This is a genomic window from Dyadobacter sp. CY347, assembly GCF_021502655.1.
In the GTDB taxonomy this organism is placed as follows: domain Bacteria; phylum Bacteroidota; class Bacteroidia; order Cytophagales; family Spirosomataceae; genus Dyadobacter.
Window position 1 is genome coordinate 172093 of record NZ_JAKFFT010000009.1, and the last position, 57671, is coordinate 229763.

The window sequence follows — 57671 nt, forward strand, 5'->3', positions numbered from 1 at the left end:
TTGAAACGGAATGGCGTTATGCTGGATACTGCGTCGGTCTATCTTAAAACAAATGGCTGGACCGCAACGGCGAAGATGATGTATGACACTACGCGGGTTTATCCGATTGACATTCAAAATCTGTTGACCGGAACCAGGAAAATCGTGAGTGCGCTGGAAGTTTCGCGCGCTGGCGTAGACACCAACCGCACCTTTTTTGTCGAATTCATTAATACCCAACTTACTGGCATTGATGCAGATAACTTTGAGCTTTTTGTCAAACTCAACACTTCCGCTCCCCGCGCAGGCGTACGGTGCTCACAGGTGCGCGTGACCGTATTTGGAGAATCGTCCAAACATGTTTTTGATGTTATGAAACCCGGCTGCACACATTGGACCGACTTGCAGTTTTCGGAAGTGGTCAAACCCGGCGAGCTCAACCAGCTCAATTTCCTGGGTGTAGACCTTCATGCCGGCGGAACGGTAGCATTAAAGATCGTCGACAAGCATGTCCGTCTTTTCATTAATGCGAAACAGGTTTTTGAAACGGATTATAAGAAGCCGCTGAAACAGGTTTACGGCCTCGGCATTACATTTTCGGGCATCGGGGCTATTCATTCTGTGATACTGAAAGATGGAAAAACAGGAAAAAGCTTCGCCGGTAATTTTCAATAGCATTATTTTTAATATATAAATTTCTTGTATATAGAATAATTATTAGCATACTTACATTCCGGGACGCTCCCATCCGAAATGTTATCTATTCCAAGTATGCGAAACCTCGACATTCTGCAACATTATTTAAAAAATTCCTGGCGTTATCTGTTGAAGGACAAGCGATTTACTTTGCTTAACCTCATAGGGTTGTCCACAGGTCTGGCCTGCACCTTGCTCATTTCTATTTGGGTCAGGAACGAGCTGCGTTTTGACAAATTTCACGAGAAGGACGATCAGCTTTATGAGGTCATGATCCATGAAAAAGCCGGAAACCGCATTGCAACCTCCAACGGAACCGGCGACTATGTGGGCGAAACGCTTTTGAAAGATCTTCCGGAAGTTGAAGCCGCAGTGATCACAACGCCAGCGTCATGGTTTCAAAAATTCAGCCTGTCGGCAGGGAGCACTACAATTGGTGCTTCGGGGAATTTTGTCAGCCATGATTATTTCAATGCATTTTCCGTTCCGCTTATTCATGGCCAAACGGATGAAGTGCTTACGAACAAAAATTCCATTGCAATCTCTCAGGCGCTGGCTATCAAGCTGTTCCGAAAACCCGAGCACGCAATTGGGAAAGTATTGGAATGGAAATGGCAGGCATATTCCGGCAAATGCCTGGTCACCGGTATTTTCGCCGACTTTCCTGCAAACTCTTCCCAGCAACACGATTTTCTCTTATCGATGGACGCCTGGAACCAGATTGTACCCAAAGGTGATGTGCAAACCAGCAGCGGTCCGTTTGACAATTTTGTAGTGCTAAAAAAAGGAACAGACATTAATCAAATTAATAAAAAACTGAGCGGCTTTGCAGAAACCTCCTTTAATGATTCCACATCCACATTATTCCTCCGAAAATATTCCGATGCCTATCTGTTTGGAAACTATGAAAATGGCATCCAGACTGGCGGAAAGATCACGAACGTGAGACTTTTTTCGGGCATAGCCATCATTATCCTGCTGGTTGCGTGCATTAATTTCATGAACCTTTCTACGGCCAGAGCTTCCCTGCGCGTGAAGGAAGTGGGTGTAAAAAAAGCACTTGGTGCAAGGCGGGCCACATTGGTCTTTCAGTTTCTAAGCGAGTCCATGGTGATGAGTTTCGTCGCCTTAGTGATCGCGGTCCTGTTAACGTCGGCGCTTCTGCCACAGTTCAGTGCCATTACGGGCAAGGCGCTTGCTTTCCAATTTGATATAAAAATGATCCTGATGATCCTTGGTGCGGCACTTTTAACCGGACTTTTGGCGGGCAGTTATCCTGCGTTTCATCTGTCACGTTTCAATCCGGCCATCACGCTGAAAGGCGGGCTGACGAGCTCGGTGGGTGAGATATTGGTGCGGAAGGGATTGGTCGTTTTCCAGTTCACAGTTTCCGTTGTTTTCATCATTGCGGTCATGGTCGTTTATCGTCAAATCCGTTATGTGCAGGAGAAAAGTCTGGGCTATAATAAGGATAACATTGTCTATTTTGAAATGAATGGACGTGTTGCGGAGCAGCCGGAATCGTTCCTGACGCAATTGAAATCGGTGCCTGGGGTCATCAATGCTTCCAGCATTCAGCAGAAAATCATTTTGCCTGCCATGCTGCCGGGCAATGGAGCCGGCGTCCGGTGGGAAGGCAAAAATGCAGATGACAAGATCCGGTTTTTCCGCATGCCCGTCAACTACGACCTGATTGAAACCATGAACATTGAAATCGCAGAAGGCCGCAGTTTTTCGAAGCGTTACGGTAATGAATCCGCCAGCATTGTCCTGAACGAGGCGTCCGGAAAGTTCTGGGTGCAACCGTTGGGAATGTTGTAACAATGCTGACACAGGATTTTCTGATCTTGATAATTATTGCCATATGCATCGCCTTTCCAATGGCCTGGTGGCTCATGCATCAATGGCTCCAAAGTTTCGCCTATCATGTCTCGATGGGCTGGCGTGTTTTCGCAGTGACCGGTTTAATAATGGTGATCATAACACTGGCAACCATTGGTTATCAATCATTAAATGCAGCATTGATGAATCCCACGGATGCCTTGAAAGCAAATTGATCATTCAAATAAACAACCGGGAGGAACATCTTGCGTGCGTCTCCCGGTTGTTTATCCTGAAACTCCCTATCAGATTGAAGCCTTTGCAACCGGTGCGCAAAGCGGCATGTCATGATGCGACTTATTTTTGAAAGTCAATTTTTTCAGCATCACTTTCTCCACTTTATCACTCCCCTCCTTTATCTTAACAAACTGATTTGCAGCAACATTCTTTATCTTCTGAATGTGCCCGCTTCCGCTCCACCTGATCTCCAACTCTTCAATCTGCGTTGCCGTCCCAAGCCCGATCTCTCTTTTGAAAGGAGCAGAACCGAAGCTTCCGCCGGAGTTTACGTCGCGATAAATGTGCCTGGTAACGCCGTTTTCTTGAATTGTAATTTTCAGTCTGCTGCCAATAGCAGCTTTGTTGGACGCCATGCCTTCCAGATCGATGGAAACCCAGTTGTTATCAGCCTGACCCGGGTTCAGGAAAAAGGAATTCTGATATGCATCGCCGGAATATGCGCCACCCATTTCAATGTAAATGTCCTGGTCGCCATCATTGTCCATATCTCCAAAACCCACACCATGCCCCTTTTGCAGGCTTCCTACTTTCGCCGACGAAGTCACATCCGCAAACGATTTGCCACCCATATTTTTGAACATTTTATTGGGTATCAATGATTTATAGCTAGGATTTCCGGTTCCCAGAAAAATATCCAGAAAACCGTCATTATCAATGTCTCCGAAACTTCCGCCCATGCCAAAAGCCGTTTTGTCCAGTCCCAATGCCTTGGTCACATTACTGAACGTGCCGTCATGATTGTTTTTGTAAACAACAGGCTGTCCATGATATTCAGGTAATGTGCCCAGCCGCTCTGCAGCAGCATAGTAACTCAAATTGTGCTGCATGGTGTAGTCGCCGCAAAGAATGTCGAGCCAGCCATCATTATCATAATCAAAAAACCAGGTCGTAAAGCTTCTGTTTTGATCAAGATCCAAAGTCGCTTTTTGCGTTACGTCTTCAAACATTAATTTACCCGATTTCGCGCCTGACATTCCTTTGTTCCGCAGTAACGTCCTGGTTCCGCTCACTGTTGAAATGAAGATATCGTTCCACCCATCATTGTCATAATCCCCGGAAGTCACCCCTTTCACAAATGCCGTGATATCGCAGCCGGCGAGCTTTGCAGATTCCGTAAAGGTCCCGTTTTTGTTATTCAAATAAAGTTCACATGGATGATGATTGGCACCGACGCTGGTTTCATTACCAATAAATACATCGACCCAGCCGTCATTGTTGAAATCATTCCAGGTTGCGGTTTGTGTTGGATGGAAAGAAAGCAGGCCGCTGTCAATGGTCACGTCTGTAAAAGTGCCGTCGCCGTTGTTTTTCAAAAGGGAGTTGGGCTGCTCGCCAAAAGTTTTGCTCAGCCATCCTCCGCGCGTCACGAATACGTCTTTGAAACCATCATTATTAAAGTCCGTTTGCATGATTTGCAGGCCACCAGTGAATCTGTCAAGCCCGGAAATCGCCGATTTATCTTCAAATGAGCCATCTCCTTTATTTTTGAAATAATGCATGGACTCTCCCAGGTCCCAGCTCGACATGATCAGATCGAGGTAGCCGTCATTGTCAAAATCTTCAATGATCGTCCCGCCCGCCATGTTTTTTACATCAAGTCCCAGGTTCGGAGCAATGTCCTGAAAAGGCGTTATACCCGTTTCATCGGCCTTATCCATGTTTGGGATCAGCAATTTTTTCGGGACACTTTCGGGATATTTACCCAAAGTCATATATGCAACATTGAGCAGCCAGAGCGCTTCCAGGTCTCCTGGGGTTTCCGACAGCAACCTTTTATAAATGTCCACTGTGCCCTTCGAACCGCCCATATCCCGGTGAACGCCCCCGTTCCGGATCGGCAAGATACACGCGTCAACGGAATGGTTGGTGATGCAGTTGGTTTGCTCCCCTAGCCTAAGATAGGCCACCGCCAGATCATCCTTTACCCGGTTTGTTATTCCTGCGTATTGGTACATCGGATTCTGCTCACGTTCCAGCTTTTTCAGTATCCTGATCGCCTCCTTCGCGTCGCCCAATTGCAGCAATGTGTTGGCTTTAAAATGGTTAAGCTTAAAAAGTTGACCCTGTTCCCACGCAGGAACTGTTTTAATGCAAGAATCCAGATAGACGAGCTGCGCTTCGGGACTGAAATTATTCTGGTAATTAAATGCCCTGACCTTGCTCTCGCGAAGTAATTGCAGCATTTTTTCTTCGGACGAAGGTTTTTTGCAAACGCTCATGGCCGTTATTCCGACCACGACGATTGCCGTTAGTATAATTTTTGGTCTGATATTCATTTGAGTAAGATGAAATGAACACGCCCCTACTCCAAGCACGGGCGAAAACCCATGATGTTGCAAAGCATCCGCGTGCACATGATGATGATAGAAATTCTTCCGAATGATTGCCCTAATCGTATGGTTCGTAAGGCGAATCACCTGAGTATCCTTTCTTTACGATATTTTCTGCACGCGATTTGTAGATCGCGGGGTTTGTCGGCGCGGTGGTTGCGAGCCCGTCCACATAGCGGTTGAACATGCAAAACGCCGCGGCAATCAGCACCGTATCATGAATGTCCCGATCATCGGCCCCTGCATCCGTTGCCGCTAATATCTGCGTTTCGGTCACATGCTTTCCGCCTTTTTGGACACTGCCGGCAATGGTGAGCAGCGCTTTCATTTTGTCGGATAAAGCACTTTCGCGGTAGTTTGTCTTTACACTTTGCATGAACGACCAGTCCTCATCGTCATAGTAAGCGCTCGCTACGGCGCCGTGGATCGTCTGGCAGAAGAAGCAATCGTTTTGCGAAGAAACATAAGCACCAATCAGTTCGCGTTCGCCGCGGCTCAATCCTTCGTCGCTCAGTAAAAGAGCATTGGCAAGTGCATTGAGCGGTTCAGCCGTTTTCGGACTGAATTTCATGGGTCCTAGAATGCCCGGGACGCCATCCTCCAATTTTATATGAGGCATTGTTAAATTCCTGGTTAGTAATGAATCAGATTTTTTGTCCGGCGTATTTTAATAGAAAATACGCACATACGCACGGCCACAGACCGTGTTATGTCAACACAAATCAATCAATGTTCAGGAGGCCTCAGGAGGGGAAAACGGAGGTGTAAGAAGTGTAGAAATGAGTTTAAAATCCAATGCAGGATACTGAGTCCCAACAGTCGAAGTTGCAAAATGTAAGTTACTGCCCACCGTTTCAGCATTTGCCGGCAAATAGATCTTGATCAGATCGTTTAGCAGCTTTATCGTTTTGCTACGGGGCGATTCGGAAGTGCCATTTGAAAGATCGTGCACTTGTTCAACCATATGCGAAAGTTCGGCGAAACGCTCGTGTGCGGAGGCGTCCGGCGTAAGGGTCACAAACAGCGTATCGTTTTCATGCACATATTGGGTCACATTATAGAAACCATCCGCGATCCGAAGCAAATGATTTTCCACGTCGTCCAGCTCTAACGGAGCTGCGTATGGGATCGAAGGAAGAGGGATTTTGATCGTCTGGGTTTGCGTGCTTTTAATGTTGATTGAGGCATTTTTATAACCGCTGTCAAAGCATAATACAGTCAACGAAAGCCCCAGCATATTGCAGAGCAGCAGTACGAGCAAAATAATGCAAGCAGCAGTTTTCATTGAAACAAGTTACGATCCCCTAAACATACTGTAAAAAATTCAATTTTAAATACGTTTAATGAAGAATTTGTGAACGATCGGTTACACTGAATTCCAATGCTATGTGAACGATAAAATACCAAAAGTTCCAAATTACGGAACTTTTGGTACATTTGTCTCCTTATGAGAATAGTTGCAAAAGGCACTTTGAAAGAATTTTGGGAAACCCATACAGAGGCTAAAACAGGCTTGTTGAGCTGGTACGAAAAGATGAATAGCCGTGATTACAGTACGCCCCAGGAAGTTATCACCGATTTCAAGAGTGCTGATTTTGTTGGCAACGAGCGGATTGTTTTCAACATCGCCCGGAATAAATTCAGGCTGATCGTTTCATTCAACTACCAATTCAAAGCGTGTTGGATCAAGTTTGTCGGCACACACAAAGAGTACGACCGGATAGATGCCAGAACTGTTGAACATTCATAAACCGAGGCAATGAAAAATTACAAGATAAAACCACTCAAAAGCACCGCTGACTATAAAGAAGCGCTCGACAACCTGCGTGAAGTTTGGGAGGCCCAGCCAAATACACCAGAAGGTGACCAGCTGGAACTGCTGTTAATGGTCATTGAAAAGTATGAAGACGAGCACCACCAAATGCCTCAACTGGATCCCGTGGAGGCAATTAAATACAAAATGGAGGAAGATGGTCTAAGCCAAAAGGACCTGGTGAAATATTTTGGTACAAAATCGAGGGTTTCCGAAGTTTTGGGCGGAAAGAAACCGCTGACTTTGAAAATGATCAAGTCATTATACCACGATTTCGGAATCCCAGCCAAAACCCTTTTGATTTAAATCAAAACACTACAACAAATCCCACTCCTTGCGTGGCTTTCTGGAAAGGAGCTTGTTTGCTTCTTTATCTCCTACAAATTTCTCTTTGTCAGCATTCCAGGTCAGTTCCCTTTTCAGGCGGTAGGAAATGAGGCCGAGGTGCATGGGGATGGTTAGTTCTCGGGCGTAGGCGAGGTTGGATTCGGGTTGAGTCCGGGCTTTGACGGCGTCAACGAAATTTTGCTGATGGCCCGGGGATCTCGGGTTGGTGATCGGAACGGTGGCAATGTCAGTCATTGTTTCACCGTTGATGGTGATCTTGCGGGTGTTGTAATCGCACATTAATGTCCCTTTATCTCCCTCAAAAAACGCTCCTATCCCCTGCTCAGCCGCACCAGGAATGTTAGGAGGCAATGTGGTCCAGAAAATTTTCAGCCCGTCGAATTCATAATCGACGTCCAGCGTCTTCGGGGCATCGGCAATGCCGGTGTATGCTTCACCTCTCGCATTTATTTTTTTCAAACCTTTTGGCTGAATGGCCGAATAAACAACATCGGCAATGTGGCACCAGAAATCGGCAAATTCACCGCCCGAATAATCTAAAAAATAACGGTAAGTAAAATGGCATTTTTCAGGAATGTATTCCGTGAAAGGCGCCGGCCCGAGCCACATATCCCAATTCAGCGTTTTGGGAACGGCCTGAACCGTGGGCGATCCCAGTTCTTTGGTCGTGGATTGTTTCCATAAGCGTACCGTATGCACATTCCCGATGGCGCCTGATTTAATAATTTCAACTACCCGGTGGAAGTTGTCGCCTGCATGGATCTGGTTGCCCATCTGGAAAATGCGGTTGTTCTTTTCCATGTGTTTCAGCATCATTTTACCTTCCCGCTGGCAGTAGGAAAGCGGTTTTTCGCCATACACGTCCTTCCCGGCCTGAAACGCCAGCGTCGCAATCTGCGCATGCCAGTGGTCCGGCGTCGCCACGGTAATGGCATCGATGTCTTTCCGATCCAGGATTTTCCGGAAATCTCCGTAAGTGTCCACCTTAATGCCGGGTTTCATGGCTTCCAGCTTGGTTTTTGTTTCGCCCAAATGCAGCTCGTCCACATCGCAAAGCGCCACGATTTCGACTTCGGGAAGATCAGCGAACCATTTCATATGATTATTCCCCATTCCACCCAAACCGATGTGTGCTATACGCAGCCGGTCGCTCGCCGGAGCTTTGCCGTAAAGTGAAGGCAAAATCGTAAAGCCAAGCGCACCGAGCCCGGCCATTTTGACAAAATCTCTCCTGTTGGTATGCACACTCATCTGTTATAGGGTTAAGGTTTCAGGTGGTTCTATTATGATTTAAAGGCCGTTGACGGGCATAAATTACTCTAAATGTATGATGGCATCCCGACTTTCAGCTGTGAACGATAAACAAGGTTCAGGACAAATTCTCCGGTTTTTTACTTATTTTTCAATCCAAAGCATCCCTAACCCAATTTTGGTAACGTATCGCGTATGAAACATTCTCCTTTTCTGATTTTTTGTTTTTGTTTGATGTTGACGCAAATCAATGCGCAGGGCACTGCTGATAAAAAGCTTCCACGCGTTGCCATTGCGGGCCTTGGCATCGAGTCGAGCACGTTCTCCCCTGCCCTTACCACCGAAGAAGCTTTCAAGGCAAAGTATGGTGATGACATTTTCACTTCTTACCCGTTTTTAGCCAAGGATTCACTGGATCGCGAACGCGCAAAGTGGTTTCCTGCATTAATGGGCAAATCGCTGCCGGGCGGTGCGGTTACGCGGGATGCTTATGAATCGCTGGTAAAGCAAACATTGGCGCTGTTAAAAAAGGGCGCGCCTTACGACGGGTTGTTCCTAGACATTCACGGCGCAATGAGCGTGGTGGGGCTGGACGATCCCGAGGGTGATTTCATCGTCAGGATCCGGGAAGTAATTGGCACTAAAACCCTGATTTCAACATCCATGGACCTGCACGGCAACGTGTCATGGCGGCTTGCGCAGAACACGGATCTGATCACTTGTTACCGAATGGCGCCGCACGAAGATGCAATGCAATCGAAAAAAAGAGCTGTTGATAACCTTCTGGCCCGACTGGAAAGTGGCAGAGGAAAACCAGCTTACAAAGCCTGGATCCCGGTTCCTATCCTGCTTCCCGGTGAAAAAACGAGTACCAGAATCGAGCCTGGGAAGACATTGTATTCCAAAGTCGCGCCTGCTGCGGCACAAACTGGTGTAATTGATGCGGCGATCTGGATCGGCTATGCTTGGGCGGATGAGCCCCGTAATCATGCAGTTGTGATGGTAACGGGCGATGATAAGGCTGTTGTTTCCAAAACGGCTGAGCAACTGGCTGCGAGCTTCTGGAAAGTAAGATCTGATTTCGAGTTCGTTGCACCGACCGGCACATTGAAAGAAGCATTGGACAAGGCCCTTAAAAGTCAGAAACACCCGTTCTTTATCAGCGACTCGGGCGACAACCCAACGGCAGGCGGTGCAGGTGATGTAACCTGGACATTGCAGGAAATCCTGAACAGACCAGAGTTTAAAAATGATAACGGACCTGCATTGATCTACGCTTCCATTCCAGGCCCCGATCTTGTAAAAGCGGCCATTGCAGCTGGTGTAGGCAATAAAGTGGATGGTTATGCAGGTGCCAAAGTGGATTTCCGGTTGGCGCCGCCACTTCATCTGGTGGGCACTGTCGAGGCCATTGAGCACGGCGATCGAAATGCGGAAACCGAAGTGGTTGTGAAAGTGGGGAGCGTGCACATTATCGTTACTGCGAAACGCAAACCTTATCATAAGGAAGCGGATTTTACAAGATTGGGCCTCAATCCCCGGAAAGCGGACATTGTAGTGGTCAAAATCGGCTATCTCGAACCTGAGCTTTACAATATGCGCGCAGACTGGATCCTGGCGTTAACGCCCGGCGGCGTGGATCAAAACCTGGAAACATTGGGTTACAAACGCATTAAAAGGCCGATGTTCCCATTGGATAAGGATATGAAAGATCCTGATTTGAAAGCACAATTTGTGCCCGCAGCGGACGCAAAATGATAAAAAAAAGCGATCTCACATTTGTGAGATCGCTGCCTTCCAGGTGTGTGTTTCTTTAATATGTGTGTGTAATCTATGGGTGTGTGCTGATTAATTGTTATTTCTTTTTTTCTTTTTTGAATTATCGACAATCGCCCCGGTTCCGGCTCCTACGCCCGCACCGATCAAGCTGCCGACCAATGCTCCTTCGCCTCGTTTTTTGTTAACAATCGCGCCGGTAATTGCACCGGTTCCGGCTCCAACGACAGCACCCTTTGCCGTATGGTTCCAGCCTTTTTTACGCGGTGCTGGTGCAGCTGCGTTGCTGGCGACAGCCCTTTCGCTTTTTTCCTCTGCTACTTTTGCTTCCTCAGCTTTTTTTTCAGCCTCGCGATTGGCCATTACCGTATTCATAGAGTCTACAATCGCCTTTTTCTCCATCACATGCTTCATGGAATCGATTGCAACCTGCTTTTCTTTCAATAATGCAGCCTCCTTGTCGGCGCTGCTGTTGCAGGATGCCAGGAAAATTGCTGCACTGATTATTGAAATGGGTAATTTGTTCATTTTGATGTTAGGTTGGTTAACATCACGGATTAGTCCTAAAATCGTGCCAGCTATTTGAGGCGCTTTTGAGCAGTGAATGTATGCCAACGATGACGCAAAGTGGCGATCTTGTCTACAATTAACGGGGATGAGGTTATTAAGATTATCCATCTTTTTGCATGTAACCATGGATATTGACCGACATTCCTTTGCGCCGGATTGAAATCCGACGTTAGAATATTAGTCGAGCCTAAGGCTCTGTATATGATATAAGCGCAAGCCCACTCTCGCAAGAGCCAGAGGCTCGGCTCATTTCCTATCGACGGATTTCAATCCGTCGTCGTCGGCGCCCGCAAAGGCACCTCCGTCCGATTCGCCGCTGAAACGCCGCAGGAAAACCGCAACAAATCATTACATTCAGCTATTAAATTTGCTTCAAAAAAACTTCACTATGAGCAAACTAAGTGTATCTGAACAAATCCGTTCCCTACGTAAGAGCAAGGGGCTTTCGCAGGAGGCTTTGGCGGAAAATGCAGGGATTAACCTTCGCACTTTGCAGCGCATTGAAAACGGTCAGGCAGTGCCGCGTGGGGAAACATTACGGCTGCTGGCAGGCGCCCTCGATGTGTCGGTGCAGGATTTGTCAGAATCCGTTGAAGCATTGCCGAATTCTATGGAGGATGATGCCGGCTTTTTGAGATTGATGAGCCTTTCGGCGCTTACGCTGTGGTTTATCCCTTTTGGAAACATCCTGATTCCGCTTGCTTTCTGGGTTTTGAAAAAGAATAAAGTCAATGGTGTTGCAGAGTTGGGCCGGCGCATTGTCAACTTCCAGACCATCTGGACCGTCGTCACTTACGGTCTGGCCATACTGAATATTTTTCCAGCCTTTTTTGGCGAGATCTATATTGACCCATTTATCATGATGCCCATCATGCTGCTGCTTTTTATCGCTAATACGGTCTATATCATTATCATTACCAGGAAGATCCCGAGTGGCGAGCGCGAGGTTTTGGCGCAGGTTTAAATGCCTACTCTTCTCCTGCATTGCCCGTAGGCACTTCACCATTTGGAATGAATGTGGCGCAGATCACGCCTGTGGAAGACACGGCGCTTTTGCTTAATTTAAGGCCGCCAGGAAGCGTTCCTCCCGCGAAAAGTTTTTTCCCTTTGCCTAACATTACAGGATAAATCCAAAGGTTCATTTGATCAATCAGTCCGTGTTGAAACAATGATTGGATCAGATTTGCGCTGCCCCAGATATGCAAATCGGCTCCATCCCCCGCTTTCAGCGCCTTGATCTGTTCAATGGTGTCGCCATTAAGCAAAACCGTTCCTTCCCAACTAGTTTCCGAAAGCGTTTGCGTGGCCACATATTTGTTGATCTTATTGAATTTCTCTGCGATCGGCCCAGATTGTTTCGGCCAGAACGGCTCCCAGATCTTAAAGGTGAAGCGTCCCAAAAGCAGATCGTAGTCCTCATTCAACGCAGCAAAAAGCGTTTCCCTCGTAACGTCATCAGAGTAAGTCGCCGACCAACCGCCCAGCTCAAAACCGCCCGAAGTATCTTCCTCCGGCCCACCCGGCCCCTGAATGACCCCGTCCAAACTCAAATGTTCATTGATGATGATCCGTCTCATGTCGTTTCAAGATTAAATGTTTGTGATTAGATTGACAGGTGCAAGTTCAGCAAACCGCGCGCAAGAAACGCGGTGCAAATCCGTCGATTGCGAGGGGGGAATGCGACAGGAGGGCTTGGCTACCTTCTCCTTCTAATAGCCGGCGCTGCTTCAACTTCGGCAGCTGGATTCAACGTGATCTCCAATTTATTTTTAAAATACTTCACTGTCAATTCCTCTCCACATGCAAAACCCAAATCTTGCAGCCATTTCCCACAAAGGCGGATCTCCGGGAGGAAAACGGAGGGAATGTTTTCACGGCGTTGGTATTTTTGGTAGATTTTTAATTGGCGTTCACCCTTTTGTGATATGTGTTTTTCGTGTGTCATAGTTGTAGTTTTTACCTTGCAATTATAGCACGGAAAATGATATAAATGAAACACAGGTAACACATAATGCATTGGTAATAAGTATTTTAAAGCCAGATAGTATGACGTTAAACGCCTATTATTATACATCAAACGATAATTAATTATTGTTTGATGCTATGGTTCGTTTTCACAAATTGCTTCTTCTAGTCAAAAAATATTCACTGCTTTCAAATTTGATTTGCCTAAAGTGTATAGCTTTATTAGATTTCAGATGGGTTGAAAGTGTTAAGGAGTTGTTGGTTAGTTAGCAAACAAATGAAAGTTGAACCAGTATTGAGCAATTTTAATATTCAACACAAATTTAAAACTTTGATTCTTTCAATATGACCATTAATGTAGACCGTAAATACTGCTATCGGATCTGCAACATTCGAAATTTAGAGCATATATTGGAAGCTGGGTTGTGTACAAAAAATCATCCAGATGCTAGCCAGCAGTTTTTCCCAATCGGAAATTTCGAAATAATTGGCGTCAGAGACCTAACACCTGTAAAAATTGAGGGTTATGGAAAGATCGGTGATTACGTACCATTTTACTTCACACCGCGATCCATCATGCTGTATAACATTATCACAGGATATAAAGCACCAGTAGTTCCCCAACTTTCGCCAGAAGATATGATTGTGATACGCGCTGAAATCGAAGAGTTAAGCCGAAACAGACATTTCTTTTTCACTGATGGGCAGGCAAACACAGCTCTATCAAAACATTATAACAATTTGAGAGACTTAGATAAAATTGATTGGGAAAGCATTCAGCAAAGTAATTTTCAGAAATCGGATGAAGACACCGACCGGCCGAGAAGATACCAGGCCGAATTTCTTGTTCACTCGCATGTACCATTAGAATCAATCGAATCTTTCCTTGTCTATAATGAGAAGGTAGCAACGATTGTTAATACAAATTTGAACTTAGCGGGCTTAAATATTCCCGTTAGAGTCGCACCAATATGTTTTTTCTCGTAGTTCGCATATGATACAATTTCTGACAGGAGACATGCTCCAAGCCAAGACCGAAGCCCTGGTAAATACCGTCAACACTGTCGGCGTGATGGGGAAAGGCATTGCTTTGCAATTCAAGGAGGCATTTCCGCACAATTACAAGATCTACGCAGATGCCTGTAAACGTCACGAACTTGCTCCTGGAAAGCTCCTTGCAGTTTGGGACAATAGTATGCTGCTGGGTAAACGGCTAATTGTCAACTTCCCAACAAAGACACACTGGAAAAAGCCTTCTAAATATTCTTATATTGAAGACGGCCTTGTTGCGTTGCGAGCGCTGATATCGGACGAGAACGTTGCAAGTATTGCCCTGCCTCCGCTTGGTTGCGGAAATGGTGGATTGGATTGGAACATTGTGAAACCTTTGGTAGAAAAGCACTTGGGCTCATTGGATTCCGAAATTGTTGTTTTCGAACCAACTGACCATATAAAGGCTATTTTGCAAAAGCAGAGCACGACGAAGGTCGTTGGACTGACTCCCGCCCGAGCCCAGCTGCTTTATGCATTGTTTGCTTACGAAAGTATGGGTGAGCACAGTAGCCTTTTTGCTGCTAACAAGCTGGCATATTTCTATCAAAGACTTGGTCAACCATTGAAGCTTACATTCACCGCCCAACATTACGGCCCTTACGCAGTTGGTGTAGAGAAAGTGCTTTATGCACTAAATGGAGTGTTTTTAAAAGGAATGGAGCAAGGAGAAGTAAAAGCATTCGAGCCGCTTATGCTCAATTACGAAAAATGGCACGAAGTAAACGACTACATCAAAAACGAGCTCAGCCCAGAGGCGAAAGCAATCAATCGAAAACTCCTCACATTGATCGACGGATTTAGTTCTGACTTATCCCTAGAAATCCTGGCAACTACCGATTTCATCATTCAAAATAATCCAGAATTTGGCATTGATGAGATTATGGGGAAGATTAAAGCATGGAGTAGAAGGAAAAGTGAATTGATTAAGAGGGAGTATGTGGAGATTGCGGTAGGACATTTGAGAGGGTTTGAAGGGTTGGGAATATAAATATTTGACATTATTTAAATTTAGTAGACTTTATAAATTAAGCCATATTTTTCTATTTTAAAATCTGTCAAATAGTTTTGTATCGAAGCTACTCCAATTATTGTAATTTTCGGTATACCAGCACAAATGCTTTGCTAAGCCGTCTAAATCAGGGAATAGTGTTAAGAAATTGATACCATACTGATTTAGCATGTGAACAATTTCCTTTTTAAGCGATGATGGTACAATCATCTTTTCCAAATATCCCTCCTTGTCACTCACAGAACTTTTTGGATTTTTATGAACCGTAAAATATCCGTATTGGTTCGCTATTCGATTAGACGAAGTGCTTGGTTGATACATTGCAAGCTTTTCTTCTATTTCAAATGGACCTTTTGTGACTGTTGTTAAAAGAATGTCACTTTTATATGAGTAAAAAGCCCCATCTCTATCATAATTGTCACAGGTCGCAAAAAACATTGCCACAAGAGGGTTGTGAGTCCAATCAAGAAGTCTAGTAGGAAGTCCATTATGTTGTGCAATAGCAAGAAGATCCCATTCAGTATACAATCCCTTGTCTAAGTGTGAGACTGCTCTACGTTTCCAATGCCGAAAGAGCTCTGTGTCACTTACTTTATTAAAACTTTCCCTACCAGCTTTTGGCACTAGCTTCCAATATTTGTCACTCTGACCTCGAAATTTAAATACTGTCGTTTTCCTAAATTTTTCGAGGTATTTATGAAACTCATCAGTTGAGTTTAAAGTATGTTGCTTCATAGATTAAGAATTTGAGATCCAGACTTCCAACTAATCTGATTGTCGAGAAAAATGAGACACAGTTTTGAAAATGAAGGTATCAAAATTTGTTTTCAAGGTTGTATATTCCGAGGTTGTCCTAAATGCTTCCCAGCATAAATTTCTTGCAGATTGTCTATCTGCCGCTAATCCCAAACTCACCATTTCGTCGAACAATGAGTGATGATCAATGTGCTCAAAGGCAGTTTGTAATCGAATGTTTGGTTAAGCGGTTAAATAAGAGCCTATTAAGAATTTTTCCGGAGCGGTATATGGGTATAAGAATAGCAAGAACTCACTTGGATTTTCGTGATAGGTTGAATAATTCGGGTCATTTCTGTAATCTCCATCAAATACACAACAAAATCCTATCTTCATTCGCATTTGCAAATAATTACGCTTGTGTCGTAAATAGTCATTCTTAACTTCATTAATTGGTCCTGAAACCATAATATTTATCAATCTATCGAAATTCTTTCGTGTTTGATTAATCTCAACCAACATGCTTCTAATAATAAATTCGGCCATATCATCTTCACAGAACAAATGCACGAGTGGAATATGACTTAGAATCCATTCTAGAAAATGCGGCATTCACAGAAATTGCATTAATAGTCTCATATGTTCCGTCATCTCTTTTATCCACGAATTTGCGCGATCTCTGAGGCAACGCAGCTAGAAATGAGGGAGAGTGAGTTGTTAATATAAACTGCTTTTTATGATGCCAAGATATAAACTGTATTATACTTGCTAATTTTCGCTGGATCGAAGGATGGAAGCCAGCCTCTACTTCATCAATTAGTATTAAAGAATTATAGGGAGTCTCAAAAATATCTACCAAGATATTCACGAGTGATTCTTCACCAGATGCAGCCTTATATGTCGAGTAGGATTCTCCAGAATAAGAAATTAAGTAGGCCACCTTATTTATGTGCGAGCCGATCCGATAAATTTCGATACTTATTGGAACATCTAATATGTAAGAAAACGCTTGTTCAATATCCTCATGAAGTCGTATTCTTGTTGAATTAGATATTTTGCGGAGCAAGCTATTAGAGAAATTCCTCGTGGGAAGAAGTCTCTCTAAATCAATTAATCGTACTTGCTTATCTTTGATTTGAGCATTCTCTCTGTTTGGGGAGCTATATTTACCGGGGCCAGTCCAAGCCTGGCTTGAAGCCAATCTCTTTCCTTCACCACTTCTATTACTGGTACCAACCCGCCAGAATATTTCATACGAATAGTTACGAGTGGCAGACTCATACGAAGTAAAAGTTAGGACGTCGCGCCAAGCGTGTCTTCGCAAAAGTATCAGGCTTCGTCGTATCATATTTTTGAAAATTATAATGACTACAAGCTATGAGTAGCAATGTACTACTCTTGCCAATTTTATTTGTACCTGTAATCACAGTTACAGGATGATCAAAAATAAGAATAAAGCCAATTACGTGGCGAAAGTCATTTACAACAATCTTGTTTAAAAGAATCTGAAACTATTAGAAACTTGATCAAACACTAATGGATTACAATTATTAAGCCTTGATATCGCATCTGAAATATTTTGTAAATTCAACATAATTATAAAGATTGAATATGGATGTTGATAGAAGGTAGCCTGGATTTAGCTTATCAATTGATAGAAAGAAAATATGACTCATATTTTACTAGTCCTCCTATTCTATCCTGTATCAATACGTTAGTAACAGCTCCACCGTGAATACATCTGACTCTTCTTACCTATTGAATGAGATCTTTTATTTCAAAGCATCACACTTCTATTTTCGCAAAAATAGTGAAGTTGATTTGCACTATTCCAACAAACACCTTCCCTATCAGAAGAACTTCACCAACCCCACTTACCAAAGTAAACTATTGACAACCAATCTACGTTTACCAAATTGAAGGCAATAAACCGTAACAAACAAACTGTAAATATTTCCCTCATTTCATAACTATTTTAATACCACAAAAAAAGCCCCTAACAGAAACCCGGGGCGATTGAAACAGACATTATCATGATACAATTACAAAAACACACGAAACAGAATCAGGCAAGAGAGCAGCGTCAGGAGTCTTTGGCGAACCGTTACTCTGTACTTTATACGCTTAAGGGACAGTACCAGCATGTGGGGTGTTCGACGGAGGAAGAGGCGCAGTATGTGCTGGGGATGCTGATGACGGATGGTAACCGGATTCCGGTGGGAATTTATGATTCGAAGACGGATTCTTTTGAATGGGAGATCATTGGGCAGTATTTTCATGGCCAGGATTCTACTAGCGACCAACAGGCACGTTTGCATGAAGTGCTTACTATATCCCGCACATTGCGTCGCCGCGATGCCAGCTGGCAGCCAGGTTATTTGCAGAAACCAAGCTTTTTTGCTTAAAAACAAATATTTTAATGCGGGCGTGCTTAGGTGAGTCCGCATTCTATTTATTTAATCTTGCCAAGTCTACGTAAATATTTTATGGCCTCGCTCTCGGGCACAAAGACTCCATCTTTACGCTCTAAGTAGCGAATTGTGTCAATCAAATCTTCAAAGAATTCAGCATCACATTTGTCCATATAATAAAACAGATCAGGCTAGTTTTTTATGAGCACTACCGAAAATGCAAAACCACCAATGCCACAATCGCTGGTAACGCTTGCACGAAAAATATCTTTTTGCTGGCAGTGACGGCTCCGTAAATCCCGGCGACGATCACGCAGGTCAGGAAGAAAATGGCAACGTGAAATGCCCAGTGGCCTTCGAGAAAAAAATACCAGATCAGACCCGCTGCCAGAAATCCGTTGTAAAGTCCCTGGTTGGCGGCGAGTGTTTTGGTAGGTTTAAACAGCTCCGGCGCTAGGGAGCCTTTGAATATTTCCTTTCCTTTTGTTTCCCAGGCAAACATTTCGATGTAGAGAATGTAAAGGTGTTCAAGCGCCACGAGGCCGACGAGGATTTTGCCAAGGATTTCCATAAGTGGATTGGGCTAGTTGGATTATTGAATGAGCCGTTATATGAACTAAGACAATTGCAGTAGGATTTTAAGCTTCGTGTCTAAATATGACAGCTCTGCATCAGGCAGTTTACCCAATAATCCCTTGGCCAAAGACCTGTCCAACGTTGCTATCTTGCTTGTTCGAATGAGTGATTGTTTTTGTAGTCCGTTAACCGTACTTGGTGTGAGTGGGACGTCTGTTGTCTCTTGCCAGCTGACTTGGGATGTTATAAAACAAACGGTCAAATCGAAGTTGGTATCAGCGAGCACCACTGCCGGTCTCAGCTTACTGCTACTCAGATCGGTGAACGGAAAAGTGATTAATACAATATCGCCCTTAGCCATTGTAAACCACTTTCAGATCATCAGCGGTGTAAAGCTCTTCCTCGCTACTAAGAAAATCAAATGATGAACCTTTGACGATCAAGCTTTGAAGTTCATGGCTAAATTGCTGCTCCTCATATCGCTTCCTGACAGAATCAGCAAATTCGAAAATCTCTTCGGCCTTGTTCTCGGGAAGCTGGTTTATCGCTTCAATTGTTCGTTCAATGATAGCCTGCTTTGTCATAATCTCATCGTTTGTGTATCCAAATATAAACAAAAAAGCTGGCCTATCCGGTTTCAAATTATTCCAGATGCGACCAGCTTGTTACTAGTTATTTGCTACTTCAAACCCTTCCCCGTAGCGGCCCAGTATATGCCGCCATACAAATGATCCAGGAACGATTGGTCTGAATAAACCAGTCCAATGTGGCCCAGGCCGGTGTAGAATGCGCGGCCTCCGTCGTAGTTGTGATACCAGGACATGGGGTGCTCGGCGCCCATTCCGGTGCCTTGGTTGGTTTTAGGATCGTATGATTTTTCGTCGAGCGTGATCAGGATCTTGAGGTCGTCGGCGTTGTATGGTTTTTTGTATTCATACCACTCGTCGGTCCAGAGGAGGCGTTTCGGGAAGCGTTCCAAACCTGGAAAATTGCTGTCTTTTACGTCCAGAAACGCAGTTTGCTGTGCCGGATGGGTTTTGAAATACATTCCTACCAACTTGCCGTACCACGCCCAATCGTATTCCGTATCGGCCGCAGAATGTATCCCTACGTAGCCTTTTCCGCTTTTAATATATTTTTCAAATGCTGCCTGCTGCGCGTCATTCAGGATGTCGCCGGTTGTATTCAGGAAGATGACAGCCGCGTAGTTGGCCAGGCTTTTGTCATTGAAAACATCCGCGTTTTCCTGCCAGTCCACCGAGAAATTATGCCTCGAAGCGAGGTTTCTGATGCCGGCGACGCCTTCATGAATGGATACGTGGTGAAAACCTGCTGTTTTGGTAAATAATAAAACTTTAAACTGCTGCGCCTGGGCGTATGCCGCGCTCACGATGACAAGAAGCAGTGGCAGTAATTTTTTGAACATAATGGTTTTGGGATTCGTGTTTTGGTATTTGTAATTACTATTAAAACAAAAAGCAGCTGAAATATACTTTCAGCACAAGGGCCGATTTCAACTTTCAACACACACGGACCACATCGCCGAAGTGGCCACGGACAAATTGCTGCATCTCCATTAATGACTCACTTCCCCATCCGCAAGCGCGTCTGTGCGCCGCCTTCTGCGTCCTTTAATTCGATCTTTAAACCTCCATTCTTCACCACTCCCCGATCAATGACCAGCGTGACTTGGTGGATTCCTGGGTTTAGTGATGCTGCAATGTTATTGCCAGACATTTTTACGGGTTTGCTGGCAATGTAGGCGGTCACTCCGTTCGAGATGTTTGAGGACAATGTTACGTTGCCTTTGGTGAGTATTTCAATGTCGAAGCGGACGATGCTGAACGATTTTCCGGCTGTGGTCTCTACAACGGGCACTTCGTCAAGGGGTAAGTCACCGGACACTTTGCTATAAACCGGGGCGTAGGTGACCTTTGAATCTTTGGTCGTGGTGAATGCGCCTGAGCCTGTCATTCTAGTTGCGGTTTGCTTGTCGGCGGTGATGCTTTCCCAGCGTCGTACGAACCTGGTGTTGGGGACGCGGAAGTCACCGGATTCACCCATTTTTGTCAGGAAGCCGACGAGGTTGATGAATTCGGTCTCGTCGAGGCTGGCGGTGAGGCCGGGAGGCATAAGGGAGCCTGGCACCTTTTCCATCACTTGCAACTGGCTTTTGGCAATGGAAACTTCTTTCCCGGTCACATCACGTATAATGACCTCCGACGCGCCGTCACTTGCCAGATAGCCGAGCATTTCTGAGCCGTCCTTTTTCACAACGCGTTTCAGATCGTAACCTTCTTTGATCGACAAATTGGGATACAGAATAGAACGGATAATGGTCTCCGGCGGTGAACTTGTTCCCAAACTGCTCAGATCAGGCCCTATCAAACCACCCGCTCCACCAATAGCGTGGCAAGTTGTACAGCTCGCTTCGGCACGGCGGAAAATCTGCTCTCCCTTTGCAGGATCAGCTTTTTCCCTTACCAGTTTGGCAAGACCGGCGATCTGGTCGTCGTTCAAATCCTGGGGCATTTTCTGTGTAGGCATTGAACCGCCGGATGCTTCCAGCGCTTTTTTCAAAGCCAGCATTTCATCGATATTCTGACGCGTCCAGCCTCCGCGGGTTTGTACAAGCCGGCGACCAGCTTTTGCGGTGGCTTCCGGGATTTTCTTCGCTGCTATGGCATCGGCCAGTGCAGCGGCTCCCGGGTTTGTTGAAATAAATGCCATGAAAAGCTCGCTCATGTCCGTGTCTGCGGGCAATGTGCGCATGAGGTCGGTGCCTATGCGGGCTGCTTCTTTCGGATCAAGGTTGGCGAGCTGGGATGCCGCAATGATGCGCACTTCCGGAGCATTTTTCGCGCCGGTCAGATCCACGGTCAATTTGGTTGCTTTTTCCTTATCGATCGCGGTTAGGGATGCTAATGCGGCCTTTTTGGTGTTGGGATTTCCGGTTTGAACTAGCCCTGTCAACTTATCATTCAGCTGTGTCAATTTCCATAGACCTATTAAACGGATAGCGCTCAGGCTCACTGCTTCGTCCTCATTGCCGATGAAGGTTGCAACGCGCTCCGGCGATTTTTCCGGCTTCACATTCCGCTGGCCAGCAGCGTTTTCCAAGGCAGCCAACTGGGCAGCAGCGTTTTTACCCTTATTGCTCAGTGCAAGATCCAGCAACATATTCAGGTCGGCAGGCTGCCCTAATCTGGCAATGCTCGTCAAAACATCTGCCTGATAATCCTCAGGCACTTCACCTTTTTGATAAAGCTGAACCAACATCGTGGCAGCCTCCGGACTCGTTGCCGACTTCAATGCATAAGCTGTCTTCTTGGCATCACCCAACAGGTTTGGTTCCGTTTTCAGTTTTGCCAGCCAGATCGGCTCCAATTCCCGCACCGTTTGCCACAATGCAAAATCAAGAAATTCATCCATTTGAGCGTCCAGAACCGACAGTGCATTCTTCGCAGCATCAGCCGTTTTGGTTTTACGCAATGCAATTACCGCTTCCATTCTGACTTGCGCATGTTCATCTTTTACGGCCTTAGCAAGCAATGCAGGCACATTCTGGACCTTTGGGAACCATAATTCCAGCGCACGCAATGCTGCTGCACGTGCATTATGACTTTTTGCATTCAATAACTCTAATAAAATAGGCTGGTTAAATGTTTCCAGCGTTTGATAAACCCAAAGCGCTTCCAGCAAATTATGCTCGTAATTCGCGTCATTTTTATCCAAACCCTGCACCCACTTTTCCAAAGCAGGAACCACTTCTTTGGCACCTTTTAATTTTAAAACCTGCTTTGCCTGCAAGCGTGTCCATTCTTCGGGTAGTTTTAATGATTCCAAAAGTTCGGTTGTGCTGGCTTTGGCCAATTTTGGTTTGGTAACGAGCGGGCGGTTTTTAGCTACGATCCGCCAGATGCGGCCGTGCTGCTGGTCGCGACGCGGGTCGTGGAAATCCACTTCACCGTGCTGAATGATGGGGTTATACCAGTCGGCCACGTAAATCGCGCCATCGGGACCTACATTGATATCAACCGGGCGGAAAGCAACATTATCAGTCCACATCAGGTCGTCGGTCTGTTTGGACGCGTAACCGGCGCCTTGTTCTTCGAGTTTGAAGCTGTTAATGCGGTTGGCCCGGAAGTCGTTGGTGATCATTCTGCCTTGCCATGCATCGGGTAAATGTTTTCCGGAAACCACGTCCAAACCGCTGTGTTTGGGCTGGCCGGGATTCAGGCCGCGCATAATGCGGGCTGCGCCCGGAGCCGTTAGGAATGTTGCGCCCGGAAAGCCGTAGTTGATGCCCTCTCCGCCTGCTCCATCCGTCAGGAACGACTGGCCCCAGCGGTCAAATTGAAGCCCCCAGGGGTTTACAAGGCCTTTCGCATACACTTCCATATCCAGGTTACGCGTATTCAGCGCCCATACGCCGCCGCCTTCCAGACGCTTTATGCCGAAAGGTGTTTCCACATGGCTGTAAATGTAAATCGACTGGTTAAAATACATTCTGCCCTCAGGTCCCCAGCGAAACGTGTGGATCAAATGGTGCGTATCACCCGTTCCGAAACCATTCAGTACGCGGCGTTTTTTGTCGGCTTTGCCATCGCCGTCGGTATCGGAGAAATGCAGGATTTCGGTTGAATTGGCTACATATACACCCCCATCACCAGGCAAAATTCCGGTGGGTTGAATGAGTCCTTCGGCAAAAACGGTCGACTTGTCGGCCTTACCGTCGCCGTCTGTATCTTCCAAAACAAAAATCTTGTCATTCGCAGATTCGCCCGTTTTTAAATGCGGGTAAACCGTGCTGCTGACCACCCATAACCGCCCTTCCGCGTCCCAGTTCATCTGGATAGGCTTGGCAACCATTGGGTCAGAAGCAAATAATGTAACCTCAAATCCATCGGCAACTTTAAAAGAAGCCAGTTCTTTCTGAACATCCGGATCGGGGTCCTCTTTAATGTTCTGAACCTTATTAGAAGAGGTCGTAAGCAGGATTGTCGCCACAAGCGTCGCTCCGTATAGTAACTTGGTTGCTTTCATATTTTTGAAGACAGCTTGCAACTGCCTGTGTAATTTTTTGATAAATCCCTGAATGAGTTCTTTTTAGCCCAAGGCCGCCGGGCCGTTCGCGGGGCGGTTGAAGGGTTATTCCAACTTCCTCAATTCATACACGATTTCCTTCGGCTCGCTGTTGAGGATGATCTGGCCTTCGAGCCATTTGATGAGAATGTTTTGTTCTTCAAGTCCTTTTACGTGGCGGCCTTGCTCGTAGCGGCGGAAACCAATGATGTAGGTTTGGTTTAATGGCCGATATTGAAAGAAGTGTAACTCATTCTTTTTCAATATCATATTGCGAATTTCGGCAACCTTTGCAAACTGAGGCCCTTGCATTATTTCAACGCCTTTTTCCCATTCTTTGGCAGAAGCCGTGGCTACCTCATTGTTTTCAGAAACCAATGTATAGTAACCCTTTTTCAGGCCTGATATCCTTACTGTGCGCAAATTGTCGGTGATTCGGCTGGCAGATTTCGGTGAAGGCAAAGGGAGATATTTATTATCTACGGCAAATTTGGCCAATATTCCCGCTTTATCCGGGGTTAGTGAGCGTCCGTTGGAAACTTCCGCTTTGTTGTTTGCGATCGTGATGGCTGTCGTAGCTTTTGCAACATCCAGGCCCAAGGCTTTTTCAAGGATTGTTGCCAGATGATAGTAACCCAGCTCGTTCAAATGCACGGTGTTTTCAATGATCGAATCCTTTTTGCTGGCGTTCAAAATGGGATTGTAAATATCAATAAATAGCTTGCTGCGCTGGGTAGCAACTTCCGAAATGGCTTTGGAATACAATTCAAGATCCGCATTGCGCTGGTTGATGCGCTGAGCTGTGTCGCTGGAAACCACAGGAATTGTGGAGAGCAAAACGGCCTTTGCGCCGAGCTCTTCAATTTTGTCCAAAAGTTTGTTCAAACCTTCCTTGAAATGCGGTAGGCCGGCTTGTCCGTCCTGCGCTTCTACACCGCCATAACCCAGAAAAACAACCGTCGGCTGCGTTTTGGTGATGTCTTCCATTAAATGTTCGTATGGCGTCGGCGGATTGGTGTAGGTGCTCCTGCCTTCCCCCCACACATTGTCGCCCGTCCAGCCCAAATTCCTGAATGTGATGCCTTTATCTGCAAAACGGGTCGTCAGGGCCAGTTCCAGATATCCGTACTGAAAATCATTTTCAAAAATTGAACTGCCTAAAAAAACGACACGGTCACCGTCTTTTAATGTGAAAGCTTCGGCAGGTTTTGTTTGGGCGGAAACTGGTTGGATGGGTAATGTACTGAACAGGAATAAAATATAGCCAAATACTGCGGCTATCCGGGTCTTTCTCATGCATTCTGGGTTTAGTATTAATATCTGATAATCTATAAAGGAAAATGCAGAGATAAGTTAACCGTTGCCAGGCATAAATAAATGCCCACACAGCATTCGTCAGACCGTTTAGGGCCAGGCTGTATGGGCATTGAATTGAGAATCAGTTGAATGACTGTCTGAATTCCAGAGGCGAAAGCGCCGTTTTTCGTTTGAAGATTTTATTGAATGACTGCGGATGCTCAAATCCGAGTTGATAAGCGATTTCTGCGATAGATAAATTAGTAGTGCTCAAAATGCCTTTTGCCCTTTCAATCAGCTTGTTATGAATGTGCTGCTGGGTATTTAGTCCGGTATAAGTCCGCAGCATATCGCTGAGATAATCAGGTGAAACATTCAGTTTCAATGCGACGTCCTTTACTGTCGGCAATGTCAGATTTTCGTTGTTATTGAAATGCTCATCCAGCAATGCTTCCAGCCTCACCAGCAGGTCGTTATGCGCGGCTTTGCGGGTGAGAAACTGCCTGTGGTAAAATCGGTCGGCATAATTCAGCAACACTTCGATCTGCGAAATGATGACGCGCTGGCTGAAATTATCGATGTTAGCCTTGTATTCCTGTTCAATGTTTTCAAGAATGTTATAGATGACATGCTCTTCTTTTTTAGACAGATAAAGTGCCTCATTGACCGAATAGGAGAAGTATTTGTAGTTTTTAATCTCCTTGCCCAGCGGATAACCCAGCAGAAAATCTGCATGGAACATCAGCATAAAGCCTGAGCACGGCCGGTCGTTCCGCTCCTCCCAGCAAAGCTGGCCAGGCGAAATAAATGACAAAACCCCTTCGTCGAAATCGTAGTAACTCTGCCCGTAACGAACTTTACCTTGAAAATCCTTCTTAACGGCAATCATATAAAAGTCCAGCACACAGCCGTCGCTCAGGTCAATCGGCGAATTGTAAATTTCATCAAACCGCACAACGCTCACCATCGGATGTTCTATTTCCTTGATGCCATACATGCGATGTAGTTCACCAATAGAACTGATTACCAGCGGATTATTCCTTTGTTTTTTCATATTTTATTCGTCAATCCAGCCCATGCCGGCTTCGTCGTAACGTGCTCCCGTAACGCCCAGCGGCACAATGCTTTCCAGATTTTCTACTTCCGTTTCAGTTAATACAATGTTTGCAGCCGCAATGTTCTCCTCAATGTATTTTACCCGCTTCGTTCCGGGAATTGGCAAATGTCCTTTTGCAATAATCCATGCAATGGCAAGCTGCGACGCAGTCACGCCTTTTTCCACAGCCAGCTTTTCAATCGCATCGGCCAGTTCCAGGTTTTTGTAAAACTGCTCACCCTGAAACCGCGGGATCGAACGTCTGAAATCATCAGCAGGAAAATCGTCCGGGCTTTTGATCCGCTCGCCTGATATAAATCCTCGCCCCAGCGGCGAATAAGCCACGAAACCAATGCCTGATTGCTGCAATGTGTCCAGAATTCCGGCTTCTTCCACAGTTCTTTCAAATAATGAATATTCCGTTTGCAATGCAGTAATCGGGTGCGTTGCATGTGCTTTCTGAATGGTTTGGGAAGAAACTTCTGAAAGTCCCAGATAACCCACTTTCCCTTCCTTAACCAGCTCGCCCATCGCGCCAACCGTCTCTTCAACAGGCACTTCTGGATCCAGACGGTGCAAATAATACAGATCAATATAATCTGTTCCCAGATTTTTCAGCGACCGCTCAACGGATTTTCGGACATAATCCGGTTTGCCATTGAACTTCCAGGTAAGCTGCTCATTATCATCAATTTCAAAACCGAATTTCGTGGCAATAATGTAGCGCTCACGGTTGCCTTTAATGGCTTTGGCAATCAGTCTTTCATTTAGTAATGGCCCGTAAAGGTCGGCTGTGTCCAGAAAATTTCCACCCAATTCCAGCGAGCGGTGAATGCTCCTGATCGCCTCGCCTTCGTCTGCTTTTCCGTAAATATCCGCACCGCCAATCTGGGTCATGCCCATGCATCCCAATCCGATGTTAGGCACTACAAGGCCCTGGTTTCCTAAGTTAACTTTTTTAATGCTCATTATTTTGTGCTTTTAGTACAACACAAAACTACCGTAAACTAAAAAGTGTGATGTATCCAAATCAGGGAAGGTTGTATCCAAATGCCGGGACGCCATTTTTACCTGAATTTTGCGAGATTAGCGCAGTTGAAATCTATACACCGCATACATTATATAGCATGAGAATCTGTTTTGTTTTCCTGTTTTTCATTTTTATCAAATGCTCCGCCGTCCTGGCGCAAACCGAAATGCAGATCCAATCCCTTAACCATTATGTGACTTTTCTGGATAAGTCGTCCGAAGTGCTTATTCACCGTTTCCAAATGTTGTCGGATTATCAGCAGGCAGTAAGCCGACATAAGAAAAAGCCCGTTTCGGAGCTCAGATTGCCTTCTTCCGGCCCTTTGGAAGAATATTACTTGAAAAGAGCAATGATCGTTATAAGCCTACCGGCAGCCGAGATAGATCTTTTAAATAAAAAAGCAAGAGCGATCTGGGCGCTTCTGAATAATATCGATGAGGCATGTAAGCAGCTGGAAACGCATGTGCATTTGAAAGCATATCAAAATGACAACTTCAAACAATCAGACGAATACGTAGCCAAAATTCAGGCAATGTTCGAGCGGTTTAGCCGGGAAAAAGATGCGTTTTATCAGCAAGTGCGGCAAATTTACCAAAAGCATCAACCCTACTCTGCCGCTGATCCTTACTTAGTGACCGAAAAAGCGATGGAGCTGGTGATCCTCAGCCAGCGCGCATTACTCGATTCGTTGCCTTACTATCTGGATGAAGAAACCCGCGCTGACTGGCCTATTGAAACCATACGCCGAAGCATGCTTGCCGACGAAAAGTTTCTAGCAACCATTGACAACACCAAGGCCAGCCTGGAATACCCGGCTGATGATATGCTGAGCGCTTTCAAATCGGCCATACGCTCAATGCAGTCCCTGAAAGGCAGGGCCATTGATCATTATACTTTTGAGGCTAAGCAATCGGCTTTGCATGGAAACGAGTATTATGTGCTGCTAATGAACCAGTTTAATCAGGATTTGCTGGCATTTCACAAGTCATTTATCAATTACAGTCAAACCAAGCGCAGGCTGCTTTACTATCCGGAATTCAGTCCGGTTTTTGCAAAAGAAAAAAGGGTAAGAATTGATAAAAATGCAGCTGGAACCGCGCCTTTTGAAGACAAACCGTTATTGTCTTTTGAAACAAAAAAGGCCGCTGCACCTGCTCCGGCTGCATTGCTGCGGACATTGAATGACTACATCGAATTCGTAAATGAGTCATTGCGGCAAATGCATGCATTGCAATTGACGCTTCGCAGTTACCAATCTTCCGCAGAATTTTACCGCAATCCGTTGCGGAGCAGTTCACGCGCCAATCTGGAATATTCACACAAAGATTTCACCATCCCCGCTGCTGCCTATGCATTGCTCATTACCGCCAGCAAAGCCGTTCCCGAGCCCTATCGCGCTTCCATCAACACCCAGACCGAAGTGCTGCTGAATGTACTGAAAGAAATGGATAATCTCAGCATTGAACTGATCGGCTATACTTCTGAAAAGCAGTATCTGAAAGACCAGTTACAGCGTTCGGATGCCATTCTGGATCGCTATTTGACACTTTTTGACACATTTGATAAAAAGAAAGAACAGCTTTACAACGATGTTCGCCGCATTTACGAAATGTATCCGAATGCTGATCCGAAGAGTTCCTGGATCGTTGCCGGAAAGGAGTTGCAGCAAGCAATGGACGATGACCGAGATGTGCTGTTTGGTGTGAAAGCATTGCTGCGGCAGGAGACTACTAACATTCCGGCGACAGTAAAAATTGAAGAAAATGCGCAGCAGCTGATCAAAGATGAATATCAAAATTTGAAAGGATTGCAACGTTACGGTCGCAGCAACGGCCTTTGCCCCTATTCGCCTTATGAAGATTTGGCAACAAATTCGGCGCGGTTTGCTGAATTGACACAGAAGTTGAAAACCGTTTCGCCGGGAGCCACGCGACATCCTTTTGAGTCATTTTACTATTTCTATAACAATGAGCTGGTTTATCAATACAACAAATTTGTAGCATTGGCCAAAGGCGGATTGCTTAAAGTGGTTAACCAGCCGGATCTTTTTGTATTTTCAAAAACAGATAAACCAAAAACGCACATTCCGGTCGATACAACGCAACCGGAACGAGTTCAGCAGGTTACGCGCTCACTGGATGGCTTTGCGGCGAACAATATGGTGCTTTTACTGGATGTGTCTTCGTCCATGAACTCGCCATACAAAATGCCGCTTTTAAAACGCTCTATCAAATCTTTGCTGACATTGCTGCGGCCGGAAGATCAGATTTCCATTGTGCTTTATTCGGGCAAAGCACGCGTTGTTCTCAAACCAACCTCGGGTTCCAGATCGGCTGAAATTTCAAGAATGATCGATCTGCTGCAATCGGACGGCGATACGGATGGGAATGAAGGCATTAAGCTCGCTTATAAAACGGCCAGCAAACAATACATTCGAGGCGGCAACAACCGGATCATTCTAGCCACAGACGGGGAGTTTCCGGTAAGCGACGAAGTTATGGAAATGATCGGTCAAAATGCTCAGAAGGAACTCTTCCTGACCATATTTACATTTGGCAGACACGAAAATTCAGGCCAGAAACTCAAAAAACTAAGTCAGGCAGGCAAAGGAACTTACGCGCACGTAACCGAAGAAACCGCGGACCTGCAACTCATTTTAGAAGCACAAGGCAAAAAGCCCGCAACCGAGTAGTATGTGAAGACAAAGTTGACCGTTAAATAACTGTTGCATACCGTTTAGAAAGCCGTTTTGATTTTGGAAAGCCTTCGTTCCTTTTTTAGCATTTCTAATGCTAGAATATATGAGACGCGCTTCGTTTTACATTGCCTATTTTCTCATCCTATTCCTCGTTACAGAGCTCCTACTGCGATGCGCCCTGTGTTTTTTAGGCTATCCATTTTTGAGGCCGTCTGGTTTTTTGTATAAAGAGTTTTACACGAACATGGATAAGCTGAATGCCACGGAGATCAGAAATGACGATGCAATCAAAGATATACTCATTCTCGGCGGCTCGGTTATCAGCACGGGATATCTCAATCTTGAACCCAGACTTGACACCCTGTTGAAACAAAAATATGGAAACAATGCTAAGTTCGCCTTTTACAATATAGCGGCTCCCGCCCACACAGCGCTGGATAATGCAATGAAGTACGATTTGCTGGATAAACACCATTTTGACCTCGTCATTTACTATGAAGCCATTAATGATACACACGCAAACAACATTCCGCCTGCTGATTTTAAAGACGATTATTCACACATTAAATGGTATGACGACATTTACCTGCTTGGCGCCCATCCTGAAATAAATATAACGGTGATTCCCTACCTGATTGACAAGACAATACATTATTTATCAGATAAAGTCAATCATAAAATTTACCTCAGCCAATATGGAGTAGACCAGAAATTCATACAATATGGCGCTCAGGTCCAAAGCGAGCGTGCTTATGAGATGAATGTTGGCAGGATTATCGCCAAATCACGCAGCAAGGGAGAAAAGTTGCTTTTGCTCAGTTATGCCTCTCATTTCCCTCCCAACATTGCGCTTACCGGAGATAAGAAAGATTTGAAATACTACGCCAAATGTAATTTCGCAACCCCGGTCACCATGTGGGGAAGCCCGGAAAGTGTTAGGAAGGGTGTGAACAGACACAACGAAATCCTCAGGAGACTGGCGCAAACCAACTCAGTCGCATTCATGGATATGGAAAAGCGGTTTCCCGCGGACTCGTCGCTGTTTTGCGATGTTTGTCATTTAAGCGAAGCCGGGGCCAGACAGTTTGCGCGCGAGCTTGCAGCATTTCTTATTGATGAGAAAATGCTGGAATAGCGGACTTGACTGCCGGTAAGTCGGGCCGGGCAAATGTTACTATAAGCTCTTATTAGAATCTAAACCCTGAGGGAACCCCGGAAACCTCTGGCTGCGTAGTAAGAATCGGCGCCATTGTGATAGATAAAAACCCGGTCGAAACGTCTGTCGCCGAAGATAGCGCCTCCCAGTTTTCTCACTTCGGGGGGAGTTTTCAACCAGCTGGATGTTTTCAGATCGAACTTTCCCAATGCCTGCAACTGCTGATATTCTTCTTCCGTTAATAGCTCAACGCCCATTTCAGCCGCCATATCCATCGCCGTGTTTTCCGGCCTGTTTGCTTTTCTTGACTCCCAGGCTGCCCGGTCGTAACATATACTTCGGCGATCTTTTGGTGTTTCGGGTGAACAATCAAAAAAGATGAATTCGTCTGATTTTTTATCATACCCTACTACATCCGGCTCACCGCCAGTTACTTCCATTTCGTCGAGTACCCAGAGTTTTTCAGGGTTGGCTTCCAGTTTTGCTTGAATGTTATTCCAGTCCAGACCTTCGTGAAGGGCCTTGTTCTTTTTGAAACGGGATTTTAATGTTTCCATTAATGCATTTGCCTGGTCTTCGGATAGTTGTTTTTTATTTTTCATAGTTGGGTTTATTGGTGTGCATTTGCGGGTGGTTATGCCACGGATACACGGATTTACACGAATTGTATTTTAAAGTATGGGTTGATTAGATTCTAATTTTGGCGGGAAGAATATTGGCTGCTGGATTGAGATCCTAAATGATATTTGGCAGCTTGCGTGATACCGGCCTGAAATACCAGGATACAACCGTGAGGACAATCAGCAATATTGGCCCGAAAAACTCTTTGGCACCATCACCAGCGGCAATGTGCGAAAAAATAGCGCCCGACATCGCAAAGAAAAAACCCGCATATGCCCATTCTTTGACCAACGGCAGTTTGGGCATAAGCACAACAATAACACCCAGCATTTTCCATACGCCAATGATAGTCAGAAAATAGAGCGGGTAACCCAAATGCGTCATCATATCCACCTCTTCCTTGAGTTTGATGATCTGCACAACTCCACTGGACACCATCCCCAATGAGAGCCAGACAGTCGCAATCCAGTAAATGATCTTGTTTCTCTTTGCCATGATCGGTTTATTTTAGGTAATGTACAACTTCCTGCAATCTGTTATGCGCCATATTAATGCCTTGTGCAAAAGGCATTTTCAACGTCTGGTCACGCAGCTCTACCGTTTTATAAATAATCTGCATGGTAAGCTTGCTGGTTTGCTCAGTCAGTTTTTCAAATTCAAGAAATTCAAGCTGGACGGCAAACTGGAATGGCGAACCGGGTGTGTTTTCCATTTCAAATGTCCTTGTGATCCTTTGATTGGGGATAAATTCGGGAAACACGCCGTTGGCCCTGAAGACGACGTTACCCTTCGGGTCGGATGTCTCAAACTCATAGGCCCCGTGTTTTTTGTTCTCGTGTTTCAACACTTTCGTTCCCATCCACTGCGACACGATCTCCGGCTCAGTGTAGGCTTTGAAAAGTAAATCCAACGGCAGGTCAAACTCCCTGGTGATCAGAATTTCCTGTTTGCCATCTTCGGCATGGACCTTGGTTTTGCGCTCCATATTATTGATTGGGTTTATAATTTTTCATAATGTCTTCCAGCTTATTAAACCGGTCATCCCACATGTTGCGGAAGGGCTCGATGAAATCAGCAACCTCTTTCATTTTTTTTGCATTGATGTGATAATAAATCTCACGGCCGTTCTGGTGCTGTTCGAGCAATTCGCATTCAGTAAGAATGGCCAAATGTTTAGAAACCGTCGGCCGGGCCGTATCGAAATTGGCGGCAATGGCACCGGCCGTCATGGTCTGCGTCGCCACCAACAGGAGTATCGCCCGTCTCGTCGGATCGGCTATGGCCTGAAATACATCGCGTCTTAAATTCATTGTGTAGCTATTTGGCTACGAATGTACGTGTAGTCATTTAGCTACGCAAATTTTTCAGTAAATTTTTTTAAAGGCTGCTTTGTTGGTAGCTTCCATTGCTCAAAACATAATTCTACTAATGAGGAATTACTTCTATCAACATACGCTATCGATTTTACCCAACATTATTTTTCCAATACTGCTTTCTTTATTTGGCTTAACAAGCTGTAATACAACCAAGAAAGCGGATCATGAGCGTGAGATGAATGTGTGGATTGACAGCCTGGACCGCGAATCGAGAAGAATTGGAATTAAAGATTGCATCCGCACCTTTGATTCGCTGATGGCCACAATCGACGGCCAAACATTGGGCGACCGCATGCGCTATTATAAATTTATGAAAGTCCTCAGCCATCGCGACTCAACACTGACCGAGAATGCATTGAATTATACAGACAGTTTATTGCAACTATTTCCTACACCCCATATCCGTCAGCAATTCCCGATTGAATATTCCAAAGCGCTGCTATTGAAAGGGGATGATTTGTTGAAACAAAAAAGATTTTATCAAGCCTACCGCAATTACTATAATGGCAAATCCTTCCTGACCAGCATGGGAGAAACTTGTGAATGCGCGCGTTACAGCAGCAGGATCGCTAGCATTTCTTTCAAGGAGGAAAATTATTACCAGGCCATTGAATATTGGAAACATGAACTGAAAGAGTTGGCCCAATGCAAGAAATCGGGCAATTTCCAGCTCGAATTCATTGAAATGCAAGGTAGTCTCAGGAACATTGGGATCGCGCACCTTTACCGCAACGAGCCGGACATTGCATTAAACTATTTTCAGCAAGCCACTGATTTTATCGACAAACATGCCGCCGAATTTCCCCGTGAACGCAACTTTATCAAGTTTGCCCGTATCGTTATCCTGAGAAATGAAGCCGAAGCTTATCTGTTAAAAGGAGATACGCAGACTGCCGAAAAGCTCATTAACCGCTGTCTGATGCATGATAGGGAGATTGACTGGTCGCTGGAAGTTGAACAGGAATCGCGGCAGTTACTCACAAGAATATACATTGAAACCAAAGAATTTAACGAAGCCGCGGACCAGCTAACATTGCTAAAAAAGCTGCCGGGCGCCTTGAATAATCCTGCCAATGCAATCCTTTATCAGAAATTGGAAGCTTCTATTTTGTTTGGACAAGGAAAATTTGAAGATGCGGGGAAGATGCTGATCGCCGGCATGGAGGCCGACAGGGTCATGAAATTTAAAAAGAATGCAGAAAACAAAAGCGACGTGGGGCAACTGCTGCAACAAATCCAACGGGAGCATGAAGAAGAACTGGATAAAGAGAAAGATGCGCGGGAGGCTTTATTTCTCACATTTACCCTATTACTGTCAATCACCCTCGCCGTTATCGCCTACCTGATCTGGCGCAGCGCACGGAAGAGCATGCACAATTTACACGCCGTTACTGAACTGAACAAGGTCATTACCCAAAGCAACATTGTGTTGCAGGATACAGTGAATGCATTGGAACAGGCTGAAATCGAGAATGAGCATGTATTAAAAATCGTTGCCCACGATTTGCGTAACCCGATCGCCGCCATTATTTCTGCCTCACACCTCGTTTTTTGGGACGAAAAGCCGAATGAAGAACAAGTTGAGCTCATAGCAGGCATTCAGCAGTCAGCCGGCAAGGCTAATACGCTGATCAGCCAAATCTTACAATCCAGTTCGGATCGGGAGCGCGTTGCGAAAAGTGATGTTGCGCTGCAGGAGATCGTCCAGTCCTGCATTGATATGCTGAGCCACAAGGCCAGCGAGAAACAACAAAAGCTGGATTACCATCATGAAAGGGTTACAGTGCCGGTTGACAGGGAAAAAATCTGGCGAGTTTTCTGCAATCTGCTCAGCAATGCTATCAAATTTTCACAACCAGGCGGGACAATTTGGGTTAATCTTACCAAACAAGATGATAAGGTTCTCCTGACCGTCGAGGACAACGGGATCGGAATTCCGGAAAACCTGAAAGACGAGATATTTTTACCATTGGGCAATGCGAAACGATCGGGAACTGCCGGGGAGCAGTCATACGGAATTGGCCTTTCGATCTGTAAACAAATCGTAGAAGCGCACGATGGGCGGATCTGGTTTGAGTCGGTGAAGGATCAGGGAACTACGTTTTTTGTAGAGTTGCCCATTTAATTTATAAAACATAAAACAACAAAAAGGGCCGTCCCGGATAACCGGAACGACCCTTATTGACATATTACCTGGCCTATTTAGCCAGATCAAATCTGTCGAGGTTCATCACTTTTGTCCATGCAGCTACAAAATCCCTGGCGAACTTGCCAGTGGCATCAGCACTTGCATAAACTTCCGCAACAGCCCGCAGCTCCGAATTTGACCCGAAAACAAGGTCCGCACGGGTTGCTGTCCATTTTGGCTGGCCAGTCGAGCGATCGCTTCCCAGATAGAGTTCCTTATCCTCACCCATCGCTTTCCAAGAAGTGTTCATATCGAGCAGGTTAACGAAGAAATCATTCGTCAGTTTGCCCGGATGTTCTGTGAATACACCATGTTTGGAACCATCAAAATTGATGCTCAATGCGCGTAACCCACCGACCAAAACGGTCAGTTCCGGCGCTGTCAATGTCAGCAATTGCGCTTTGTCGATCAGCAGTTCTTCTGTTGAAACCTGATAAGTCGTCCCGCGGTAATTTCGGAATCCGTCAGCGGCAGGTTCGAGATAACTTACTGATTCAATGTCGGTTTGCTCCTGCGACGCATCCATACGGCCCGGCGTAAAAGGAACCGTTACTGCATGACCGGCATCTTGCGCCGCTTTTTCGACAGCTGCGGATCCGGCCAGAACGATGAGGTCAGCCAGTGAGACTTTTTTGCCGCCGACCTGCGTGCTGTTAAACTCATCCTGAATGCTTTCCAGAACATTCAGAACTTTATGCAGTTGCACAGGATTATTCACTTGCCAGTCCTTTTGCGGAGCCAAGCGAACGCGGGCACCATTGGCACCGCCGCGCTTGTCCGAACCACGGAACGTAGAAGCCGAAGCCCAGGCAGTGGAAACGAGCTCAGAAATGCTCAAACCGGATGCCAGAATGTTCGATTTTAATGCCGAAATATCGCCCGCATCGATCAATGTATGGTCAACTGCCGGGATAGGATCTTGCCAGATCAGCACCTCCTCGGGCACTTCCGGTCCCAGGTAACGTGCGCGCGGGCCCATATCACGGTGCGTCAGCTTGAACCATGCACGGGCGAATGCGTCCGCAAATGCATCGGGATTTTCCAGAAAATGTCTTGATATTTTTTCGTAATCAGGATCAAACCGCAATGCTACGTCTGTCGTCAGCATCATTGGCGCATGCTTCTTATTGCTGTCATAGGCATCGGGGATAATGTCACCTGCGTTTTTGGCAACCCACTGGTGCGCGCCTCCCGGGCTTTTGGTCAACTCCCATTCAAATGCAAACAGGTTTTCAAAGAAATTGTTGCTCCATTGCGTCGGCGTGGTTGTCCAGGTCACTTCCAATCCGCTGGTAATCGTATCCGGTCCACGGCCCGAACCGAAGCTGTTGCTCCATCCCAAACCTTGTGCTTCCACATCCGCAGCCTCAGGCTCGTTGCCTACGTGATCCGAAGTACCCGCGCCGTGCGTTTTACCGAAACTGTGTCCACCGGCTATCAGGGCAACCGTTTCTTCGTCGTTCATAGCCATACGGCCAAATGTGTCACGAATGTCTTTTGCTGCTGCAATAGGGTCAGGATTTCCGTCCGGACCTTCGGGGTTTACATAAATAAGGCCCATATGTGCGGCGCCAAGCGGCTTTTCAAGCGTCCGCGAGTGGATTCCTTCGCCGGGATCTTCATCAGACGACACAACGCCATGGCCTGCAACGCCGGCTACGCCTTTTGCATAACGGTGATCATTGCCCAGCCAGGTGGTTTCCGCTCCCCAGTACACATCTTCATCCGGCTCCCATACGTCCGCACGGCCACCTGCAAAGCCAAATGTTTTGAACCCCATTGATTCCAGGGCAACATTACCGGTAAGGATCAACAAATCCGCCCAGGAAAGTTTTTGTCCATATTTCTGTTTGATGGGCCAGAGCAAACGACGTGCTTTGTCCAAGCTTACATTGTCCGGCCAGCTATTAAGCGGCGCAAAACGCTGCTGACCCGCACCACCGCCTCCGCGGCCATCGAACACCCGGTAAGTTCCTGCACTGTGCCACGCCATGCGGATGAAAAGCGGTCCGTAATGTCCAAAATCGGCTGGCCACCAGTCCTGCGAATCCGTCATGAGCGCGGTAAGGTCCGCTTTCACTGCTTGTAAATCCAGACTTTTAAATGCTTCTGCATAGTCAAAGTCCGCTTCCAGCGGATTAGTTTTGGATGAATGCTGACGTAGGATGCTCAGCTTTAACTGATTCGGCCACCAGTCACGGTTCCTCGTGCCACCGCCTGCGGCATGGCTTTCCATAGAGCCGTTCAGAAACGGGCATTTGTCAATGTTATTTAAGTCCTTGTCCATTTTATGAGGTTATAGTTGAAAAATCTCACGCATACTTACTTATGGTTGGCAAGTTATGCTTTTGGCAAGGATAATAACAATCGATTAATTCTATATTTTAATAGGAAAAATCTATTTTGCTGATTTAATCTTCCAGCAAAAAAACAATCTCCGTCTGCCATTTTTCCGGATCAGGCTCTAACTCAGGATCGACCAGATAAAATTCCGTACGTCCGCCCCACTCCGTCCTGCCTTCCAGCGTTGTTGATTTTTCTTTAAGCCCCTGCTGCACAATGTAGTTTTCCAGCGCTACATGCGCTTCCATCATATCCTTGAAATCACCTGTATAAATGATGCTTGCGTAATTGCCAGCCGGAAAGATCCCTGGAACAATATGTCCATTGCCCTCAGCTGCCTGGCTCACAGAAAAACCAGCCTCGCAATCCAGTTCGCCGGACTCGTCCATCGATTTATAAAGAAAGAAATCCGGCCCGGCCGCTTCAATGTCGTGTTCCAGCATATATTGTTTCACCTCCGGAATCAGTGGTGGGAGTTCATGAGGAATGTCGTGCATGTGAACGGTTTTTGCGATGGCCAGATAATGGCCTTCACTGCGGCGCTGTATCGTTGGTTCTGAAAGCATGTGATTTATGATTTGTTTCGATACAAATTTACCTGTTCAATCATGACCGTTGATGGCTGATTACGACAAATAAAAGGGCGTATCGCGACAAAGTCACGGCATTGCAGCATTTGTAAAAAGAACCAAGTCTGGCTTACGCCGCATTTCAACATTCAAAATTTAGAACACTGTTCAATTAAAGGAATGCCGGAATTCCATTGGTGAGAGATTGGTTTTGGTCTTGAAGAGCTTACTGAATGATTGGAGGTGCTCGAAACCCAGTTCGTAGGCAATCTCGCTTACAGACAAATTTGTCGTCGAGAGTTTTTGCTTGGCAAGTTCAATCAGTCTGTTGTGAAGATGCTGCTGCGTATTCTGGCCTGTCAGGGATTTGAGCAAACTGCTCAGGTAACCCGGCGAAATATGAAGGTTTTCGGCAATGTAAGTGACACTCGGCAGGCCCTTTTCAGAGAGTTCGCCACTGTTGAAATAGTGGCTGAGCAGATCTTCCAGCCTGGACAGGATTTCGTGGCTGGTTACCTTGCGGGTAATGAATTGGCGCTGGTAAAACCGTTCGGAATAGGTCAGCAACAATTCCAACTGGGCAATGATCACGCTTTGACTGAAACGGTCGATGTTGCCCTCGTACTCCTGCTCAATGTTCTGTGCAATCGTCGTGAGCATTGTTTCTTCTTTATCCGATAAAAAAAGCGCTTCGTAAACGGAATAGTTGAAGAACTCATATTGCTTAATGGTTTTGGCCAATGCCGTGTTCCATAAAAAGTCCGGGTGGATCAGTATCATCCACCCTTCCGGCTTGTGCCTTATAATTCCCTTTTCAATTTCCACCCCGAAAACCTGGCCCGGCGACATAAAGAACAGCACGCCTTCATCAAAATCCTGGACCTGCTGGCCATATTTAAATTTAGCATTCCCTACCCTTTTCATGGCAATAGAATAAAAATCATAGATCATACTGAACGCATTCTCGTCAAGAGGCTTGTTCAGATCCTCCATGTGTACAAGGCTTATCAGCGGATGCGCCGGCTTGGGCAGGCCCGCCGCGCGGTGGTATTCAGTGATCGAATGAAAATGGAAAAGCTGTTTACTGTTCATAGCGTTGATAAAGTTCGCGATAATTTTAGGAATTTTTCACCGCTTATGATTGGGTATAAATCCCGCTTTCAATATCCGCAAGCAAAGTCGGGCGTGTCGGGTGCCAGGTCAGCTGCGCTTGCGTCAATTTGCTCGATGTCGGGCAGTCGATAGCAGCCATGTGGGCAAACCAGCCAAAATGTTCAGCCGCGGCTTCATGGGTAACCGAAATTACCGGGATATTCAACTGTTTGCCAATGGCTTCCGCGATGTCTTTCACCGGGATAGCCTCTTCCGCAGCTCCGTGGAAACGTGCTATGCCACCTTTTGCACCCTGCTCGACAGCCAGTCTGTATAATTGAGCAGCATCCAGCCTGTGGACCGCATTCCAACGGTTTTGTCCCTCGCCAATATATGCTGAAACCCCTTTTTCACGGGCGATATTGACCAGTATAGGTATAAATCCGTGACGATCACCTTCGCCATGCACCGAAGGCGCTAAGCGAATGATTGCCGTGCTAACCCCTAATGCTGCAATCGCGTCCGCAGCTTGTTCGGAAGCGCGCGGCCAGGCAGGATTGAAAGGCGCGACCATATCTTCTGTAGCCAGCTTTCCAGGGCTTACTAAGGCACTTCCGGACGTGATCACAAACGGGCGTTCAGAACCGGCTAATACTTCACCAATGGTTTCAATAGCCGTTTTGTCCACCTGGCAAACTTCCGGAAACCGCGTAAAATCGTGGATAAACCCGGCATGGATCACGCCGTCCGCCTGCGCCGCGCCACTGCGAAGGCTGTCCAGATCTTCCAGATCGCCCTTATGAACTTCCGCACCTGCATTGATCAGCTTTTGGGCCGATGCATCCGAACGCGCCAGCCCTAGCACCTGGTGCCCGGCACCAATTAATTCCCGCACAATGGCAGTCCCAACGAAGCCCGTGGCTCCTGTAACAAATACACGCATAATGGATCTTTTTTTGTTTCTACAAAGATCGCATACAGCAATGCGCAGCATTTAGCCAAATCCCCTTTTGATTTAGCCGAAAAGTGGAAAGTTTGGGTCTGGATCGATTTCAGGTAGTGATCAATCAATTTTTGAGCTGACATTCGATAACTTTGAAGGAATAAGTTGTATTTTTAAGAAGATTTAACCTGCAAATAATTCTATTTGAAAAAACATATACTCTGCGCTTTTCTCTGCTTTTTACAAGCCATTTCTTTCGCCCAACCTGTCCAAATACTCAGTGATCAATCTGCAATGCAAGAGATTGATTATGTTGCCGTGCGCGACCAGGGCTACCGCATCGAACAAATTCTGGACGGAAAAGGGATAGGTTTCAAGCACAATGATTCGCTTTTGTCAGGATATAATTACTGGTTTAAAATCATCGTAAATAATCCTTATCATGCAGAGCGTGAATATGTGGTCAGAGTTTGGCCCTTTTTCAGGAATGTAATCTACCATACTGATCTTGAACACAATACCTGGAAATCGGATACGTCAGGCGCGTTTACAGATAATGTGTCCCGGCTGGCAGGCAGGCTCATCGTAAAACTGGCGGCACAAAGCACCAGCACAATGTACATCAGAATGGGGCTGTCGGAAGTAACAGACGCTGATCCGAAGTTCAAACCGAAAATCGAGTTTTGTCAAAAAGCTTATATCGATCAACATGAACAGGCTATTTTAAGAGCATGGATCGTGTCCATGGCGATCCTGATCGTTTTTTTCCTGATCAATTTAAATGTATACCTCACTTTCCGGGACAACTCCGTGCTCTATTACCTTCTCATTCAGATAGGTGGGATGTTGTACATTACGGGCTACCGGTTTTACTTCCAGGTTCCATTCCCAAGGCCGATTTTCAGTTTTGCGCTGCACGAAGTGATGGGCACATACGATTTAAACAGGATATTTACACATGTGGGGATCGTATTCGTGCTGTATGGATTAGTCCAGCTGACGCGGTCTTATCTGAACACCAGTCAGGCGCTGCCAGGTCTGGACAAAGTTTTGAGGTATTCCCTTTACAGCTACATTGTACTGAGTGCGGTGGCTATGGTAATCAACATGAACGGTTTTCAACTGGAATATTACACACTCGTGCCTGACAATATCTTCTGTATGGCAATACTTGCGATGACGTTGGTGACCTGTATAATCGGCTTTATCCGTAAAATTCCATCCTCGGGCTACTTTCTTGCAGCTCAAATCCTTCCGATGCTTTGTTTGCTGGCGATGCCCATTTACCACATTTTCGTCTCATTAGATAGTGAAAAAGGAGTTTGGATAGCAGAAATCGCGATTGTTTCCCAGGCATTTGCATTTTCAATGGCCCTGATTGCCCGGACAAAAGCGATCCAGAATAGCCTGCTCGCAAAAGAGATTGATAATAAACAACTGGAATTTGAACTGAAAGAAGTAGGCTACCTCAATAAGGTCAACCAGCTCGAACTTGAAAAAATGAATATGGAAATTCTTTCCGAAAAGTCGCGGAATGAGCTGCTGCGGGAAAGACTGGAAACGAACCAGCGTGAACTGGCTTCATCTACCTTATATATGGTGCAAAAAAATGAGCTGCTGAACCACCTGAAGTTGGAAGTGGATCGGCTTAGCAAGCCGCATCACCATAATACTTCACGCGGTTTGCGGGATATTACTTCGCTGCTCGAAAACAACATTCAGCTGGACACAGACTGGAATAAATTCAAAATCCATTTCGAGCAGGTACACCCTGATTTCTTCGAAAACCTTAAAATAAGCCACCCCAATCTTACATTGAAAGAAGTCCGCTTGTACGCCTACTTTCATATGAAGCTTTCGCACAAGGAAATTGCGACTCTCCTCAATATCGACCCCGCAAGCGTGCGCCGCGCGAAGACAAGGCTCTACAAAAAGCTCGCGCTACAGGAAAACGAATAAGGTCCAGCTGCATTAACCCATCTAGGTAGCATTTTCCGTAAAAACGTATATAGTTATGCGTCAAACTATTTTGCGATAAATTGAAATTTATTTACTTAACTATCAGCCAGTTGACAAAGCTGTCTACGCTCTGTCTACGCACGCTTTTTGGCGAAGCAAATTTTAATATTCTCTTTTGTTAGAAATGCCGTATGAACGTAAACCCATCCTCTATCCTCTTAGTGTCCAATGCCAAACCTGATCTTACTGGCAAGTCTGCTCTTCTTTGGGCAGCCCCAGAACCTGCTCAATTGCAATCATCGCGACGCAAGCATTTACAGTTACAAAATCGTAAAAAACAGTGACCAGACTTTCGGTTACGATGTGTACGCCGATGGAAAACTGCTCGTACATCAACCCAATGTACCCGCACTCCCCGGCAACCGCGGGTTCGATACGCAGGGTTCAGCGGAGATAGTAGCCAGGCTTGTGGTAAGAAAACTGCGCAATGGCGAAAAGCTGCCGACTGTCAGTATAGATGAAATGCGTAAGCTGAATGCAATTTAAGCGCGGATATACAACCAGTACCTATCAAATTTCAAACTCTCTTGATCACCTTTTGATGAAAAAACCCTACGCTATTCTATTATGCGCGCTACTGTTAACACTTTTTCAAAGTCAGGCATACGCGCAACTCATTTATCTGGTTGACGGAAGCAAGACCGGCAATGCAACAGCCAATGGTGTCGGGACAGTAGATGCGGCTGCCTGGGGAAATGCAGTCGGTACCATTCAGGTTGCCATTGCCGCATCAAATGCTGGTGATGAAATATGGGTTAGGGGCGGAACTTACGAGACTATCTCGTATGAGCCTTTCAGACTGAAAGAAGGTGTCAAATACTATGGCCATTTCACTGGCAATGAAACCCAGGTTTCACAGAGAGACATGCAAGCCGAGTCCAGCGTCACACACATTGTGGGCCAGGAATACGGGACCTTCTTTGGACGTGATCTCACCAATGCAACAGTACTGGATGGATTCAAGATGTCGCGGAACCAGAACACGCCTGAGGGTATTGGATTTTTGTTGGAAAATGCTTCGCCTGTCATCAGAAATTGTCTTTTCGAACAACTAAGCAGTTCGATGTCAGAAAGCGGAGTTAAAGTGGAAAATGGATCCCCGGTGATTGACAACTGTGTATTCCGCTCCAACATAGCAACTTCCGGCGGCTTGCTATATTTATCAGGTGCTTCTCCGACGATCTCAAATTCGACATTTGAAAGGAATAATGGAGTCGTAGTAAATAGTAACGGTTCTGCTCCCGTTTACACGGACTGCCTTTTCACCAACAATAATGGCTCTTCGATAGTAAGCAGCAATAACTCCTACTCAATAATAAGGGGATGTAAATTCTTAAATAATTCAAATACAGCAGTATCCGGCGCACAGTCTTCTACTACACTGTACAGTTGCATGATCAGCGGCAACACTTCTGAAAGGTCTCCGGGCGGAATTTATGGCAATGTACAATCTACATTTACACTTTTTGACTGTCTGATAGAGAACAACACGAGCTTTCAGGATGTAGGCGGCGGAATAGCTTCGTTCGCCACATTGCACCTTAGCAACTGCGTTGTAACCGGTAATAAGGCACCACAGGGATCAGGTGGCGGAATTTACTGGAACAAGCGGGACGACAGTGAAAATATGTCTTTGATCAATTGTGTGATTTCAAGAAACTCTGCAAGTACTGCCGGCGGGATATTTGGCGCGCAACTCATCAAAAATTCTATCGTCTGGGGCAACTCGGCAAGATTATCAGAAAGCAACGCAACCTTCATTGACGCCCCCGAGGTTGTAACCAGTATTATTGAAAACGGGTACGAAGGGGAAGGTCAGATTTACATCAATCCGCAGTTCGTCAACCCCGATAAGACAAAAGGCAACGACGGGATTTTTGGAACTGCTGACGACGGTTTTCGCCTTCAAAGTTGCAGCCAGGCTATCGATGCTGGTACAAATGAAGGCATAACTGCAACTACCGATGTAAGCGGCGCACCACGCATTGACAATTCGACCATTGACCTTGGTGCATATGAATTCAATGGATCCCGCACGATCATTCCGAACATTATAGCCGAAGGCCCTGCTTCATTCTGTGAAGGTGGCAGCGTGGTACTCCGGGCACCGGAAGGTTTTGGGAATAATTATCAATGGAACCCAGGCGGCTCCACAGACGCCGCGCTGACGGTGACCTCCGCTGGTTCTTACACAGTTACTCTTACCACCAACGAAGGATGTGTTACTACGTCTGCGCCATTTGTGGTAACTACCACCACAGCACCCGCTGCACCTTTGATCGCCGGAGAAGCCTCCCGTGAAATTTGTCCTGACGGTAGTACTACACTGGCACTTTCAAACCAAGTAATAGAAAACTGGACTGAGAAAGCTTCTTTCGGCGGTGCAGAACGGCGCCAGGCGATTTCCTTTACAATTGGCAACAAAGGATATACCGGAACGGGAGTTGCGCCCGATAAAACCAACCTGAATGATTTGTGGGAATTTGATCCTGCTACGGATAGCTGGACTCAAAAAGCTGATTTTACCGGATCCCCGCGCAGTGTAGCCGCGGCTTTCGCAATAGGTGGATACGGCTATGTAGGTACCGGCTACGATGGCGACCAGACCAAAGATTTTTATCAATATGATCCCGCCGCAAATGCATGGACACAAAAAGCTGACTTTGGCGGTTCAAAACGCTACAAAGCAACCGGATTCAGCATCGGAAATAAAGGTTACATTGGATTTGGTTTAACGCCAGCGGGTTACGACGACGATTTGTGGGAGTATGATCCTGCCACAGACAGCTGGACTGAAAAAGCCTCTATTCCTGGTGGCGGAAGGGAAGCCGCAGCAGCTTTCAGCGTGGGTGGCGCTGCTTATGCCGGAACAGGTTATAGGAATGGCTCTATTCTAAGCGATTTTCACAAATACGATCAGGCAACAAATTCCTGGGAGACAATAGCGGCTTTTGCAGGTGGGGAGCGACAGTATGCAGCCGCTTTTGCAATTGGTAACAAAGGCTATTTGGGCGCGGGAATAAGCACATCAGGAAATGTCGGAGACTTCTGGATGTACGATCCGGCTGCCAACACCTGGAACCAAAAACTTGCATTCCCAAGCTCGGAGACTTTGATGTCGGCTGGTTTTGTAGTCAATGAGAAAGCGTATCTGCCTGTTCGTACAAAAGCATTTTACGAATATGAGGCTGGTGAAAACTATACCTGGAGCAACGGAGAGACCACGCCTTCCATTACAGTGTCCACGTCTGGTACTTACACGGTAACCGCCGCGAATGCACTGGGATGTTCCACTACGTCAGCAGCTGCAACCGTTACAGCTTTGGAATATCCTTCCGAAAATGTATTGGTCGTGACGCAACCGTCCTGCTCAGAAGCGACCGGCTCAATCACTGTTGATCCTGGCAATGCTGCTGCTGCCGGCTACACCTATTCAATCGGTGAGGGTGAATTCCAGTCGACGGCTGATTTTCAGGACCTGGCACCCGGCACATATCAGGTTAACATTAAAAATAGGATCGGCTGTCTCACCACAGTATCGATCACCATCAATGCCCAGCCAGAAGGAACCAACATTCCGGTTATTACAGCCAGCGGCCCAACTGCCTTCTGCGTTGGTGGCCAGGTGACGCTGTCTGCGCCCGAAGGATACAGTAATTATACCTGGAATCCGGGTGGAGCTAATGGTTCTTCCGTTACAATAAATACAACTGGAAATTACACGGTAACTGTAACTAACTCGGTGGGATGTACAGCAACATCGCAGCCGATTACGGTCACCGCATCCGCTTTCCCTGTAATTGAGGCTACTGTAACACAACCTACCTGCGCTGAGCGAACCGGAACAATTACGGCATCTACGGATCAGGATGGCAGTGGAGAAATACTATACACACTTAATGACGGAGATTACCGTGCCGGGAATGTTTTTACAAACCTTGCACCTGGTACCTACGTCATTGGTGTGATGAATGAGACTGGCTGCCGCAGCAGCAAAGAAGTAAAGATCAATGTGCCTGAACCACCAATTACCGCAGGCGGACCAACCGCATTCTGCACGGGAGGCAATGTTGCGCTTTCCGCACCAGAAGGATTTGCATCATACAGCTGGAACCCAGGAGGCGCTACCTCATCTTCCATCACGGCTACAACCCAGGGTGATTACACCGTTACTGTTACTGACGGGGATGGCTGCTCCATCACTTCAAAACCAACAAGCATTTTTGTTGGCTTGCCTGTGATGTATGTTGATAAAAACGTAGCAACACCAGGCAATGGTAGCAGCTGGTCTACTGCGATGGCATCTTTCAGCGACGCCGTTTTTCTTTCAAAACAGGTAAGCTGCGTTTCTGAAATTCACGTGGCGCAGGGTACCTACCACCCTACCAGCGACACCAATCGCGATAGTACATTCACTTTCTACCGGGGCGGACTGAAAATTTTCGGAGGTTACCCGTCTGGCGGAGGCACGCGTAACAGCAAACTGAATGCAACAATTCTGAGTGGAGATTTGGGAATGCAGGGAGATACTATTGATAACAGCTTCCATATCGCAGTTATAGCTGGCATTCCTGCTCAATCCGACAGCCTTGTTATCGACGGATTTACCTTTGAGAACGGAGTTGCAAATGGGCCCCGACTGGGCAGCGGGTTTAAATACAATAACATCGAAGCTCTGCGCAATTCAGGGGCAGCAATTATGACCATTTCAAACGCTGGGTTTACAAAATTGATGATACGTAATTCCACCTTCAGATCCCACCGGGCTAGTAGTTTCGGCGCCGCCATCTATGTCTTAGAATCACATGCATCCGTTGATAACTGTGGATTTAGTGAAAATGTGGCATCCGCCGGACCGGCAATATTGGTTAATACCAATACGAATGGACCTGTTTCCTCTATGAAAGCGGTTAATTGTACATTTACTGCAAACAGCAGTACCCAGGGAGGAGCCGTATACGCTGCTGGTTCAAAGTTGGATCTTGTCAACTCTGTCTTCGATTCAAATAGAACAGCCGGTGCTGGTGCCGCACTTGTTGCCGCAGTTTCCCAGACAACTGTATCCGGTTGCATTTTTTACGGAAATTCAGCCGACCTGTACGGTGGTGCTTTTTACACCGTGCAGGGCTCAACCAAATTTAACGGCTGTACAATGTTTGGAAACACAGCTGCACAGATTGGCGGTGCGCTTATAGTTCTCTCTTCAAACGTCACTGTCGAGAACAGCGTTATTTGGAATAACAGTGCTCCGGCAAGTGCGTTGATATACTCGTCCGCAAGTACCTCCACTTTGAACAACAATATTATCCAGGAGACTCACCCTGGCACGAATAACATTGTTGCCGATCCATTGTTTGTCAATGCAGCCAACCCGGCAGGAGCCGACAATATCTTAGGTACGTCAGACGACGGGCTTCGTTTGCAGCCATGCAGTCCTGCTATTAATGCCGGAGACCAGGCGAATGTACCTTCCGAAATTGTGACAGACATTTCCGGAGCATCGAGAATTTTCGGTGGCAATGTTGATATGGGTGCTTTTGAGTTGCAAAGTCTCGCTCAGGCCGAAACCCTGCTTGCAGCAAATCAGGAATTTTCCAGCAAAACAATAAGTGGGACGGAAAATACGGTGTTCAATGTAGACGGTTCGGAGTGCAAAGCTGTGATAGGATTAGAGCCGTCAGGTAGTGAGCCGGTGGCTGGTGAAGTCACCGCCAAAGTTTGGATCGAAACTTCGCAACCCAGCCAGTTCGTGAAACGCCATTACGAAATCACACCTGCTGCAAATGCCACGTCTGCTACGGCCAGTGTTACTCTGTACGCTACCGACGCCGAATTCAATGCGTTCAATACGCAAAGTCCCGCGCCCGCTATGTTGTTACCTTTAAGCACTGACAGTGAGCAAGTAAGAGCAGCTCGCATTGCCAATCTGCACATTGAAAAACGGAGCGGATCCAGCGACAACAATACCGGTCTGCCGGACAGTTATGAGAGCGCAGGAGTTAACATTGATCCCGACGACGAAGCCATTATCTGGAATGCAGCAGCCAAGCGATGGGAAATCACTTTCGATGTAACAGGTTTCAGCGGCTTTTTTATCAAAACACAATCAAGTGCACTTCCTGTACACTGGGTCTCTGTCGACGCGTCACTCAATGTGGAGAGGCAGCCGGTAATTACATGGAAAGTGCAGGAAACCGATGTAGCCTCCTACTCCATTCACAAAAGTCTGGACGCGCGACGCTTTGAAGTAATCGGGAAGCTGGAAGGTGTAGGCGACGGAATGCACGAATATCGTTTCAATGAGGCATTGCCACTCACGGGAACAGCTTACTACCGCATCAGCCAGACCGATATTGACGGAACTACCACTTACAGCAAGATCGTCACATTAAGCAGCGAAGCCAAGGCAGATCCATCTTCGGTGTACCCGGTACCAGCCAGGAAAGATGTGTACCTGATCGTTAAAAAAGCAGTCCAAGAGAAGGAAACACTCACGCTGACCGATTTGTCGGGCAGAAGCCTGAAAGTGCAAAAGCTACAAACAGGCACCAATAAAATCGACGTAAGCAACCTGCAAATGGGCATCTACCTGATCAGAACCACTGGCGGAGAAGTTTTCAAAATCATCAAAGAATAAGTTTACTCAACGTTCATTATGGTCTCGCAAATCATCGGTTTGTGGGGCTTTTTGTTTTGACGGTCGGCTTTCGTGCAGTCGGCTTTCCGATTTGCAAGGCTCAAAAGTCCCGGCTGCTCGACATTTCAGCAGTTCAGCAGTTCCATACGTACTCCTGGTAGATAAAACTGGTCTTATCAAAGCTGGTGACTACGAAACGGCAAAAAGGTTATTACTCCAGACTTGACGAGCATTATGACCCGGAAAGAAAAAAGCCTGCTAATCTGTTGATTTGCAGGCTTTTGATGCTTTTTGTTGTTTCTTCAAGTGATCCCGCTGGGATCATATTTTTTGAAGTAACAGGTTGTCTATCAAATATTTAATCCCTGCGAAATCATTTACTCACCTTCTCACTCACTAGGTTGCGGTGGCCAGCTTGCAATTAACTCAAAGATAAGAATATTTATAAAACTCTTCCGCCAGCGACTTCGGAGCGTTTGGGCGGCCAGATTCAATTGTATGACAATTGTACATCTGGCCGATTGCGGTTAAGAGGCAATCACTGTCGAGAAAATTTCACTGCTGGCTGTGAAGGAACTGGGGAAAAGTCATATTTTTTTATTATGCTAGTGATGTTTCTGGATTTTGGCGAACTTGAAGTTCAAAAAACAATTTCAGTTAATTATCACTGCACATAAATTAAGGCTTAAAGCTAGTTGGGCGAAATCTGGTTGTAACGTACAACACTGCACACACTTTCTGATCAGAAGTTTGCTTGAAAAGTGTTTTCATCAATCAAGGTATTTATCGGAAATCATGATCAAACATATCCTTATTTTTCTAATTGTATTTCTTTATTGTCAATGTGGCAAAAAGCGCGAAATCCTGCACGCAAAAAATCAATATAATTTTGGAGTAATTTATGAATTGAAAATGTATTCGGATTCTGCCTTTCACTTTTCAATGAGCCAAGCTTTCAAAAACGACAGCATTACACCTTACACTGGAACTTTTTTTCTACAAAATGACACTTTGGTATTTCCCCGACCATTCTATCCATTTTCAGGAAGTACAGCAATAATAAAAAATGGATTTCTGGAATTTCTTGATTCGACAGAGCCATTTAAGCTTCAAATACTAAAACAGAATATCGTTGACAGAACAAAAGGCGATTCTTTAAATATAAAGAATGTTTCGATTTTTACTTATATGCCAAAATTCTACGAGACAATATTTCCTAATGCAGTCCAATATGATTTAAATGATGAGGAGCTTAGGGAAATTGACAGTCTCCTAAGGCAATGTATTCTTGAAAACAAGGGGGTGCTTTCGATGCAATTAGATTCTTACGATAGACAGTATGTAGCAGTAATAAATCAGCAAAAAGAAAAAGAGGTTTGGGTCAATTGCGAATGCAAGGGAAAGTATGACACAGATAGCTATAAATACAGATTGGTAGAGGCGGATGACGGAGGAGATTGCTATTTTCGTGTTAAAGTAAATTTAGATAAGCATAAATTTCATAGTTTTTCAGTGAATGGCGAGGCCTGAGTAGGATAGTTTAATTAGTGCTCTCTAATGATTTAAATCGGAAATTTCCTGGGGGGACGGTATGGAACTATGATGCAAAAACGTTCTTTTCACCTTCTCTCTCGCGATCCCCTCTCACAAATAGAGGGGTCGTGAGAGAGAAGGTGCAGCGCTAACCTTCCGTGCCAGAACGTTTGGAAAGCCGCCCTTTCAAAGCCTGCATATCCTCACTAACCTTCGTGTCCAGGATCTTCGCATAAATCTGCGTCGTACGAATATTCGTATGCCCAAGCATTTTCGAGACACTTTCAATCGGCACCCCATTCTGCAAAGTTATAGTAGTCGCGAACGTATGCCTGGCTACGTGTGAAGTGAGAACTTTGTCAATCCCGCAGATCACAGCAATCTCTTTCAGATAGTCATTCATCTTTTGATTACTAGGCACAGGCAAGACGAGCCCACGAGATTCGCAAAGCGGATGGTCTTTGTATCTGTCAATGATCTGAAGCGCTTCCGGCAGCAGCGGAATATGAGACTTAACATTCGTTTTTGTCCGCTGACTGAAAATCCACTGCTCGCCGTCAATCCCTCGCGTTATTTGACTTTTTTCGAGCTTTTGGACGTCGGAGTAAGCCAAGCCGGTGAAACAACAAAAAAGAAAGGTGTCTCGCACCTGTGCAAGCCGATCACTAGCAAATTCCTTACTTGCCATCAAGTCCAGTTCTGCTCTGGTAAGGATCGCCTTATCAACCTTCTTGAATTTGCCCTTGAAGTTCAAATAGGGATCAAGGTTCATCCATCCATTCCCCAGGCAAATGTTGACGATCTTGCGGAACATCTTCATGTGCTTCACAACGGCATTATTGCCCATTTTACGGATCGAGCGTAGGTAGAACTCATAATCGGCAAGGAAAGCGAAATCGATGCGGCTGATATCGATATCACTGATGTTATAGTTGTGCTTCAAAAATGCTACTGTGTGGCGTTCGAGCACCTTGTAGCGGTTCAATGTGCCGATAGCATATTCTTGGCCTACCAGAGCCTTCATACGCTCGTTGTGGTCGGCGATCACTTCCATTAGTAAGCGCTGACGCTGCTTAGGACCTATGCCCAGAAATTCGTTTTTGATTGTTTCGGCACTGATAAGAGCATCATCTCGAACTAGCGCGGCATGTGCATCGAGCACTTGCTGTTCCAGGTTGCCGAGATAGGCATTGACTGACTTCACAGCCTCCTTAGCACCGATAACCCTTCCTGCAACCGCATTCCATCGGCTAGGCTCGCATTCTCGCCCCGTTGTAAATTCTGCTCTTTTACTTTCAACCGTAATCCGCAGGTAAATCGGCACAGGCCCTTTTTGATAGTTTTTCGGCTTCTTCAAATAGAAAAGCAGACTCAGTTTTGTTTTCATACCCTTTTCAGGTTAAAAAGTTGAACAAAAGTAGTCTTGCAAGCCATTTCAGCACAAGATGTTCATGTCGTGAACATCTTCACATACAATAAGTTACAGCGATTCTGGTGAGTAAAATTTGCAGATCCTTGAACTCACCGAATTACTCACCAAAAATTTTTGGAAAATTGAACATTTTGGCATAATCCGGTAAAGAAAAAAGCCTACTAATCTATTGATTTGCAGGCTTTTGATGCTTTTTGTTACTTCTTTAAGTGATCCCGCTGGGATTCGAACCCAGGACCCATACATTAAAAGTGTATTGCTCTACCAGCTGAGCTACGGAATCGGTTGGTTATGTTTTGCTGCTAAACCTCAGCTTTTCTCCCCGTGTCCCGTTCCTCAATCGTGGTGCAAAGGTACACTTTTAAAGGATCCTTCCAAATCACAGATAAAAGTTTTTCTTTTAGGGAAATTACAAATCGAACTAACATCCTGTTTACAAGATAAATGCAGCTTCAAAAAATTTTCCGAGCCTGCGGTTTTTCACTAATCATATTCAAAAAATAGCCTGCCGACCTCCTATCGCAGATTTTGTACAATCAGTAATATGCGCGCTACTGAAAATACAAGTTTCCCGACCATTCGACCTTCCGAATATTTTTACTTTCCCTACTTGCACCTAACAAAATAATTACTACATTTCGAGAGATTATAGTTCTACAAACATATTCTATTTGTAATATAATATATCGTCAAAAGCCATTAATTACTCTTTTTCAACGAGTTACACTCCTCAACAACAGATTTTCAAAATAGGGCTCGCCCCTTCAGCTGAAAACAAAACTCTGACTTCCAGAGTCTCCTCTATATGCATTTTAATTAACCCATTCATTTAATTCTTCAAACATTTACTTTTTAAACATTGATGAAATTTTTACAGAAGTTAATTTTCGCGAGCGGGTTGCTGGGCCTCATGGCCGCAACCTCGGATGATGCGTTACGGAAAAATCAATTGGCTGTAGCATCGGAGGTTTATTGCGGGATCAAACCCGGGACCAATCAACCATTAAAGTGGACGCACGATGAATTTCTCGGAAATGTAGGTGGTAAGCCGGTTTACACGATTATCCACCAAAACAGGATTTACATCAGATGGGACGGGAACCCCGACCCTAGCCGTAAAAACGAGGCTTTCGATAATACGGCCATTCTGCTGCATATGGATAACAACAAGTTTCCCAACAATTCTGAGGGGAACCGGGTTATTAACACTTGTATCAACTCCATTGACCCTAGTACAATGGGTAATAACTATCTAGGCACACAGCAGGGAAATATGATTCCTTGTAATAATAAGCCGATTACAGATGGCTTGATGCTTGGAACGTATAGAGGTGGCGATGGTGTAAGAACGTTCCAGTATGCAATCATCAAAGATGGTTTGCTGCGTGTGAATTTTCACCGTGAAACAAACGGATACAGCCGCGATGCGATCTCAATGGGTTTGATCCGTCAAACAATTGAAGGTGAAAACGGAAGCTTCATGAACCCTAACATGGGTTTTTCATTAAATTATAATGAAGTCCTGAGCTGCTTCTGGAATGAGCTTCCTAAAAATCCTGATTCGGTAGTAAACCCTGAGCCTAACTGTCCTGGCGGCCCGACTGTGGGAACGATCAGCAACATCTCGCAAACAGGCTTACGTTTCTCGTATTCCGGTAATGGCATTCCAAACATTGACTGGAGAATAAAATCCGGTAGCAATGTGGTGAAATCCGGCAAAACAGGAAATCTGTCTTCAAATGACGTTGACATCTCATATAGCACCCTGGCGGCAGGAAATTATACATTGGAAATAGAAGGCGGCGATTGCGTATCTTCTGTTAGCTCGAAATCATTTACAGTAAACCAGGCAAATTGCCCAAGCGGACCGTCCATATCTGGCGTTAGAAACGTATCCCCTACCGGACTTACTGTTGACTTCAACGGTTCAGGCGTTCCTAATCTTACATGGCGCGTGAAACAAAGTGGTAACGTTGTTAGAAATGGAAAAACTGGTAACCTTAGCACAAACTCAGCATCGATCTCGTATAATAGTCTGGGTGCAGGCACTTATTCACTTGAAATCGAAGGTGGCGATTGTACTTCTGGCGTGAGCACTTCAAACTTCACCGTTGTTCCCGGAGCCTGCCCTGGCGGCCCTACAATTGGCACGATCAGCAATATTTCTGCATCTGGTTTGCGTTTCCAATTTGACGGTAACGGCGTTCCTAACATTACATGGAGAATTAAATCCGGTTCTGATGTAGTTCGCAACGGAAAAACACCTGGCCTGACTTCTTCGCTTGTCGACATTTCATTTGCCTCACTGGGCGGCGGAAATTATACTTTGGAAATTGAAGGTGGTGACTGTATTTCTTCAGTAAGCTCGAAAACTTTCTCTGTGGGTTCTACAAACTGCGCAAGCGGACCATCGATTACGGGGATCAATAATGTATCGTCTACCGGGTTATCATTTAACTTCAACGGCGTCGGCGTTTCTTCGGTTACTTGGAGAGTTAAACAAAATGGCAACACGGTGGCTAGCGGAAAAACGGGCAATTTGAGCACTAATTCCGCATCCATCACATTCGGGAGCCTTGGTGCTGGCGGTTACGCATTGGAAATCGAAGGCGGCAACTGTACTTCGACTGTTAGCTCTTCAAACTTCACAATTTCAACTCCAAACTGCGCAAGCGGCCCGACGATCTCGTCAATCAAGAATGTTTCAGCAAGCGGCCTGACTGTTGATTTCAATGGTGTAGGCGTTTCAACTATCACATGGCGCATCAAGCAAAGCGGCAATGTGATCAGAAATGGTAAGACAGGCAATCTGAGCTCAAATTCTGCTTCGTTGTCATTTGCCAGCTTAGGTGCAGGCACGTATACACTTGAAGTTGAAGGTGGTGACTGCGTATCTTCGGTAAGCTCTTCAAACTTCACCTTGAACCCGGGCAATTGCCCAGGCGGCCCTACACTTGGCACGATCAGCAATATTTCTGCTTCCGGTTTGCGTTTCCAATTTGATGGTAACGGCGTTCCTAACATCACATGGAGGATCAAATCAGGCTCTGATGTAGTCCGCAACGGCAAAACGCCTGGCTTGACTTCTTCTCTTGTAGACATTTCATTCGCTACACTTGGCGGCGGAAACTACACATTGGAAATCGAAGGCGGTGATTGCATTTCTTCTGTGAGCTCGAAAACATTCTCTGTTGGCTCAACAAACTGCCCAAGTGGACCATCGATAACAGGCATCAGCAATGTGACGTTTACCGGTTTATCGTTCAATTTCAACGGCGTGGGTGTTTCTACGGTAACATGGAGAGTGAAACAAAATGGCAACACGGTGGCTAGCGGAAAAACGGGCAATTTGAGCACCAATTCTGCATCGATTACATTTGCCAGTCTTGCAACAGGCAACTATGCATTGGAGATTGAAGGCGGTAACTGCACATCTACTGTCAGCTCGTCCAACTTTACGGTTTCTCTGCCAAACTGCGCAAACGGCCCGACTATTTCAGCGCTGAGGAATGTTTCAGCAACTGGCCTGACCGTTGATTTCAATGGTGTAGGTGTTCCAAACATTACGTGGCGCATCAAGCAGAGTGGTAACACTATCAGAAATGGTAAAACAGGCAATTTAAGCTCCAATTCTGCTGCGTTGTCATTTGCCAGCCTGGGCGCGGGAACTTATTCTCTTGAAATTCAAGGTGGTGACTGTGTTTCTACAGTTAGCACTTCCAACTTTACCATTAACCCGGGAACTTGTCCTGGCGGCCCTACGCTTGGCGCGATCAGCAACATTTCAACGACTGCATTGCGCTTCCAATTTGATGGAAATGGTGTTCCTAGCATTACATGGAGAATCAAATCCGGTTCTACTGTTGTTCGTAATGGCAAAACACCTGGCCTGACTTCTTCGCTGGTTGACATTTCATTCACTGCACTAAGCGGTGGAAGCTACACTTTGGAAATTGAAGGCGGTGACTGCGTTTCGTCAGTTAGCTCAAAATCGTTCACAGTGACTGTAACGCGTCCAAACTGCAACGGCGGCCCGACGATTTCGACCATTACAAACATCTCTGCTTCCGGGGCGACTGTCAATTTCAATGGAACGAACATTCCAAACCTGACGTGGAGACTTAAAAAATCTGGAAATGTGGTTGCGAATGGAAAAACGCAAAACCTTACGTCGAACAGCGCTGCTATCAGCTTCGCTACACAGGCTGCTGGCAGCTATACGCTGGAAATCGAAGGTGGAGATTGTGCTTCGACGGTTAGTACCAAGACATTTACTATCACCGCAGTTGACAACCGCCTGCCTTGCGAGTATGGACCGATTTTGAAATCTGTATACAACCAAACTGATACGGACCTGGTGTTCAACTTCCATGGTAATAATGTTTCGAGCATCGACTGGAAAATCATGCAAGGAAGTACAATGATGCGTTCTGCCAGGGTAAACCTGACCAGTGACCGTCCAAAGATCAGCTACGCGAAACTGGAAAGAGGAAGCTATACGCTTCAAATCGAAGGCGGTTCCTGCAAATCAACTGTTCAGACCATGGCATTCCGAATTGATGACGTTCTTCCGATCTACATTGCGAGGTTTGAGGCTGCCCCGGCAGAAGAAGGCGTTGAGCTTTCCTGGAACGTTACTGAGGAGCAGAATGGTAAAGGTTTCGAGGTGATCCGTTACGACAACCAGATTAAGGTCCCGAACGTGATCGGCGAACTGCCTTTGTCTGACAAACGCGTTGGAGAATACAAATTCATCGATAAGTCACCGCTTTACGGCAACAACTATTACCAGCTGAAAATGGTCGATATAGATGGCAAATTCCTGTCTAGCCGCATTGTTACAGTGCGTTATGAAGCGATTACAGGAGCATTTATCGCGCCTAACCCGGTTAGAGACCTTGTTAATGTTGAGTTTATTTCAAAATCGGCCGGAAAAGGAAGAGTTGAAACTTACAACATGAGCGGGATCAAATTGAATTCGGCAGAACAGGATGTGGTTGAAGGAAAAAATACTTTACCATTAAACGTAACCGGATTGAATGAAGGGCATTATTTCTTGAAAGTCTACTACGGCGATCAGGAAATGAACCTGAGATTCTTTAAAGTTCGCTAGTAACTGAATAACTCACTTAAAGGGATGTGGCTCGCTGTCACATCCCTTTTTTTGTTATTAAAAATAAAAAAATATCAAACCTAATGTCCAATCCGTCGGGGCTCATTTGTAATGGGGATGTAAATTATTTATCATTAACCATAAATTGAGAACATCATGGAAGAGTACATCGTAATCATGCGGTTGGATTTACTGACCAAAGCAGCCCAGCCATCACCCGAGCAAATGGAAGGTTACATGAAACAATATCACGACTGGGTCGGAGGCATTGCCGCGCAAAACAAATTCAGCGGCGGAAAGGGATTATCTGTTGAGGGTAAGGTGCTTAAATTTAATGATGTAATGACAGACGGCCCATTTGTTGAAATCAAAGAATCGGTCGCCGGCTTCATCATCATCAAAGCTGCCAGCCTCGACGAGGCGGTTGAAATGGCACAGGGATGCCCGATCCTGAAAGGTGAAGGCAACAGTGTTGAAGTGCGTAAAATAATATCCGTGCACGAAAGCTAAAACAATGCTTGACCACGGACCAATCATCCCGCATTTGTTCAGGACAGAATACCGGAAGATCGTATCGGTGCTTTGCAGGCATTTTGGATTTCGGGAGATTGAGGTGGCGGAAGATATTGCTAGTGAAACGTTTCAGGCGGCCATGCAAGCCTGGGGCTTAGAAGGCCTCCCGCCCAATCCGGCGGGATGGCTTTATAATACGGCCAAGAACAAAGCCAAAAACCATCTTCACCGGGAGTCTGTTTTCCGGCATAAAATCGCGCAAGAACTGCAAAACACCACGCAACAGTCGGACAGCGCC

The 57671-nt window shown here is 45.8% G+C and carries 46 protein-coding genes and 1 tRNA gene (2 of these 47 only partly in view); 20 read left to right on the top strand and 27 right to left on the bottom strand.

What is annotated here, in order from left to right:
- From L0659_RS21655 to L0659_RS21665, 3 genes are all read left to right on the top strand, one after another.
- Positions 1–654, top strand: the end of a protein-coding gene (locus L0659_RS21655) for a hypothetical protein (protein ID WP_235128667.1). It extends 693 nt beyond the left edge of the window; 654 of the gene's 1347 nt are visible here — the last part of the coding sequence; the start codon falls outside the window, past its left edge; the stop codon is at positions 652–654.
- A gap of 96 nt (positions 655–750) precedes the next feature.
- Positions 751–2496, top strand: coding sequence for an ABC transporter permease (locus tag L0659_RS21660; RefSeq protein WP_235128668.1), 1746 nt, complete (start codon positions 751–753; stop codon positions 2494–2496).
- A gap of 2 nt (positions 2497–2498) precedes the next feature.
- On the top strand, positions 2499–2732 hold the full coding sequence (locus L0659_RS21665) for a hypothetical protein (protein ID WP_235128669.1): 234 nt from the start codon (positions 2499–2501) through the stop codon (positions 2730–2732).
- A 69-nt stretch (positions 2733–2801) separates the two neighbouring features.
- Here L0659_RS21665 and L0659_RS21670 read toward each other — a convergent pair whose 3' ends face one another.
- From L0659_RS21670 to L0659_RS21680, 3 genes are all read right to left on the bottom strand, one after another.
- On the bottom strand, positions 2802–5072 hold the full coding sequence (locus L0659_RS21670) for a CRTAC1 family protein (RefSeq protein WP_235128670.1): 2271 nt from the start codon (positions 5070–5072) through the stop codon (positions 2802–2804).
- A gap of 112 nt (positions 5073–5184) precedes the next feature.
- Positions 5185–5745, bottom strand: a complete 561-nt coding sequence (locus L0659_RS21675; protein ID WP_235128671.1) for a carboxymuconolactone decarboxylase family protein — start codon at positions 5743–5745, stop codon at positions 5185–5187.
- 114 nt (positions 5746–5859) lie between these two features.
- A complete protein-coding gene (locus L0659_RS21680) occupies positions 5860–6411 on the bottom strand; it encodes a hypothetical protein (protein ID WP_235128672.1) in 552 nt (183 codons plus the stop codon).
- Positions 6412–6573: 162 nt separating this feature from the next.
- Between L0659_RS21680 and L0659_RS21685 the strand changes: the two genes are divergently transcribed.
- Both L0659_RS21685 and L0659_RS21690 read left to right on the top strand, forming a co-directional pair.
- Positions 6574–6876, top strand: a complete 303-nt coding sequence (locus L0659_RS21685) for a type II toxin-antitoxin system HigB family toxin (protein WP_235128673.1) — start codon at positions 6574–6576, stop codon at positions 6874–6876.
- A gap of 9 nt (positions 6877–6885) precedes the next feature.
- Positions 6886–7245 (top strand): type II toxin-antitoxin system HigA family antitoxin, encoded by a 360-nt coding sequence (locus tag L0659_RS21690; protein WP_235128674.1) that lies wholly within the window; start codon positions 6886–6888, stop codon positions 7243–7245.
- Between the two features lie 9 nt (positions 7246–7254).
- Here L0659_RS21690 and L0659_RS21695 read toward each other — a convergent pair whose 3' ends face one another.
- Positions 7255–8538 carry a Gfo/Idh/MocA family protein gene (locus L0659_RS21695; RefSeq protein WP_235128675.1) on the bottom strand — a complete coding sequence of 428 codons (1284 nt, stop codon included), beginning with the start codon at positions 8536–8538 and terminating at the stop codon, positions 7255–7257.
- Between the two features lie 234 nt (positions 8539–8772).
- Between L0659_RS21695 and L0659_RS21700 the strand changes: the two genes are divergently transcribed.
- Entirely contained in the window at positions 8773–10296 is a 1524-nt protein-coding gene (locus L0659_RS21700; protein WP_235128676.1) for a M81 family metallopeptidase, read from the top strand.
- A gap of 90 nt (positions 10297–10386) precedes the next feature.
- Here L0659_RS21700 and L0659_RS21705 read toward each other — a convergent pair whose 3' ends face one another.
- Positions 10387–10842, bottom strand: a complete 456-nt coding sequence (locus L0659_RS21705; protein ID WP_235128677.1) for a glycine zipper domain-containing protein — start codon at positions 10840–10842, stop codon at positions 10387–10389.
- Between the two features lie 430 nt (positions 10843–11272).
- Between L0659_RS21705 and L0659_RS21710 the strand changes: the two genes are divergently transcribed.
- The gene (locus tag L0659_RS21710; protein WP_235128678.1) at positions 11273–11848 is read left to right on the top strand and encodes a helix-turn-helix domain-containing protein; all 576 of its coding nucleotides are present in this window, start codon (positions 11273–11275) and stop codon (positions 11846–11848) included.
- 4 nt (positions 11849–11852) lie between these two features.
- Here L0659_RS21710 and L0659_RS21715 read toward each other — a convergent pair whose 3' ends face one another.
- Both L0659_RS21715 and L0659_RS21720 read right to left on the bottom strand, forming a co-directional pair.
- Positions 11853–12461 (bottom strand): dihydrofolate reductase family protein, encoded by a 609-nt coding sequence (locus tag L0659_RS21715; RefSeq protein WP_235128679.1) that lies wholly within the window; start codon positions 12459–12461, stop codon positions 11853–11855.
- A 119-nt stretch (positions 12462–12580) separates the two neighbouring features.
- Positions 12581–12829, bottom strand: a complete 249-nt coding sequence (locus L0659_RS21720) for a SymE family type I addiction module toxin (RefSeq protein WP_235128680.1) — start codon at positions 12827–12829, stop codon at positions 12581–12583.
- Positions 12830–13194: 365 nt separating this feature from the next.
- Here L0659_RS21720 and L0659_RS21725 point away from each other — a divergent pair, with 365 nt between their 5' ends.
- Together L0659_RS21725 and L0659_RS21730 are read left to right on the top strand one after the other, a co-directional pair.
- Positions 13195–13836 (top strand): DUF4433 domain-containing protein, encoded by a 642-nt coding sequence (locus L0659_RS21725; RefSeq protein ID WP_235128681.1) that lies wholly within the window; start codon positions 13195–13197, stop codon positions 13834–13836.
- A 7-nt stretch (positions 13837–13843) separates the two neighbouring features.
- On the top strand, positions 13844–14890 hold the full coding sequence (locus L0659_RS21730) for a macro domain-containing protein (protein ID WP_235128682.1): 1047 nt from the start codon (positions 13844–13846) through the stop codon (positions 14888–14890).
- Positions 14891–14947: 57 nt separating this feature from the next.
- Here the strand turns inward: L0659_RS21730 and L0659_RS21735 are convergent, their stop codons facing one another.
- Positions 14948–15646, bottom strand: coding sequence for an FRG domain-containing protein (locus L0659_RS21735; RefSeq protein ID WP_235128683.1), 699 nt, complete (start codon positions 15644–15646; stop codon positions 14948–14950).
- A gap of 553 nt (positions 15647–16199) precedes the next feature.
- Positions 16200–16994: an ATP/GTP-binding protein gene (locus L0659_RS21740; protein ID WP_235128684.1), complete on the bottom strand. Its 795-nt coding sequence runs from the start codon at positions 16992–16994 to the stop codon at positions 16200–16202.
- A 685-nt stretch (positions 16995–17679) separates the two neighbouring features.
- Between L0659_RS21740 and L0659_RS21745 the strand changes: the two genes are divergently transcribed.
- Entirely contained in the window at positions 17680–18051 is a 372-nt protein-coding gene (locus L0659_RS21745) for a hypothetical protein (protein WP_235128685.1), read from the top strand.
- Between the two features lie 214 nt (positions 18052–18265).
- Here L0659_RS21745 and L0659_RS21750 read toward each other — a convergent pair whose 3' ends face one another.
- The 8 genes from L0659_RS21750 to L0659_RS21785 form a co-directional block, all read right to left on the bottom strand.
- Positions 18266–18628, bottom strand: coding sequence for a DUF1304 domain-containing protein (locus tag L0659_RS21750; protein WP_235128686.1), 363 nt, complete (start codon positions 18626–18628; stop codon positions 18266–18268).
- Between the two features lie 45 nt (positions 18629–18673).
- Entirely contained in the window at positions 18674–18994 is a 321-nt protein-coding gene (locus L0659_RS21755) for a type II toxin-antitoxin system PemK/MazF family toxin (RefSeq protein ID WP_235128687.1), read from the bottom strand.
- Positions 18987–19217: a hypothetical protein gene (locus tag L0659_RS21760; protein WP_235128688.1), complete on the bottom strand. Its 231-nt coding sequence runs from the start codon at positions 19215–19217 to the stop codon at positions 18987–18989. Before L0659_RS21760 ends, L0659_RS21755 begins: the two co-directional genes overlap by 8 nt.
- 95 nt (positions 19218–19312) lie before the next feature.
- Positions 19313–20059 (bottom strand): ThuA domain-containing protein, encoded by a 747-nt coding sequence (locus L0659_RS21765; RefSeq protein WP_235128689.1) that lies wholly within the window; start codon positions 20057–20059, stop codon positions 19313–19315.
- A 158-nt stretch (positions 20060–20217) separates the two neighbouring features.
- Positions 20218–23679, bottom strand: a complete 3462-nt coding sequence (locus L0659_RS21770; RefSeq protein WP_235128690.1) for a PVC-type heme-binding CxxCH protein — start codon at positions 23677–23679, stop codon at positions 20218–20220.
- Between the two features lie 105 nt (positions 23680–23784).
- On the bottom strand, positions 23785–25014 hold the full coding sequence (locus L0659_RS21775) for a GDSL-type esterase/lipase family protein (protein WP_235128691.1): 1230 nt from the start codon (positions 25012–25014) through the stop codon (positions 23785–23787).
- A gap of 142 nt (positions 25015–25156) precedes the next feature.
- Positions 25157–26068: an AraC family transcriptional regulator gene (locus L0659_RS21780; protein WP_235128692.1), complete on the bottom strand. Its 912-nt coding sequence runs from the start codon at positions 26066–26068 to the stop codon at positions 25157–25159.
- Positions 26069–26071: 3 nt separating this feature from the next.
- Complete coding sequence (locus L0659_RS21785; protein ID WP_255727577.1) at positions 26072–27079, bottom strand: aldo/keto reductase; 1008 nt, start codon at positions 27077–27079, stop codon at positions 26072–26074.
- Positions 27080–27129: 50 nt separating this feature from the next.
- Here L0659_RS21785 and L0659_RS21790 point away from each other — a divergent pair, with 50 nt between their 5' ends.
- Positions 27130–29832, top strand: coding sequence for a VWA domain-containing protein (locus L0659_RS21790; RefSeq protein WP_235128693.1), 2703 nt, complete (start codon positions 27130–27132; stop codon positions 29830–29832).
- 250 nt (positions 29833–30082) lie between these two features.
- The gene (locus L0659_RS21795; protein WP_235128694.1) at positions 30083–30973 is read left to right on the top strand and encodes a hypothetical protein; all 891 of its coding nucleotides are present in this window, start codon (positions 30083–30085) and stop codon (positions 30971–30973) included.
- A gap of 59 nt (positions 30974–31032) precedes the next feature.
- Here the strand turns inward: L0659_RS21795 and L0659_RS21800 are convergent, their stop codons facing one another.
- From L0659_RS21800 to L0659_RS21815, 4 genes are all read right to left on the bottom strand, one after another.
- Entirely contained in the window at positions 31033–31596 is a 564-nt protein-coding gene (locus tag L0659_RS21800; RefSeq protein WP_235128695.1) for a DUF4256 domain-containing protein, read from the bottom strand.
- A gap of 133 nt (positions 31597–31729) precedes the next feature.
- Positions 31730–32110 (bottom strand): DoxX family protein, encoded by a 381-nt coding sequence (locus L0659_RS21805; RefSeq protein ID WP_235128696.1) that lies wholly within the window; start codon positions 32108–32110, stop codon positions 31730–31732.
- A gap of 7 nt (positions 32111–32117) precedes the next feature.
- Positions 32118–32600, bottom strand: coding sequence for an SRPBCC domain-containing protein (locus L0659_RS21810; RefSeq protein WP_235128697.1), 483 nt, complete (start codon positions 32598–32600; stop codon positions 32118–32120).
- A 1-nt stretch (position 32601) separates the two neighbouring features.
- Positions 32602–32925 carry a helix-turn-helix transcriptional regulator gene (locus tag L0659_RS21815; RefSeq protein ID WP_235128698.1) on the bottom strand — a complete coding sequence of 108 codons (324 nt, stop codon included), beginning with the start codon at positions 32923–32925 and terminating at the stop codon, positions 32602–32604.
- A gap of 118 nt (positions 32926–33043) precedes the next feature.
- On the opposite strand from L0659_RS21815, the gene L0659_RS21820 reads away from it, so the two are divergent.
- On the top strand, positions 33044–35116 hold the full coding sequence (locus L0659_RS21820) for a HAMP domain-containing sensor histidine kinase (RefSeq protein ID WP_235128699.1): 2073 nt from the start codon (positions 33044–33046) through the stop codon (positions 35114–35116).
- Positions 35117–35189: 73 nt separating this feature from the next.
- Here the strand turns inward: L0659_RS21820 and katG are convergent, their stop codons facing one another.
- The 4 genes from katG to L0659_RS21840 form a co-directional block, all read right to left on the bottom strand.
- Positions 35190–37466, bottom strand: a complete 2277-nt coding sequence (katG, locus tag L0659_RS21825; protein WP_255727581.1) for a catalase/peroxidase HPI — start codon at positions 37464–37466, stop codon at positions 35190–35192.
- Between the two features lie 124 nt (positions 37467–37590).
- Positions 37591–38088, bottom strand: a complete 498-nt coding sequence (locus tag L0659_RS21830) for a GyrI-like domain-containing protein (RefSeq protein ID WP_235128700.1) — start codon at positions 38086–38088, stop codon at positions 37591–37593.
- A gap of 171 nt (positions 38089–38259) precedes the next feature.
- Entirely contained in the window at positions 38260–39183 is a 924-nt protein-coding gene (locus tag L0659_RS21835) for an AraC family transcriptional regulator (protein ID WP_235128701.1), read from the bottom strand.
- 43 nt (positions 39184–39226) lie between these two features.
- Positions 39227–40126, bottom strand: coding sequence for an SDR family oxidoreductase (locus tag L0659_RS21840; RefSeq protein WP_235128702.1), 900 nt, complete (start codon positions 40124–40126; stop codon positions 39227–39229).
- Between the two features lie 294 nt (positions 40127–40420).
- Here L0659_RS21840 and L0659_RS21845 point away from each other — a divergent pair, with 294 nt between their 5' ends.
- From L0659_RS21845 to L0659_RS21860, 4 genes are all read left to right on the top strand, one after another.
- Positions 40421–42085, top strand: coding sequence for a 7TM-DISM domain-containing protein (locus tag L0659_RS21845; RefSeq protein ID WP_235128703.1), 1665 nt, complete (start codon positions 40421–40423; stop codon positions 42083–42085).
- 228 nt (positions 42086–42313) lie between these two features.
- Positions 42314–42631: a DUF4907 domain-containing protein gene (locus tag L0659_RS21850; RefSeq protein ID WP_235128704.1), complete on the top strand. Its 318-nt coding sequence runs from the start codon at positions 42314–42316 to the stop codon at positions 42629–42631.
- 55 nt (positions 42632–42686) lie between these two features.
- Positions 42687–48782, top strand: a complete 6096-nt coding sequence (locus L0659_RS21855) for a right-handed parallel beta-helix repeat-containing protein (protein ID WP_235128705.1) — start codon at positions 42687–42689, stop codon at positions 48780–48782.
- Between the two features lie 795 nt (positions 48783–49577).
- On the top strand, positions 49578–50312 hold the full coding sequence (locus tag L0659_RS21860; protein ID WP_235128706.1) for a hypothetical protein: 735 nt from the start codon (positions 49578–49580) through the stop codon (positions 50310–50312).
- A gap of 151 nt (positions 50313–50463) precedes the next feature.
- Here the strand turns inward: L0659_RS21860 and L0659_RS21865 are convergent, their stop codons facing one another.
- Together L0659_RS21865 and L0659_RS21870 are read right to left on the bottom strand one after the other, a co-directional pair.
- On the bottom strand, positions 50464–51702 hold the full coding sequence (locus tag L0659_RS21865; RefSeq protein WP_235128707.1) for a site-specific integrase: 1239 nt from the start codon (positions 51700–51702) through the stop codon (positions 50464–50466).
- 255 nt (positions 51703–51957) lie between these two features.
- Positions 51958–52030 (bottom strand) — tRNA-Lys (locus tag L0659_RS21870).
- Between the two features lie 579 nt (positions 52031–52609).
- On the opposite strand from L0659_RS21870, the gene L0659_RS21875 reads away from it, so the two are divergent.
- The 3 genes from L0659_RS21875 to L0659_RS21885 all read left to right on the top strand — a co-directional run.
- Positions 52610–56860, top strand: a complete 4251-nt coding sequence (locus L0659_RS21875; RefSeq protein ID WP_235128708.1) for a T9SS type A sorting domain-containing protein — start codon at positions 52610–52612, stop codon at positions 56858–56860.
- A gap of 156 nt (positions 56861–57016) precedes the next feature.
- Complete coding sequence (locus tag L0659_RS21880; RefSeq protein ID WP_235128709.1) at positions 57017–57370, top strand: YciI family protein; 354 nt, start codon at positions 57017–57019, stop codon at positions 57368–57370.
- A 4-nt stretch (positions 57371–57374) separates the two neighbouring features.
- Positions 57375–57671 carry the beginning of an RNA polymerase sigma factor gene (locus L0659_RS21885; RefSeq protein WP_235128710.1) on the top strand. Its footprint extends 936 nt past the window's final position, so only the first 297 of its 1233 coding nucleotides appear in the window; it begins with the start codon at positions 57375–57377; its stop codon lies off the right edge, out of view.

Bases quoted from the DNA above. Each gene is read 5' to 3' on its own strand.
- L0659_RS21775 (WP_235128691.1), bottom strand. From the start codon at position 25,014: ATGAGAAAGACCCGGATAGCCGCAGTATTTGGCTATATTTTATTCCTG.
- L0659_RS21720 (WP_235128680.1), bottom strand. From the start codon at position 12,829: ATGACACACGAAAAACACATATCACAAAAGGGTGAACGCCAATTAAAA.
- L0659_RS21755 (WP_235128687.1), bottom strand. From the start codon at position 18,994: ATGGCTAAGGGCGATATTGTATTAATCACTTTTCCGTTCACCGATCTG.
- L0659_RS21735 (WP_235128683.1), bottom strand. From the start codon at position 15,646: ATGAAGCAACATACTTTAAACTCAACTGATGAGTTTCATAAATACCTC.
- L0659_RS21725 (WP_235128681.1), top strand. From the start codon at position 13,195: ATGACCATTAATGTAGACCGTAAATACTGCTATCGGATCTGCAACATT.
- L0659_RS21730 (WP_235128682.1), top strand. From the start codon at position 13,844: ATGATACAATTTCTGACAGGAGACATGCTCCAAGCCAAGACCGAAGCC.
- L0659_RS21695 (WP_235128675.1), bottom strand. From the start codon at position 8,538: ATGAGTGTGCATACCAACAGGAGAGATTTTGTCAAAATGGCCGGGCTC.
- katG (WP_255727581.1), bottom strand. From the start codon at position 37,466: ATGGACAAGGACTTAAATAACATTGACAAATGCCCGTTTCTGAACGGC.
- L0659_RS21855 (WP_235128705.1), top strand. From the start codon at position 42,687: ATGAAAAAACCCTACGCTATTCTATTATGCGCGCTACTGTTAACACTT.
- L0659_RS21750 (WP_235128686.1), bottom strand. From the start codon at position 18,628: ATGGAAATCCTTGGCAAAATCCTCGTCGGCCTCGTGGCGCTTGAACAC.
- L0659_RS21790 (WP_235128693.1), top strand. From the start codon at position 27,130: ATGTATCCAAATCAGGGAAGGTTGTATCCAAATGCCGGGACGCCATTT.
- L0659_RS21660 (WP_235128668.1), top strand. From the start codon at position 751: ATGCGAAACCTCGACATTCTGCAACATTATTTAAAAAATTCCTGGCGT.
- L0659_RS21785 (WP_255727577.1), bottom strand. From the start codon at position 27,079: ATGAGCATTAAAAAAGTTAACTTAGGAAACCAGGGCCTTGTAGTGCCT.
- L0659_RS21780 (WP_235128692.1), bottom strand. From the start codon at position 26,068: ATGAAAAAACAAAGGAATAATCCGCTGGTAATCAGTTCTATTGGTGAA.
- L0659_RS21830 (WP_235128700.1), bottom strand. From the start codon at position 38,088: ATGCTTTCAGAACCAACGATACAGCGCCGCAGTGAAGGCCATTATCTG.
- L0659_RS21860 (WP_235128706.1), top strand. From the start codon at position 49,578: ATGATCAAACATATCCTTATTTTTCTAATTGTATTTCTTTATTGTCAA.
- L0659_RS21810 (WP_235128697.1), bottom strand. From the start codon at position 32,600: ATGGAGCGCAAAACCAAGGTCCATGCCGAAGATGGCAAACAGGAAATT.
- L0659_RS21685 (WP_235128673.1), top strand. From the start codon at position 6,574: ATGAGAATAGTTGCAAAAGGCACTTTGAAAGAATTTTGGGAAACCCAT.
- L0659_RS21865 (WP_235128707.1), bottom strand. From the start codon at position 51,702: ATGAAAACAAAACTGAGTCTGCTTTTCTATTTGAAGAAGCCGAAAAAC.
- L0659_RS21665 (WP_235128669.1), top strand. From the start codon at position 2,499: ATGCTGACACAGGATTTTCTGATCTTGATAATTATTGCCATATGCATC.
- L0659_RS21715 (WP_235128679.1), bottom strand. From the start codon at position 12,461: ATGAGACGGATCATCATCAATGAACATTTGAGTTTGGACGGGGTCATT.
- L0659_RS21670 (WP_235128670.1), bottom strand. From the start codon at position 5,072: ATGAATATCAGACCAAAAATTATACTAACGGCAATCGTCGTGGTCGGA.
- L0659_RS21800 (WP_235128695.1), bottom strand. From the start codon at position 31,596: ATGAAAAATAAAAAACAACTATCCGAAGACCAGGCAAATGCATTAATG.
- L0659_RS21850 (WP_235128704.1), top strand. From the start codon at position 42,314: ATGCCAAACCTGATCTTACTGGCAAGTCTGCTCTTCTTTGGGCAGCCC.
- L0659_RS21680 (WP_235128672.1), bottom strand. From the start codon at position 6,411: ATGAAAACTGCTGCTTGCATTATTTTGCTCGTACTGCTGCTCTGCAAT.
- L0659_RS21815 (WP_235128698.1), bottom strand. From the start codon at position 32,925: ATGAATTTAAGACGCGATGTATTTCAGGCCATAGCCGATCCGACGAGA.
- L0659_RS21760 (WP_235128688.1), bottom strand. From the start codon at position 19,217: ATGACAAAGCAGGCTATCATTGAACGAACAATTGAAGCGATAAACCAG.
- L0659_RS21835 (WP_235128701.1), bottom strand. From the start codon at position 39,183: ATGAACAGTAAACAGCTTTTCCATTTTCATTCGATCACTGAATACCAC.
- L0659_RS21840 (WP_235128702.1), bottom strand. From the start codon at position 40,126: ATGCGTGTATTTGTTACAGGAGCCACGGGCTTCGTTGGGACTGCCATT.
- L0659_RS21710 (WP_235128678.1), top strand. From the start codon at position 11,273: ATGAGCAAACTAAGTGTATCTGAACAAATCCGTTCCCTACGTAAGAGC.
- L0659_RS21705 (WP_235128677.1), bottom strand. From the start codon at position 10,842: ATGAACAAATTACCCATTTCAATAATCAGTGCAGCAATTTTCCTGGCA.
- L0659_RS21820 (WP_235128699.1), top strand. From the start codon at position 33,044: ATGAGGAATTACTTCTATCAACATACGCTATCGATTTTACCCAACATT.
- L0659_RS21700 (WP_235128676.1), top strand. From the start codon at position 8,773: ATGTTGACGCAAATCAATGCGCAGGGCACTGCTGATAAAAAGCTTCCA.
- L0659_RS21765 (WP_235128689.1), bottom strand. From the start codon at position 20,059: ATGTTCAAAAAATTACTGCCACTGCTTCTTGTCATCGTGAGCGCGGCA.
- L0659_RS21770 (WP_235128690.1), bottom strand. From the start codon at position 23,679: ATGAAAGCAACCAAGTTACTATACGGAGCGACGCTTGTGGCGACAATC.
- L0659_RS21795 (WP_235128694.1), top strand. From the start codon at position 30,083: ATGGATAAGCTGAATGCCACGGAGATCAGAAATGACGATGCAATCAAA.
- L0659_RS21845 (WP_235128703.1), top strand. From the start codon at position 40,421: ATGCAAGAGATTGATTATGTTGCCGTGCGCGACCAGGGCTACCGCATC.
- L0659_RS21690 (WP_235128674.1), top strand. From the start codon at position 6,886: ATGAAAAATTACAAGATAAAACCACTCAAAAGCACCGCTGACTATAAA.
- L0659_RS21675 (WP_235128671.1), bottom strand. From the start codon at position 5,745: ATGCCTCATATAAAATTGGAGGATGGCGTCCCGGGCATTCTAGGACCC.
- L0659_RS21805 (WP_235128696.1), bottom strand. From the start codon at position 32,110: ATGGCAAAGAGAAACAAGATCATTTACTGGATTGCGACTGTCTGGCTC.
- L0659_RS21875 (WP_235128708.1), top strand. From the start codon at position 52,610: ATGAAATTTTTACAGAAGTTAATTTTCGCGAGCGGGTTGCTGGGCCTC.
- L0659_RS21740 (WP_235128684.1), bottom strand. From the start codon at position 16,994: ATGATACGACGAAGCCTGATACTTTTGCGAAGACACGCTTGGCGCGAC.
- L0659_RS21745 (WP_235128685.1), top strand. From the start codon at position 17,680: ATGATACAATTACAAAAACACACGAAACAGAATCAGGCAAGAGAGCAG.
- L0659_RS21880 (WP_235128709.1), top strand. From the start codon at position 57,017: ATGGAAGAGTACATCGTAATCATGCGGTTGGATTTACTGACCAAAGCA.